Source organism: Hydrogenophaga luteola, from assembly GCF_042648585.1.
Lineage (GTDB): Bacteria > Pseudomonadota > Gammaproteobacteria > Burkholderiales > Burkholderiaceae_C > Hydrogenophaga > Hydrogenophaga luteola.
The window spans coordinates 820,130-873,185 of record NZ_JBHRXX010000005.1 but is presented as its reverse complement, the minus strand read 5'-3'; the positions used below and the strand labels follow the sequence as shown (position 1 = coordinate 873,185).

Genomic DNA, 53,056 nt, shown 5'->3' with positions numbered 1-53,056 from the left:
GTCAGCGACGCAGCGACGCTGCTGGCCCAGGCCCGAGGCTAACCTTCAGGCGCGGCCCAGCGTCAGTGCGCGCAGATCCAGCTTGAGGTAGTGCGCGCCCGCCAGAGGGTTGTGATAGTAGGGCTCGGTTTCGACAAAGCCCACCTCCTGGTAGAGCGCACGGGCCGCCTCCATGTCGGTCAGGGTGTCCAGCAACATGGTCGTGTAGCCCGCCTGCTGGGCGCCGACGATCACGGCGTCCACCAGTTGCCGGCCCAGCCCGAGTCCGCGGAACGCAGGGCGGACAAACAGCCGTTTCATCTCGCACGCGTTCAGATGGTCGCTGTTGGCCAGCGGCCGGAAGGCACAACAACCGGCCGGTGCACCATCGACTTGTGCGAGGAACAGCCCGCCGGAGGGGACGGCATAGTCTCCGGGCAAGTCCCGCAGTTCTTCTTCAAATCCTTGGAAGCAGAGATCGATGCCTAATCCCGCCTGGTAATCCAGGAACAGGGCGCGAACCGCCGCCAGTTTCTCGGCCGAGCGGGCATGCAGGATGGACAGCTGGACGGTGTGACGGGAGTCGGGCATCGGCAGAATCGAGCGGTGCAGGCGAGCGGGCACTATACGACAGTACAAGTCGGCGGCCGCTCGGGGTTCATCCCCAGCTGGTCTGACCCAGCCCGACGATCCAGTACACCACGGCGCCACAGGCCGCCCAGATCACCAACGCCAGCAGCCGCGATGCCCCGTTGTCCCGTGCGCTGGGCAGCGGTGCCACGACTTGCTTGTCGCCCAGCACCATCGGCCGCACCAGGTTGTCCTTCTTGACCCATTTGTAGAACAGGATGGCCAGCACGTGCAGCGCGACCAGCGCAATCAGCAGGAGCTTGCCGATGGACTTGTGGTACCGGGTGGCCTGGCTCACCGTGTCGCCGGACACCAGGCCCACCAACGGGCCGGTGAACGCGATCTCATCATCGGCAAACAGGCCGGTGCTCACTTGCAGCAGCAGCACAGTGATCAATGCGAACACCGACAGCATGCCCAGGGGGTTGTGACCCACCCGGTCCTCCGGCCGACTGTTGCCCCGTAGGTAGGCCAACAGGGTCGATGGGTGGTAGAGGAAGCTGCTGAATCGGGACCAGTGGCCGCCCACAAAACCCCAGACGATGCGAAACAGCAGCAGGCTCAGAACCGCGTAACCGAGACGCCCGTGCCAGGTCATCCAGCTTCCCCCCACGTTGGCGGTGATGACCAAGCCGATGACGCAAAGGGCCAGTGACCAGTGGAACAGTCGGGTTGGAAGATCCCAGACGCGGATGGTGTGCATGGTGAGGACCGGGTGTTGACGCGAAGGACAGGTAGAGAAGATACACGGCCTCGGGTTCCTGCGGAACTTTTTCCCACGCGAACAACTCCCGGCACGGGTAACCTGTTTGGTTACGTGTCTATCAATCCAATCAACCCTGCGCAGGAGTCCTCATGAAATTGCTTGCTTCAATCACGTTGGCGGCCGTGGTGTCCACACTGTCCGTGCCCGCGATGGCCCAGTTCCAGAAGCCGGAAGATGCCGTCAAGTACCGCAAGGCAGCGTTTACGGTGATGGCCGCTCACTTCGGTCGTCTCGGCGCCATGGCCAGCGACAAGGCGCCGTTCGACGCCAAGGTGGCAGCCGAGAATGCGGCGATCGTGGAGACCATGAGCAAGCTGCCCTGGGCCGGGTTTGTGGCCGGTTCCGACAAGGGGGAAACCCGGGCCAAGCCGGAAATCTGGACCGACGGGGCCAAGTTCAAGAAGGCATCGGATGACATGATGGCGTCTGTGGCCCAGCTCAATGCGGCCGCCAAGACGGGCAATCTGGACAACCTGAAGAAAGCATTTGGCGAGTCAGCCAAAACCTGCAAGGCTTGCCACGACGCATTCCGCAAGGAGTGAGCAGACACTTCAATAGAGCCTCTGAATTGAAATGGGCGGGCACCATCTCTGGTGCTCGCCCATTTCGCTGCAGGAGTGGGTCTCGAGGGATCAGCTCTTGGCGAGCAGGTCCTCGATCAGGTTGTGCAGCGCGGCAAAGTCGGGTTCGCCCACGAAACGTTTGACGATACGCCCCTGCTTGTCGACCAGGTAGGTGGTTGGGGTGAGCTTCACGTCGCCCCAGTTCTTGGCCAGCTCGCCGGTGTTGTCCAGCGCCACCTTGAACGGCAGCTGGCGCGACTGGGCGTAGTTGGCCACCCAGGCCGGCTGGTCGTAGCTCATGGCGACGGCGATGGTTTCGTAGCCCTTGTCCTTGAATTTCTGGTGGGTGCTGACAAGGGATGGCATCTCCTTGACGCAGGTGACGCAGGTGGTGGCCCAGAAGTTGACCAGGGTCACCTTGCCTTTGAGGTCGGCGGTGGTGGTGGTGGTGCCGTCCAACAGCACGAAGCTGGAGGCAGGCGCCTCGTCACCGGAGGCACAACCGGACAGGCCAAGAGCCGTGGCGACCACAAGGGCGGCGAGCGAGCGGCGGCGGAAGGACGAAGTGGACATCATGGCGCAGGGAAAAATTCGGAATGGCCGAAGTGTGATCTCCTGATTGTCCGGGAGTTCATTCCGATGCCGCAACAGGTTCAGCGCAAACGCGCGCGGGCCTGCTGCAGCCGGGCATCGAGGTACTCACCGTAAAAGTCCGGCACCGCCACGCCCACCAGCCGTTCTGCCAGCTCTTCCCCCTTGGCACCCAGGAACAGCACGGTCGGCGCAAAGCGGGCTTTCCAAGCCTTGGCCTGTTCGGCGGGCGTGGTCATCGAACCATCGAATCCCTGCAGATTGCTGGTGCGATCCCGGATATCGAGCTGGACAGCGTGCAGCGACCCCTGCCTCAGCATGGGCAGCAGGTGGTGGTTGCGAACCAGATCGCAGTACGGACATCCGGCGAGGGTGGTCATCACGAGCAGCGGTTCGCCACGCGCCACCGCCGCCTGGGCGCTGCCGCGCAGCGAGCTCGGGGTGGGAAGAGCGGACGAATGGCCGGGGTTGTTCATGAAAACTCAGGGGGGTATGTTGGCCCGCCTCGGAAGATACCGCGATTGCGGTATTCCTCCAAATGTGCTGGACGCATCGGGCCGGTCGTGGATGCAGATACCATCCGGAGCACCCCCGGGCCCCGGCCCTCCATGGTGGCACCACGCCGCTGCGCTTTCCGGAGACTCCTTTGTTGCATCCATTGCGTGCCGCTGGCCTGGCGGCGCTGCTGGCCCTTGGGGCCTGCAGCCCCACGTTCAACTGGCGCGAGTGGGCGGTCGCTGGCACGCCCTTGCGTGCGCTGATGCCCTGCAAGCCTGAGAGCGCCAGCCGACCGGTGCCGATGCTGGGGACGCCGGTGGAATTGCACATGCAGGCCTGTGAGGCCGGTGGCATGCGGTTCGCTCTGGCCTGGGCCGATGTGGGCCGGGCCGACCAGGTGCCCGCCGCGTTGGCGGCCTGGCGCGTGGCAAGCCTCCAGACGCTTCGGGTGGCGGCGGCTTCGCTGGACGATCCCAGCCTGACCTGGTCGATCGGGGTCAAGGGCGCGCCGCAGGCACAGGGGGTGCAGGCCCGCGGCACCGATCCACAAGGACAGCCGGTCCTCACGCGTGCGGCGTACTTCGCCCGCGGCACACAGGTGTTCCAGGCGGCGGTCTACGCCACGCGCCTGGACGACGGCGCGAGCGACGCATTCTTCGCCGGGCTGGCGCTCGCGCAGCCATGAGAAGCACCGGGGCCGCGTCTGGCGACCACCTGTTGTCGCCACTGGTGGCGGTTTCGGTGTTTCTGGCCTTTGCGCTGGCGTACTTCCTGTCGGCACTGATCCGTGCGGTCACCGCCACGCTGTCGCCGGTTCTCAGTGCCGAGCTGTCCCTGCAGGCGAGCGACCTCGGGCTGCTGGCCGGCGGGTACTTCTTTGGCTTTGCGCTCACTCAGCTGCCCCTGGGCTCATGGCTGGACCGTTTCGGTCCGCGGCGGGTGATCCTGGCCTTCCTGGGGGTGGCGGTGCTGGGCTGTGCGGCTTTTGCCATGGCCACCAGCTTCGCCGGCTTGCTGGCCGCCCGCGTGCTCACCGGTATGGGAGTGAGTGCCTGCCTCATGGCGCCGCTCACTGGTTACCGCCGCTGGCTGCAGCCGGCCACGCAGCTGCGCGCCAACTCCTGGATGCTGATGACCGGGTCGCTGGGCATGGTGGCGTCCACCCTGCCGGTGCAGTGGTTGATGCCGCTGCTGGGTTGGCGCGGTCTGTTCTGGTCGCTGGCGGCGCTGGTGCTGCTGTCCATGCTGGTGCTGGTGGCGCTGGTGCCGCGCTGGCGCCAGGAGCCCCCACCCGTGGCGGCAGGGTCCGAAGCGTCGGGCTACGGCGCCATCTGGCGCCACCCGTACTTCAGGCAGCTGGCGCCCATCGGGTTCATCAACTACGGCGGCATGGTGGCGGTGCAGACCCTGTGGGCCGGTCCCTGGATGGTGCAGGTGGCCGGCTACACGCCGCAGCGCGCGGCCTTCGGCCTGTTTGCGATCAACCTGTGCATGCTGCTGAGCTTCTGGCTGTGGGGCATGGTCAATCCCCATCTGGCGCGGCGGGGCGTCCCGGCCGAGCGGCTGATCGCCTGGGGTTTGCCCCTGAGCTTTGTGGCTCTGGCGGCCATTGTGGTTCTGGGGCCTCGGGCCGGCTGGCCCCTGTGGGCCGCGTTCTGTGTGGGCAGCACCTTCGTCTCGCTGTCGCAGCCCGCCGTGGCGCTGGCGCTGCCTGCGGCGGCGGCCGGGCGCGCGCTGTCGGCCTACAACCTGGTCATCTTTGCAGGCGTGTTCCTGGTGCAGTGGGCGATTGGCGGGCTGGTGGATGCGTTTGCTCTGCTGGGCTGGGACACCGTGGCGCGTTTTCGGGGCGCGATCACAGTGTTCGGGCTGTGCTGCGTCTCAGCCTATGGGGTTTTCCTGCTTGGATACCGGCGCCAGCGCGCAGCCTCCGGGGGATAAACTCCGGAGCATGAACGGCATCCTCATCGTTGCGCACGCGCCGCTGGCTTCGGCCCTGCGGGCCTGCGTGCTGCACGTGTTTCCCGACAGCGCCAGTGCGGTGTCGGCCCTGGATGTCATGCCCAATGCTCCCCCGGAGGAGTCGCTGGCCCAGGCGCGCATTCTCATGCGGCAGCTGGACACGCCGCAGACGCTGGTGCTGACCGATGTGTTCGGTGCCACGCCCTGCAACGTGGCGCACAAGCTGGTCGATGGCGTGCGTTCCAAGCTGATCGCCGGCGTCAACCTGCCGATGCTGCTGCGCACCGTGTCGTACCGGCACGAGTCGCTGGACGCGTTGGTCTCGCGCGCCATGGTGGGGGCCACGCAGGGTGTGATCCAGGTGGCCGTGACGGCACCACAAAATCAGGCGAGAAGAATCACACATGATCAAGACCACCGCGACCATCAGCAATAAGCTGGGCCTGCACGCCCGCGCTTCGGCCAAGCTCACCAAGCTGGCCGGCAGCCACCAGTGCGAGGTGTGGATGTCGAAGGGGGACCGCCGCATCAACGCCAAAAGCATCATGGGCGTCATGATGCTGGCGGCCGGCGTCGGCAGTCAGGTCGAGATCGAGACCAGCGGCCCGGACGAGCAGGCCGCGATGGACGCCATCGTGGCGCTGATTAACGACAAGTTCGGGGAAGGCGAGTGAGCTTCACGGTTCACGGTCTGGCGGTCTCCCGAGGCATTGCCATCGGGCGGGCGGTGATTGTGGCGTCCAGCCGCATCGACGTCGCCCACTACTTCGTCAAGCCTGATCAGGTCGAAGCCGAGATCCAGCGCCTGCGGCGAGCTCGCAACGGTGTGGTCGAGGAGATCGAAAAGGTCCAGGCCAGCCTGGATGAGCTGGGATCGCAAGACGCTCACCCGGAGCTGAGCGCACTGCTCGATGTGCACCTGATGCTGCTGCAGGACGAGCAGCTCACGAGCGGCGTGAAGCACTGGATCACCGAACGCCACTACAACGCCGAATGGGCGCTGACCACCCAGCTGGAGGTGATCGCGCGCCAGTTCGACGAGATGGAAGACCCTTATCTGCGCGAACGAAAGGCCGACCTGGAACAGGTGGTCGAGCGCATGCTGCGCATGATGCGTGGCGTGGCCTCGCCCGTCGCCGCGCCACTGCCGCCCGCGGCCGAGGGCGAGCCCAACGGCACCCTCTTCGATCCCTCGGTCGACGTGCCTCTGGTGCTGATCGCGCACGACCTCTCGCCGGCCGACATGTTGCAGTTCAAGCAGAGCGTGTTCGCCGGCTTCGTCACCGACGTCGGCGGCAAGACCAGCCACACCGCCATCGTGGCGCGCAGCATGGACATCCCTGCGGTGGTTGGTGCGCGCTCGGCCAGCCACCTGATCAACCAGGACGACTGGGTCATCATTGATGGCGACGCCGGGGTGGTGATTGTCGACCCGTCGCCCATCCTGATGGCCGAATACGGCTTCAAGCAGCGCCAGGGCGAGGTGGAGCGCGAGCGGCTCTCCCGCCTGAAGAACACCCCAGCCGTGACGCTGGATGGCCAGAAGATCGAGTTACTGGCCAATATCGAACAGCCCGAGGACGCCGCCGCGGCGCTCAAGGCCGGTGCTGTGGGCGTGGGGCTGTTCCGCACCGAGTTCCTGTTCATGGGGCGCAACGGCAAGCTGCCCGACGAGGAAGAGCAATACGCCGCCTATCGCCGGGCCGTCGAAGGCATGCAGGGCCTGCCGGTCACGATCCGCACGGTCGACGTCGGCGCCGACAAGCCGTTGGACCGCACCCCGGTGCGTGCTGGCGAGGACCACCTCAACCCGGCGCTGGGCCTGCGCGCGATCCGCTGGAGCCTGGCCGACCCGGCGATGTTCCTGGCGCAGCTGCGCGCCATCCTGCGGGCGGCGGCCCTCGGCCCGATCAACCTGCTGGTGCCCATGCTGGCCCACGCCAGCGAGATCCGGCAGACGCTGGCGCTGGTCGACAAGGCGCGCATGCAGCTCGATGCCCAAGGCGTGGTCCACGGCCCGGTGCGGCTGGGCGCCATGATCGAGGTGCCTGCCGCGGCGCTGACGATCCCGCTGTTCCTGCGCCACTTCGACTTTCTCTCCATCGGCACCAACGACCTGATCCAGTACACGCTGGCGATCGATCGTGCCGACGAGGCGGTGGCACACCTCTACGACCCGGTGCATCCGGCGGTGCTGCACCTGGTGGCCAGCACCATCGCGCAGGCCCGTGCACAGGGCAAGAGCGTGAGCGTGTGCGGCGAGATGGCGGGCGACGTCGGCATGACGCGTCTGCTGCTCGGTCTGGGCCTGCGCAGTTTTTCCATGCACCCCTCTCAGATCCTGGCCGTCAAGCAGCAGATCCTGCGCTGCGACACCAGCAAGCTGGCGGCTTGGGCGCAGAGCGTGCTGGCGGCCGAAGACCCGGCCGCGCTGATGGCCGACTGATCGCTCAGACCGCTGGGCGCCGCGTGGCCAGCACCGCCGCACCGATGATCAGGGCAGCGGCCATCCCGACCGACAGACTGGGTGCTTCGCCGCGCATCCCCAGCAGGGTCAGTGTGGACAGCAGCGGGGTGACGAAGCTGAGCACGCCGATCTGGCGCGCGTCGCCGCGCTTGAGCGCCGCGTCCCACAGGAAAAACGCGCCGCCCAGCGGCCCGAGACCGAGCAGGGTGATCAGCGTCCAGTCCTGCAGGGTCAGCGACACCGCCGGTTCCATGATGGTGTGGCACAGCAGCGAGAGCAGGCCCGACACCAGGGCGAAGCTGCCGATGGCCGTGGTCGGGAACGGTGCGACGCGCTTGGTCAGCAGCGAGTAGCTGGCCCAGATGAAGGCCGAACCGGCGGCTGGGAGGTAGCCCCACGCCCAAACGGCCTCGGCAGGTCCGCCTCGCCCGAGGATGGCCAGGGCTGCGCCTCCGAAGCCCAGCAGGGCGGCCAGGATATGGCGTCCGGTGAGCGTCGTCCCGGGCAAAAACAGCGGCGCCATTACGACGATGCCCAGCGGCCACAGGTAGTTCACCAGGTTGGCCTGCACTGGGGGTGCATGGCGCAGCGCGATGAACAGCAGGAAGTGGAAGCCGAACAGGCCGTACACGCCCAGTGCCAGCGTGGCCGGCGGCACCCGCCAGCGCCGCCAGTCGAAACGAGAGAGCGGAAGGGCGATCAGGCTACCAATCAGCAGCGACAGGCCGGTCAGCAGGAAGGGCGGGACGTGGGACAGCGCCACGCCCAGCGCGGCCAGAGAGCCCCAGAGGGCGACGGCGCCCAGCGCGAGCAGGTTGGCACTCATTCCTGCTCCTTGCGAACCGGTTGCTTGATCAGGAACAAAGTCAAGGGCATGGGGTGTCTTTGATACTGCATGGGGTATAAATTTTTCACAGGACCTGCATGTGAGTACGTTCAACCACAACGACCTGATGCGCGACATCAATGCCAGCCTGGCGCCGTTCCGCAAGACCCAGGGCAGCGCCATGGCCGGCTTTGGACAGCTGGCCAACGCGGCGATCACCGACGGTGCGCTCAGCGCCCGACACAAGGAGCTGGTGGCGCTGGCGATTGCTGTCACCCAGCGCTGTTCGGGCTGCATCGGATTCCATGTCAAGGCACTGGTGCAACTGGGTTGTAAGCGCGCCGAACTGGAAGAGATGCTGTCCGTCTGCGTCTACATGGGCGGCGGTCCAGCGCTGATGTATGCGGCTGAGGCTATTGCCGCCTGGGAGAAGATGGCGCCTCCGGATCTGCCTTCGTCAGCTTAGCCGAGCCGTCGTCGCGCGGCGCAGGTCAATCGTCGGCGTTCAAGGGTGTCGGGTGGTCTTGCTTGCGCAGCGCCGCGGTGAGGGCAGAGGGAGAGTGGTAGCCACAGCGCCGGGCAACTTCTGCCACGGGCAGTCCCTGCGCGCGCAGGTGGCGCGCGCGGTCCAGCCGTAGGCTGCGCAGCCAGGCCATGGGGCTCAGGCCGATTTCCTGCCGGCAGCGTTCGGTGAACTGGGCCGGGCTGAGGTGGGTGCGCGTGGCCAGATCGGCGACCGACAGCCGCTCGTCGGCTGCCTTCAGCGCCCAGGCCTGAAGGCCCTGCCAGTCGATGGCGCGCCGGAAACGTGTGGGCGCAGCGGACGGCGCCCAGGCTTCCAGCAGCAGCGCCGGGCCCAGCAGACGTGCGCGCGCCAGCCCCGTCGAACAGGCCGACGCCAGATAGCGGGCCAGCGGCAGGGCTTGCGGCAATGGGGCACAGCGATCCAAACTGGCCCAGCCCGTGTCGGACGAGTCCAGCACCAGGCACTGCGCGCCCCCGACGGACTCGAAATCGTGCCGCAGGCCGGGTGCGATCACCATGCCTTCACCCGTGCCGACGCGCCATCCGCGGCCGTCGACTTCCAGCTCCAGCACGCCTTCCAGCCCCAGCAGGATCTGGAAATGGTCGTGCGCATGGCTACCCGGCGAGGCGCCGTACTGGCGCACCGACAGAGCGTCGTGCGCGGCGGCCACGTCAGGTCCTGGGGTTGTTCAGCACGTCGTGCGCCTGCTGGTCGGCGTGGTAGCTCGACCGCACCATGGCGCCGACGGCGGCGTGGGTGAAGCCCATCTCGTAGGCCTTTTCCTCGAACATCTTGAAGGTGTCGGGGTGCACGTAGCGGCGCACCGGCAGGTGGTGGCCGCTGGGGGCCAGGTACTGGCCGATGGTCAGCATGTCGATGTTGTGCGCACGCATGTCGCGCATCACCTCGAGAATTTCCTCGTCGGTCTCGCCCAGGCCGACCATGAGGCCGCTCTTGGTCGGGATGCCGGGAAAGCGCTGCTTGAACTTCTTGAGCAGATTCAGACTGAACTGGTAATCCGAGCCCGGGCGCGCCTCCTTGTACAGGCGCGGCACGGTTTCGAGATTGTGGTTGAGCACATCGGGCAGGCCTGCGGCCAGGATGTCCAGAGCCTTCTCGTCACGGCCGCGGAAGTCGGGCACCAGCACCTCGATCTGCGTGCCGGGCGAGAGCTCGCGCGTGCGCTGGATGCAGGCCACATAGTGGCCTGCGCCGCCGTCGCGAAGGTCGTCGCGGTCCACGCTGGTGATCACCACGTACTTGAGCTTGAGCTGCGCGATGGTCTTGGCCAGGTTCTCTGGTTCGTCCACGTCCAGTGGATCAGGGCGCCCATGGCCGACGTCGCAGAACGGGCAGCGCCGCGTGCACTTGTCGCCCATGATCATGAAAGTCGCCGTGCCCTTGCCGAAGCACTCGCCGATGTTCGGGCAGCTGGCTTCTTCGCACACCGTGACCAGCTTGTTGCTGCGCAGGATGTCCTTGATCTCATAGAAGCGCGTGGTCGGCGAGCCGGCCTTGACGCGGATCCACTCCGGCTTCTTGAGCACCTCGGCCGGCACGATTTTGATCGGGATGCGCGCGGTTTTTGCCTGGCTCTTCTGCTTGGCGGTGGCGTCGTAGCTGGCGGCGGGCTGGGTTTCGCGGACGGTGTGGGCATCGGCCACGGGGGTATCGGGGCGGTTCATGGCAGGGGCGCGGTCGACGCGCGTTGGTGGTCAGGGGCCGAGGAGGGCGCCAAGCTCGTTGCTCAGCACCCGGGCCGCTTCATCCCATGAAACGGCGACCCCGATTGTAGAAAGGTCGACCGTCTGGAGGCCCGCATACCCACATGGGTTGATGCGCCAGAAGGGCTGCAGGTCCATGGCCACGTTCAGCGCGACACCGTGGTAGGTGCAGTGCCGGCTGACCTTGATGCCCAGCGCCGCAATCTTGCCCAGACCGGTGAAATCGGGTTCCGGGCCTGGCGACCCCTCCGTGCGTTTCTGCGGCCGCTGCGGCAGCGGGGCGTGGCCGGTTGGGTCGTCCAGTCGCACATAGATGCCGGGGGCACCCCCGACACGGTGACCGGTCACATCGAAGTGGGCCAGCGTGCGGATCACCGCCTCTTCGATGCGGTAGACGTATTCCTTGACGAAGTACCCCGTTCGTTGCAGGTCGACCAGCGGATAGGCGACGACCTGGCCGGGGCCATGGTAGGTCACCTGGCCGCCGCGATTGGTCTTGACGACCGGAATGTCGCCCGGTGCCAGCAGGTGGTCGTCCTTGCCCGCCAAGCCTTGCGTAAACACGGGCGGGTGCTCGCAGATCCACAGCTCGTCAGGTGTCTGCGCGGACCGTGAGTCCGTGAAGGCCACCATGGCGTCGAAGGTGGGCGCGTAGTCCACGTGCCCCAGCGGACGGACGATCATGGGCGGATCAGAGGACGACCTTGACCATCGGGTGGGTGGTCAGGGTGCGGTACACCTCGTCAAGCTGTTCTCGGCTGGTGACATAAACCGTGAGCGTCAGGCCCAGGTAGTTGCCGGCCTTGCTCGGACGGTGCTCGACAGTGGCTTCGTCGAAGCCGGGGTCGAAGGCTCGCGCCACCGCGACCATGGCGGAGACATAGCCCTCGACGTTGGCACCCATCACCTTGATGGGGAATCGACAGGGGTACTCGATGAGCGATTGTTCTGGCGGTATGTCGCGTGGCAGGTCCATGGGGCGTACACAGCACGGGCTCGACACGGGCTGCGTCAAAGTGAGAATTTTTCAGGTCATCCTTCGGCGCAAGCGATCAAAGACGCCGGGCCCGCAGAGGCCTGCACGAGGGACGCGCACCATTATGGGCGCGCGTGGCAAGTCCTTGGTCAGCGCAAGAGCGGTTGACGCCCGTTTGGGGTTTCTACGTATAATGAGAGGCTTTGCGAACCTTCGCACACCTGTAAACCGTTTGTAATCTGCCATGCCGACAATGCCCGGGCCCGACAAAGACGGGGCGCCATTGCCGGTCGATCAGGCTGAAGCCAAAGCGGTGCATGGATGGGAAGATGGGGAGCAGGAACCCGAATTCAAGCCACTGACGCGTGAACAGGCGCAGCAGTGGCGCGCTGGTCAGCCGGAACTATCCGTCTGGCGTCTGGTGGGGGTGCAGGTGTTGGTGGGGGTGTTGTCAGGGTTGTTGGTCTGGCTGTTTTCTCGCCAGATGTCGTTGGCCCTGTCGGTGCTCTTTGGCGCGGCTTCGGTTTTCATTCCGACGGCATTGATGGCCTACGGTCTGACCTCCGGCGCGTTGTCCCGTCTGATGTCGGGGTACGCGCGAGCTTCGTTTGCCAGCTTCCTGCTGTGGGAAGGGGTCAAGGTGTTGCTGGTGGTGGCCATGTTGTGGTCGTCGCCAGCGCTGGTCCCTGATCTCAGTTGGCTGGGTTTGCTGGCCGGGTTGGTTTTGACGCTGAAGGTGTACTGGTTTGGGCTGTGGTTCCAGGTCAGGCGCCCTCATTAATTTCCGCTGATTGGTGCAACGAACATGGCTGCTGAAGGTATCGGTCCTACCCCTGGTGAGTACATCCGCCACCACCTGACCCATCTGACGAACCACAAGCAAGGGTTCATCGTTGACTTTTCGGTCATCAACATCGACTCGGTGGTTTTCAGTTCGGTGCTGGGTGCCTTTGTCTGCTTTGTGCTGTGGCTGGCTGCCCGCAAGGCGCACGCGGGTGTGCCGGGTCGCTTCCAGGCCGCCGTGGAGATGTTGGTGGAGATGGTCGACAGCCAGGCCAAGGGCGTGATCCACAACGCCAACAGCCGCAAGCTGATCGCCCCGCTGGCGCTGACGGTGTTCTGCTGGATCTTCATGATGAACTTCATGGACATGCTGCCGGTGGACCTGCTGCCCCGTCTGTGGACCGAGTACTACGCCGCGACCGGCCACGATCCCCACCATGCCTACCTGCGCGTCGTGCCCACGGCCGACCTGTCCACCACGCTGGGTCTGTCCGTGTCGGTGCTGCTGCTCTGCCTGTTCTACAACATCAAGATCAAGGGTTTCGGCGGCTGGACGCACGAGCTGGTGACCGCCCCCTTCGGCACTTCCAAGAATCCTGTTTGGGCACTGCTGCTGGGCGTGACCAACTTCCTGATGCAAATGATCGAGTTCGTGGCGAAGACGGTTTCGCACGGCATGCGGTTGTTTGGCAACATGTTCGCGGGTGAACTGGTGTTCATGCTGATCGCGCTGCTGGGTGGTTACGCTGCCCTCTCGCTGTCGGGTGGTCTCTTCTTCGTCGGACACGTGATCGCAGGCACGGTGTGGACCTTGTTCCACATTCTGGTCATCACCTTGCAGGCGTTCATTTTCATGATGCTGGCCCTGATTTATCTGGGTCAAGCGCATGACGCTCACTAAGTTGCGCGGTTTCACCTCGCTCTCTAGTTCTTTCGGTTCCTTCCTTTCTTTTCAACTCTCAATCTTTTAAGGAGTCATCATGGAAAACGTTCTGGGTCTGGTCGCGCTGGCTTGCGGTCTCATCGTCGGTCTGGGTGCCATCGGCGCCTCTATCGGTATTGCCCTGATGGGTGGCAAGTTCCTGGAGTCCTCCGCTCGCCAGCCCGAGCTGATGAACGACCTGCAGACCAAGATGTTCATTCTGGCCGGCCTGATCGACGCCGCCTTCCTGATCGGTGTGGCCATCGCCCTGCTGTTCGCCTTCGCCAACCCCTTCCAGCTGGCCGCTTAATGGGTCTTGCTGCCGTGCGCGGCGGCAAGCGGCGGGTCGATCAACATCGACCCGTCCTTCCGGATGCCGTCGGCGCCGCAGCAATTGCGTCTCCACTCCCGTTCACACACAGAAAGGCGTTGCGATGAACATCAATGCAACCCTCTTTGCGCAAGCCATCGTCTTTGCGATCCTGGTGTGGTTCACGATGAAATTCGTGTGGCCCCCGATTGCCAAGGCGCTTGATGAGCGTGCGTTGAAGATTTCCGAAGGTTTGGCCGCTTCCGAGAAGGCCAAGTCCGAACTGGCCGTGGCCAACAAGCGTGTCGAGGCTGAGCTGAGCCAGTCCCGCAACGAGGCAGCCACCCGTCTGGCCGACGCCGAGCGTCGTGCACAGACTGTGATCGAGGAAGCCAAGGCCCGTGCGACGGAAGAGGCTGCCAAGATCGTCGCCGCCGCCCGCCAGGAAGCCGAGCAGCAGGTCGTCAAGGCCCGTGAAGCCCTGCGCGAGGAAGTCGCTGCGCTGGCCGTCAAGGGGGCCGAGCAGATTCTCAAGCGCGAAGTCAACGCTGGCGTTCACGCCGAGTTGCTGGGTCGCCTGAAGACCGAGCTCTGATCCCAGGCCCACGTTCCGATTGAACCCCGGCATACGAAGGTAGAACATGGCTGAAATTGCCACCATTGCCCGTCCCTACGCTGACGCCCTGTTCAAGGCCGCCGGCGCCGATGCTGCGGGCGTTGCCTCCTGGCTCGACGAGCTGGCTGCTGTTGCTGGTAACGAGCAGCTGCGCCAGTTCGCCGAAGCGCCTCAGTCTTCGCCAGCCCAGGTGTTCGACGTCATCACCGGCGTGCTCAAGAACGCGCTGCCGGCGATGGGCCAGAACTTCCTGCGCACCGTGATCGAGAACGGTCGCGTCGCGGCGCTGCCTGAAATCGCTGCCCAGTTCCGTGTGCTCAAGAACGCCCAGCAGGGCCGCTTTGATGCCGTGGTCTACAGCGCCTTCGACATCGAACCGTCTGCACTGGCCGAGTTGTCGGGTGTGCTGGAGAAGCGCTTCGGGCGCCAGCTCAACCTGCAAGTCCAATTGCAGCCCGAGCTCATCGGTGGCGTGCGTGTGGTGGTGGGTGACGAAGTGCTGGACACCTCCATCAAGGCCCGCCTGGAACAAATGAAAGTGGCGTTGACGGCTTGACGCCGTCTTCCCCGCCGCTCGGACGCGCCCTCATCCCAATTAACGAAAGAAGGAAAGAGTCATGCAGCTCAATCCCGCCGAAATTTCTGAACTGATCAAATCCCGCATCCAGGGTCTGGGCGCGTCCAGCGATGTGCGCAACCAGGGCACCGTGGTGTCCGTGACCGACGGTATCGTCCGCATCCACGGCCTGTCGGACGTGATGCAGGGTGAAATGCTGGAATTCCCGGCCAACAAGGACGGCGTGCCTTCCTTCGGCCTGGCCCTGAACCTCGAGCGCGACTCCGTCGGCGCCGTGATTCTGGGTGAGTACGAGCACATCTCCGAAGGCGACACCGTCAAGTGCACGGGTCGCATCCTGGAAGTGCCGGTGGGTCCCGAGCTGGTGGGCCGCGTGGTGAACGCCCTGGGTCAGCCGATCGACGGCAAGGGCCCGATCAACGCGAAGATGACGGACGTGATCGAGAAGGTCGCTCCTGGCGTGATCGCCCGCAAGTCGGTGGACCAACCAGTGCAGACTGGTCTGAAGTCGATCGACTCGATGGTGCCCGTCGGCCGTGGCCAGCGCGAGCTGATCATTGGTGACCGCCAGACCGGCAAGACCGCCGTGGCCATCGACGCCATCATCAACCAGAAGGGTCAGAACATGACCTGCGTGTACGTCGCCATCGGCCAGAAGGCGTCGTCCATCAAGAACGTGGTGCGTGCCCTGGAACAGGCTGGCGCCATGGAATACACCATCGTGGTTGCCGCCTCGGCTTCCGAGTCCGCCGCCATGCAGTACCTGTCGGCCTACTCCGGCTGCACCATGGGCGAGTACTTCCGCGACCGCGGCCAGGACGCCCTGATCGTTTACGACGACCTGTCCAAGCAGGCCGTGGCCTACCGTCAAGTGTCGCTGCTGCTGCGCCGTCCCCCGGGCCGCGAAGCCTACCCCGGCGACGTGTTCTACCTGCACAGCCGTCTGCTGGAGCGCGCCGCCCGCGTCAACGCCGACTACGTCGAAGCGTTCACCAAGGGTGAAGTGAAGGGCAAGACCGGTTCGCTGACCGCACTGCCGATCATCGAAACGCAGGCCGGCGACGTGTCCGCCTTCGTGCCGACCAACGTGATCTCCATCACCGACGGCCAGATCTTCCTGGAAACCAACCTGTTCAACGCCGGTATCCGCCCCGCCATCAACGCCGGTATCTCGGTGTCGCGCGTCGGTGGTGCTGCCCAGACCAAGCTGATCAAGTCGCTGTCCGGCGGTATCCGTACCGATCTGGCCCAGTACCGTGAACTGGCTGCCTTCGCGCAGTTCGCTTCCGACCTGGACGAAGCCACCCGCAAGCAGCTGGACCGAGGCGCCCGCGTGACCGAACTGCTCAAGCAGGCCCAGTACAGCCCGCTGTCCATCAGTCTGATGGCCGCTTCGCTGTTCGCGGTGAACAAGGGCTTCATGGACGACATCGATGTCAAGAAGGTGCTGGCCTTCGAAGGCGGTCTGCACGCATTCCTGAAGGACAAGCACGCCGCGCTGGTGGCCAAGCTCGACAACGACAAGGCCATGGACAAGGACGCTGAAGCCCAGCTGCTCGCTGCCATCGCCGACTTCAAGAAGACCGGTACCTACTGATCCGTCCATTGACGAGCTAAGGAGCAGCAATGGCAGCAGGCAAGGAAATTCGCGGCAAGATCAAATCGGTGGAGAACACCAAGAAGATCACCAAAGCCATGGAAATGGTGGCCGCTTCCAAGATGCGCAAGGCGCAGGACCGCATGCGTGCGGCCCGGCCTTACGCCGAAAAGGTGCGTCAGATCGCTGGCAACCTGAGCAAGGCCAACCCCGAGTACACGCACCCCTTCATGGAGACCAACGACGCCAAGACCGCAGGTTTTGTCGTTGTGACCACCGACAAGGGTCTGTGCGGCGGTATGAACACCAACGTGCTTCGTGCACTGACCAACCAGCTCAAGGACCTTCAGGCCAAAGGCCAGGGTGCCGAGGCGGTGGCCATCGGCAACAAGGGCTTGGGTTTCCTCAACCGCATCGGTGCGAAAGTGGTTTCCAGCGCCGTCGGTCTGGGCGATACCCCTCACCTGGACAAGCTGATCGGCCCGGTGAAGGTGCTGCTGGATGCGTACACAGAAGGGCGCATCAACTCGGTTCACGTCTGCTACACCCGCTTCATCAACACGATGAAGCAGGAAGCCGTGATCGAACAGCTGCTGCCGCTGTCGGCTGCCGACTTGCAGGAAGGCAGCAAGGGTCGTGACTGGGACTACGTCTACGAACCCGATGCGGCCACGGTCATTGACGAGCTGCTGTTGCGCTACATCGAAGCCCAGGTCTACCAGGCCGTGGCGGAAAACATGGCGTCCGAGCAGTCGGCTCGCATGGTGGCCATGAAGGCCGCCACCGACAACGCTGGCAACGTCATCAGCGAACTCAAGCTGGTCTACAACAAGACCCGCCAGGCCGGCATCACGAAAGAGCTGTCGGAAATCGTGGCCGGCGCTGCGGCGGTCTGACCCCGGCGCTCAACTGAAATCTAGAGAAACTCAAAGGTACACATCATGTCTCAAGCACAAGGCAAGATTGTTCAGTGCATCGGCGCCGTCGTGGACGTGGAATTCCCCCGCGACCAGATGCCGCGCGTTTACGACGCACTGAAGATGGAAGGTTCCGCACTGACGCTGGAAGTCCAGCAGCAGCTCGGTGACGGCGTGGTCCGCACGATTGCGCTGGGTTCGTCCGACGGTCTGCGCCGTGGCATGGTGGTCACCAACACCAACGCCAACATCACGGTGCCGGTGGGCAAGGCCACTCTGGGCCGCATCATGGACGTGCTGGGCCAGCCCATCGACGAGCGTGGTCCGGTCGACCAGAGTCTGACCGCTCCCATCCACCGCAAGGCCCCGGCTTACGACGAACTGTCGCCCTCGCAAGAGCTGCTGGAAACGGGCATCAAGGTGATCGACCTGGTGTGCCCGTTCGCCAAGGGCGGCAAGGTGGGTCTGTTCGGTGGTGCCGGCGTGGGCAAGACCGTGAACATGATGGAACTCATCAACAACATCGCCAAGGCGCACTCGGGTCTGTCCGTGTTCGCTGGCGTGGGTGAGCGTACCCGCGAGGGCAACGACTTCTATCACGAGATGGCCGACTCCGGCGTCGTGAACCTGGAGAACCTGGGCGAGTCGAAAGTGGCCATGGTCTACGGCCAGATGAACGAGCCCCCGGGCAACCGTCTGCGCGTGGCCCTGACCGGCCTGACCATCGCCGAGTCGTTCCGTGACGAAGGCCGTGACGTGCTGTTCTTCGTGGACAACATCTACCGCTACACCCTGGCCGGTACCGAAGTGTCCGCCCTGCTGGGCCGTATGCCTTCCGCCGTGGGTTACCAGCCGACGCTGGCCGAGGAAATGGGTCGCCTGCAAGAGCGGATCACCTCGACCAAGGTGGGCTCCATCACCTCGATCCAGGCCGTGTACGTGCCGGCCGACGACCTGACCGATCCGTCGCCCGCCACCACCTTCGCCCACCTGGACTCCACCGTGGTGCTGTCCCGTGACATCGCTGCGCTGGGTATCTACCCCGCTGTGGATCCGCTGGACTCGACCAGCCGCCAGCTCGACCCGCTGGTCGTGGGCCAGGACCACTACGAGACCGCACGCGCCGTGCAAGGCACGCTGCAGCGCTACAAGGAACTGCGCGACATCATCGCCATTCTGGGCATGGACGAACTGGCTCCCGAGGACAAGCTGGCTGTGGCCCGCGCCCGGAAGATCCAGCGTTTCCTGTCGCAGCCGTTCCACGTGGCCGAGGTGTTCACCGGCTCGCCCGGCAAGTACGTGCCGCTGTCGGAAACCATCCGCGGCTTCAAGATGATCACCGCTGGCGAATGCGACCACCTGCCCGAGCAGGCGTTCTACATGGTCGGCACCATCGACGAGGCCTTCGAGAAGGCGAAGAAGGTCGCCTGATGGCGCAGGGCGCCGCCCGCCGGCGCCCGCCCACCGAGCACCCTTTTCCCTTTTCACAGGAGTCAATATGAGCACCATCCACGTCGATGTGGTCAGCGCCGAAGAGTCCATCTTCTCTGGCGAGGCCAAGTTCGTGGCCCTGCCGGGTGAGGCGGGTGAGCTGGGTATCCTGCCCGGCCACATTCCGCTGATCACGCGCATCAAGCCCGGTGCCGTGCGCATCGAAAAAGCCGATGGCGGCGAAGAGTTCGTGTTCGTGGCCGGTGGCATTCTGGAAGTGCAGCCCAACTGCGTGACCGTGCTGTCGGACACCGCCATCCGCGGCCACGACCTGGACGAGGCCAAGGCGAGCGAGGCCCGCAAGGCCGCCGAAGAGGCGGTCAAGAACGCCAAGAGCGACATCGATCTGGCCAAGGCCACCTCGGAGCTGGCGGTCATGGCCGCTCAGATCGCGGCGCTGCGCAAGTACCGTCAGAAAAAGTGATCTGCACCCGCGGACGCCTCATGAAAAAAGCCGGCTGATGCCGGTTTTTTTTCGCCGCCCTGTGATCTGTCGGGGGCGCTGGTGAAATCATCTCCACACTGACTTCCGTACACCCATGCCCATGCCCTCGATTTCCGAACGACCGGACCTGCCGCCCGAAGAGGTGGCCGCCCGCCTGCTGGTTACGCCGTCGGCGCTGGACGATCTGAAGTTGGCCGATGCCAAACGGGTGGTGGGTTACATGCACCCGCAGCTGATTTCCGCGGGGACTGTCTTCATACACGAGGGGGAGCTGCGCGGCAACGACTACATGATGCTGATCCTGGAAGGTGATATTTCGGTTGAGAACGAAATGCCCGGCGCCGAGGACAGCATGGTGGTCAACGTGATCGGTCCGGGACATCTGATCGGTGAGATGGGCGTGCTGGACGGTTCGCCGCGGTCGGCCACCTGCACCGCCATCACCGATGTGGCGGCCGCTGTGCTGTCCCGGGCGGCGTTGCGGCGTCTGCTCAAGGCCGACCCGGCGGTCGGGGCGCGCCTCTTGCTGGCGATATCCAAGCGCATGGCCGACCGCCTGCGCGAAACCACGCGCAAGCTGCGCACCTTCGCGCAGATGAACAAGGCCCTGCAGCAGGAGCTGCAGGTGGTGATGAACAACCGCACCGGCCGGGGCGGCCGCAGCGCAGGGGACAGCTGAGTCTCAGGCCCGCACCACCAGGTCGGGCAGTTCGTTGGGGTTGGGCTCGCCAGCTTGGGCAGGGAAGTGCTCCACCAGCAGTGCCGAGACCTCCTCCAGGGCCTGGGTCAGGCCGTCTTCGAAGGCACCCTGGTGCAGTCGACCGGCCAGCCGGTCCACAAGGGCCTGCCAGTGCGCTTGGTCGACCCGTGCGCTCAGCCCACGGTCGGCGACGACCTCGATCGACCGTTCGGCCAGCAGCAGGTAGATCAGTACACCGTTGTTGTCCTGCGTGTCCCAGACGCCCAGTCGGCCGAACCAGCTCACAGCCCGCTCCCGGGCCAGCATGAGGACGGTGGTCCCGCTCCCCAGGCGCCAGAGGTAGGACAGCGGCAGGGCCGCCTCGACGCACAGGCGGATCTCGCCGCTGTGGCGCACCTCGCTGGCACTGATGCGGCGGGACAGCCGAAGCACCATGTCGTCAGGAATCAGCCGGCGCGAATCGCGGCTGTCGAGCCAGCGGTGCCGGAGGATGCGAAGCAGCTTCTTCATGGCCGTCACCAGCTGCCAGAGGCGCCGCCGCCCCCGAAGTTGCCCCCACCGCCCGAGCTGAAGCCACCGCCGCCGCTCCATCCACCACCATGGCCGCCCCCGCCAAAACCACCGCCGCCCCAGTCGCCGCCCCGGCGCCCGCGGCCGGACGATGGCATTGAGGGCAGCATCTGGAAGAACAGCGCGGCGAGCATGGCGAGCAGGCCGGCGCCCACCGCGACCCAGACCACCGCGGTGAGCACCCAGGCGATGGTGCCCGCGCTTGCGCCCGTGAGCAGGGTGCCCAGCTTGTTGCCGAACAGGCTGCGCAGCACCGCCGAGAACATGGGCACCGCAAAGACCAGGAAGATGAGCAGGTCCATGGGCGCGAAGCCCGCGTCTTCTGGCCCGCCGCCGGCCTCGGGCAGGGGGAGGTTCTCGCCAGTCACGCGGGTGATGATCTGGTCGATGCCGGCTTCGATGCCACCCGCGAAGTCGTTGCGGCGGAAGGCCGGCGTGACCGCCTGGTCGATGATGCGGCGGGCGACCAGGTCGGGAATCGCGCCCTCCAGGGTCTTGCTGGTGGCGATGCGCACCCGGCGGTCGTTCTTGGCCACGACGAACAGCACGCCGTCGCCCACGTCCTGTCGCCCGATCTTCCAGGCATCGCCCAGCCGCTGGGTGTAGTCGGCGATGTCCTCGGGCTGCGTGGTGGGCACCAGTACCACCACGATCTGGGTGCCGCGTTGCGTTTCGAAAGTGGCGAGCCGGGATTCGAGCGCGGCCTGCTGGGCTGCGTCCAGGGTTTCGGTCTGGTCGATCACGCGGCTGCTGAGCTCGGGCAGGGGCAGCACGGCCTGTCCCCAGACCACCGCCGCCCACAGCAGCCAGAGCGCGCCCAAGCCGAGCGCGCGGACCAGGCGCAGTGTCATGGCTTGCTGAAGTCGACCCTGGGCGGCGTGCTGATGGCGGCCTCGTTCTCGACCTTGAAGCCTTCCTTGGTCTTGTAGCCGAAGACCATGGCGGTGACGTTGGTCGGGAAGCTGCGGGTCAGCACGTTGTAGGACTGCACCGCCTCGATGTAGCGGTTGCGAGCCACGGTGATGCGGTTTTCCGTGCCTTCGAGCTGCACGCGCAGGTCGGAGAAGCCCTGGTTGGCCTTGAGGTTGGGGTACTGTTCGACCACCACCATCAGGCGGCTGAGCGCGCTGCCCAGTTCGCCCTGCGCGGCCTGGAACTTCGCCATGGCCTCGGGGTCGCCGAGCATCTCGGGCGTGGCCTGGATCGACGTGGCCTTGGCGCGCGCCTCGACCACCTTGGTCAGCGTTTCCTGTTCGAAGTTGGCCTCGCCCTTGACGGTGGCGACAATGTTGGGGATGAGGTCGGCGCGGCGCTGGTACTGGTTGAGCACCTCGGCCCAGGCCGACTTGCTCTGTTCGTCCAGGCTCTGGAACTCGTTGTAGCCGCAGCCGGTCAGCGCAAGGGCAGCGGCGAGCACGAGGGAGGCGAGGGACAGATGGCGCTTCATGGTCACTCCTGCGAGGCAAAGACCTATCATAGTGCCCCGCTTTTGCGCCGCCGACCACGCTCCTGCACCCTCCCCATGCCCCGCCCCAAGTTTTCCCCCGGCACTGCGGACGACATCGAAGCCGCCTTCTACGACGCTTTGCACCAGGGCGACCTGGAGCGCCTGATGGCCTGCTGGGCCGATGAAGAGGACATCGTCTGCGTGCACCCGGGCGGACAGCGCCTGGTCGGCCACGCCGCCGTCCGGGCGGCGTTCGAGGCGTTGCTGACCAACGGCGGCGTGCGCGTGCAGCCCGAGCGGGCGCGCCGCATCGACGCCGGTGGCTGCAGCGTGCACAGCGTGATCGAACGCATCGAGGTGATGAGCGACGACGGACCGGCCCACGCCTGGGTGCTGGCCACCAATGTGTACGCCAAGACCGTGCACGGGTGGCGCATGGTGGCCCACCATGCCAGCCCGGGCAGCCGCAACGAGCCGGCGGACGCCCTGAGCGCGCCCCCGGTGCTGCACTGAGCATGGCGGCACCGGCTTTCGACTACACGGCGCCCTGGTGGCTGCCAGGCGGCAACGCCCAGACCCTGTGGGCGGCGCTGTTTGCGCGGCGCCACGCGGGGGGCGTGCCTCAATGGCGGCGGGAGCGCTGGCCGACCCCCGATGGCGACTTCGTCGACGTCGACACCACCACCCATGCGGTGGCGCCGGATGCGCCGCTGCTGGTGCTGTTCCACGGACTGGAGGGCTCCTCCGCCAGCCAGTACGCGGTGGCCTTTGCCGACTTTGCTGCGCGCGAGGGCCTGGTGTTGGCGGTGCCGCACTTCCGGGGCTGTTCGGGCGAGCTGAACCTGGCGCCGCGCGCCTACCACTCGGGCGACTTCCAGGAAATCGACTGGATGCTCCGCCGCTTCGTCGCCGGACACCCGGGCCGCCCGCTGCTGGCGGCCGGTGTGTCGCTGGGTGGCAATGCGCTGCTGCGCTGGGCCGGCGAGATGGGCACCGAGGCCTCGCACACGGTGCGGGCGGTGGCGGCGGTCTGTTCGCCGCTCGATCTGGCCGCGGGCGGCCACGCCATCGGACGCGGCTTCAACCGGCTGGTCTACACCCGCATGTTCCTCTCCACCATGGTGCCCAAGGCGCTGAAGAAGCTGGAGCAGCACCCGGGCCTGTTCGACCGAGATGCGCTGCTGGCTGCTAGCGACCTCTACCAGTTCGACAACCTCTTCACCGCACCGCTGCACGGCTTTCGCGACACCGACGACTACTGGACCCGCGCATCGGCCAAACCGGTGCTCAGCGACATCCGCGTGCCGGCGCTGGCGCTCAATGCGCTCAACGATCCCTTCGTGCCCGCCGACTCCCTGCCCACACCGCGTCAGGCCGGCCCCCGGGTCACGCTCTGGCAGCCCGCCCAGGGCGGGCATGTCGGCTTCCCGGTATCCCTGCCGCCGCTGGGCCTGCCCGGCCATGTGATGGCCATGCCGGCAGCGGTCGGGCACTGGCTGTTGGCCCACCGCTGAGGACACCCCATGGACGACATCGTCAAGGCCGCGCTGGCCAAATGGCCCAACGTGCCGGACTGCCATGGCTGGCTGGGCCTGGACGCGCGCGGCGACTGGTACATGCGCGACGACCGTTGCCAGCGCGCCGGCCCGTTCGCCGCCGAACCGGGCGAGGGCGTGGCTCCGGCCAAGGGCTCGCGCCTGCTGCACGACAAGCTGATTGCTTTCATCGGCCGCAACTACCTGGCCGACGAACAGGGCCGCTGGTTCTTCCAGAACGGACCGCAGCGTGTCTATGTCGAGCTCGAAGCCACGCCCTGGATCTGGCGCCTGCAGCCCGACGGCTCGGTGCAGTCCCACACCGGTGCGCCCGCCGGCGCCGTGAAGCATTGCCTGCTGGACGAAGCCGGGCGCCTGTACCTCGTGACCGCCCTCGGCCTGGGCCTGGTGCACACCAGCGACATGGCGCAGGCGGCCGACCTGGTGGAGCAAGGGACCTGGCAGCCCGAGCCGGTGGCAGTGGACAGCCTGCCGAAGCGCTGGGCGTTCGTGAAAAGCCCGCAGCGCGTCCTGGGGCCTGGTCCCTGGGCCTGAGCGCTGAGCGTGCAACAAAAAAGCCGGTCATGTGACCGGCTTTCTTTTGGGGGGCGCTGCGCCTTACTTGACGGCAGCCAGCATGTACTCGACGGCGGCCTTGATGTCGGCGTCGGAGGCGGTGGAACCGCCCTTGGGCGGCATGGCGTTTTTGCCCTTGATGGCGCTGGCGGTCAGACCGTCCAAGCCGAGGACCACGCGGGCGGACCAGGCGGCCTTGTCGCCGAACTTGGGTGCACCGGCCACACCGGCTGCGTGGCAGACGGCGCAGGCCTGCTTGTACAGAGCTTCGCCAGCACCGGCCACGGGCACGGCGGCAGCAGCAGCGGGTGCGGCGGCCACCGGGGCGGCGGCAGCAGGCGCCGCGGCGGCAGGGGCGGCCGCGGGAGCGGCTTCAGCAGTCGGAGCGGCAGCGGCGGCACCTGCAGCGGCCGGGGCCTGCGGCTCGGCGAACTTGCCGCCGGCGGCGTTGGCCATGTGCACCACGGCGCGGCCGATCTCGACATCGCTGAACGCGCCACCGCCCTGGCCACCCATGGCGCCCTTGCCCTTGAGGGCGGAGGTCAGCAGGGCTTCATAGCCGGTGGCGATGCGGGGGCCCCAGGCGGCGGCGTCGCCGAACTTGGGTGCACCGGCGGCGCCGGTGGCGTGGCAGGCCGAGCACTGGGCGGTGTAGACCGCTTCGCCGGCGGCCAGCGGGCGGTTGGCGTCGCGCAGCTCGACCGAGCCGACCTTCTGGATGCGCATGGCGGTGGCCAGCTCGGGGTCGACGGCGCCAGCGGCCGGCTTGTTGTCCGAGGTGACGTAGTACACCAGGCCAATGATGACGAAAACAGGGACCACGAAGGAAAAGAACGACGTCCAGAGCAGCTGGGCGGGGGTTTTGATCGGGCCGGTGTGGGAGTCGTGCGCGTGGTCGCTCATGGGGTCCTCGGGTGGCGAGTCGGTCTGGTGGGGGTGGGGGCCCTGCACAGGGCAAATAGCCGCGAATTATAGCCAGCCGACCCTGACGAGCCGCTGCCTGGCCGGCCCGTCAGGGCTGCACCAGCCACAGCTGCTGGTAGGGCTGCAGGGTGATTCCGGTGCGCAGGTCGAAGCCGCCACCGCCCACCATGTCGACCACACCGCCAGGCAGCGCCGCCAGCACGCGCTGGTCCACCGCCTGCGGGTGCTCGGTGAAGTTGGCCAGCACCAGCACCGAGGCCGCGCCTTCGCCACGCTGGAAACCCAGCACCGCCGGGTTCTGCGTCCAGAACGGGGTGAGCGCGCCGCCCGCGAGCGCGGGCAGGTGGCGGCGCAGGCCAATCAGGTGGGTGAGGCCGGTGAACATGCGGCCGGCGGGCGTCGACGGATCGTGGCGCTGGGCGTAGCGCGCGGCGTCGCGCGGTGGGCGGTGCAGCCAGCGGCTGTCGCCGGCCTTGTGAGTGTCCTTCTGCCAGCCGTGGTCGTTGAGCGTCGCGACCTCGTCGCCGAGGTAGATCAGCGGAATCCCGCCGCTGGCCAGCACCACGCCGTAGAGCAACAGCAGGCGCGCGATGCCGTGCACATCGCCCTGTTCCACGCCGCAGAGAGAAGCAGCGGTGCCGCTGATGCGGCAGTCGCCGGTGACCGGGTGGTCCTGGAAAGGCTCGCCGCGCGCGAAGCTGCCTTCGAAGCGGTTGACGTAGAAGCGGTTGAGGAACTGGCGGTGGGCGAAGCCGTCGATGCCGAAGTGCGCCGCGTCCTCGTCGGCGAAGGTCCAGCCGATGTCGTCGTGGCTGCGCACGTAGTTGACCCAGGCGGTGTGCGGTGGCAGCGCGTGGCGGTGCTCCAGCGCATGCTGCAGCAGGTTCACCTCGCGCGTGGCCAGCGAGTTCCACAGCAGGGCCATCTGCAGCGGGTTGTAGGAGACCTGGCACTCCTCGGTGGAGATGTACGCCGCCACGTCGTCCGGGTGCACGATGGCTTCGCTCTTGAACAGCAGCGAGGGGGCGGCGATGCGGGCCAGCGCGTTGTAGGCGCGCAGCAGGTGGTGGGCCTCGGGCAGGTTCTCGCAGGGCGTGCCTTTGCGCTTCCAGACGAAGGCGACCGCGTCCATGCGAAGGAAGTCCACGCCCAGGTTGGCGATGAACAGCATCTCGCGCGCCATGGCGGTGAACACGGTGGGGTTGCTGTAGTTCAGGTCCCACTGGTAGGTGTGGAAGGTGGTCCAGACCCAGCGGCCGTCGGGCAGCTGGGTGAAGGCGCCGGGGTGCTCGTCGGGAAAGATCTCGCGCACCGTCTGCTCGTACACGTCGGGCTCGCTGCGGTCGGGGAAGATCCAGTAGTAGGCGCTGTGTTCGGCGTCGCCCGCCGCCGCCTTCTGCGCCCACTCGTGCTCGTCGGAGGTGTGGTTGAACACGAAGTCCAGCACCGGGGAGATGCCTGCCTGCCGCAGGGCGGTGAACAGCTTGCGCAAATCGTCGATGCTGCCCAGCGCCGGATCGGTGGCGCGGTAGCTGCTGACCGCGTAGCCACCGTCGTTGTGCGGTTGCGGGCACAGGTAGGGCGGCATGAGGTGCAGGTAGGTCAGGCCGAGTTCCTTCAGGTAGGGGATCTGGTCCTTCACACCCTCCAAACCGCCGGCCCAGAGGTCGGCGTAGCAGACACCACCGAGCATCTGGTTCGACGTGAACCAGTCGGGTGTCTGCTCGCGCACGGCGTCCAGGTGCTGCAGGTCGGCGGGCCGCTCGCGCCAGCCGTCGTAGGCCACGTGCAGCAGGTCCTCGACCACCCGCTCGAAGTCTGGCCGCTCGCCGTACAGGTGCGACAGCTCGCGCACCAGCCGCGGACCGTGCACCGACAGCCGTTTCGCGAAGGCGGCCCAGTTGGGCTGGGCGCGCAGGGACTGGGCGAGGCGGTGTTCGATGCGGTCGAGCATGGTGGCGGATGGGCGGCGGTTCAGGTCATGACGGTGGGCTGCGCCATGCCGGTGTGGTGTTCGATGCGGGCCAGCGTGCGGGCCAGCGCGACCAGGGGCGCCAGGGCGTCCTGCGCGGGCACGTCGTGTTGCGATGCATCGGGTTCGTGGCGCTCCAGGTAGACGCGCAGCGTGGCGCCTTCGGTGCCGGTGCCGGAGAGTCGGAACACCACACGCGAGGAGTCTTCGAGCACCACGCGCACGCCCTGTTTCTGGCTGACCGAGCCGTCCACCGGGTCGGTGTAGGCGAAGTCGTCGGCCCAGGCGATCTGTTGTCCCTCGACGGTGCTGCCACCCAGCGACGGCAGCTGGGCACGCAACTCGGCCATGAGCGCATTGGCCTTCTCGGTGGGAATGCCGTCGTAGTCGTGGCGCGAGTAGACGCAGCGGCCGTGTTCGGCCCACAGGCCGCGCACCAACTGCTCGACCGACTGGCCGGTGACGGCGACGAGGTTGAGCCAGAACAGCACGGCCCACAGGCCGTCCTTCTCGCGCACGTGGTTGGAACCGGTGCCGTAGCTCTCTTCACCGCAGAGCGTGATCTTGCCTGCGTCGAGCAGGTTGCCGAAGAACTTCCAGCCGGTCGGCGTTTCGTAGCAGGCGATGCCCAGCGCCTTGGCCACGCGGTCGGCGGCGGTGGAGGTGGGCATGGAGCGCGCCACGCCGGCAAGGCCGCTGGCGTAGCCTGGCACCTTGGTGGCGTGCGCGGTGAGCACGGCCAGGCTGTCGGACGGCGAGACGATGAAGCTGCGACCGAGGATCATGTTGCGGTCGGCGTCGCCGTCGGAGGCGGCGCCCATGTCGGGCGCGTCGGGCGCCATCAGGTGGGCGATCAGGTCGTCGGCGTAGGCCGGGTTGGGGTCGGGGTGCAGGCCGCCGAAGTCTTCCTTCGGTTCGGCGTGGACCACGGTGCCCGCCGGTGCGCCCAGTTCACCCTCGATGATCGCTTTCGCGTACGGACCGCCCACCGCCCACATGGCGTCGTAGCGCAGGCGGAAGCCGCTGGCGAAGAGGCGGCGGATGGCATCGAAGTCGAACAGCTCGCGCTGCACCGCGGCGTAGTCGGCCACAGGGTCGATCACCTCGATCGCCATGCCCTCCATCACGTGCGTGCCCAGGGTGTCGAGCGGGATGTCGGGCGCGTCGCTCAGGCGGTACTGGCCGAGCGTCTGCGTGCGCTCGTAGATCGCCTGGGTCAGCTTCTCGGGCGCCGGGCCGCCATTGGTGGCGTTGTATTTGATGCCGAAGTCGCCGTCGGGGCCGCCGGGGTTGTGGCTGGCCGAGAGGATGATGCCGCCGCTGGCGCCGCGGCGGCGGATCACGGCGCTGGTGGCCGGCGTGGACAAGATGCCGCCCTGGCCGACGAGCACCTTGCCGTAGCCGCGCGCGGCCGCCATCTTCAGGATGGCCTGCACCGCCGTGCGGTTGTGAAAGCGACCGTCGCCGCCGAGCACCAGCGTCTGCCCTGCGGCCGGCGCGTCGCCGTGCAGCACGTCGAACAGGGCCTGGACGAAGTTCTCCAGGTAGTGCGGCTGCTGGAAGACGGTGACCTTCTTGCGCAGGCCGGAGGTGCCGGGCAGCTGGCCGGCGAACGGGGTGGTGGCGACAGTCTGGATGCTCATGGGGGCTCCTGAGGGAATGGCAACAGGGTTCCGGCCGGGGAAGGCCGGCCACAGCCGCCAGTGTCGCGCACTTCAGGGCGAGGTCCGTGCGTTCAGCCGCGCTGCAGGAACATCCCTCCCCAGGGTGCGCACTTCACCGTGGCGCCGGCCAGGCGGGCGCCGTCCAGGCCGCTGCCTTCCAGTGCCGTGGCGCCCTGCCAGTCACCGGGCAGTGCCAACTCGGCCGGCTGATCGCTGAAGTTGAAGACGCACATCAGCGTCTGGGTGTCGTGTTGCCGGACGAAGGCCAGCACCTGCGGATCGGCGGGCAGCAGGGTGAGGCTGCCTTCGCGCAGGGCGACCTGCTGGCGGCGCCAGTGCAGCAGGTGGGTGAAGAACGAGAGCACCGAGCCGGAATCCCCGGCCTGGCGGTCCACCGCCAGTGGCCGGTGTGTGTCGGCCACCGGCAGCCAGGGTTTGCTGCCGGTGGTGAAGCCCGCCTGCGGCGCGTCGGCCGACCAGGGCATGGGCGTGCGGCAGCCGTCGCGTCCCTTGAACTGCGGCCACATGGTGATGCCGTACGGGTCCTGCAGGTCTTCGTAGCGCAGCTCGGCCTCGGGCAGGCCCAGCTCCTCGCCCTGGTAGAGGCAGACCGTGCCGCGCAGGCTGGCCTGGAAGGCCGCGGCCAGGCGCAGCAGGCGCGGGTCCGGGTTGGGTCCGCCCCAGCGCGTGGCCGAGCGCACCACGTCGTGGTTGGACAGGGCCCAGCAGGGCCAGCCGTCGCCCACGATGGTGTTGAAGCGCTGCAGGAAGCCGTGCAGGAAGGGCGCGTCGTGCGCCTCGCCCAGAAGGTCGAAGCAGTAGGCCATGTGCAGCTTGTCGCTACCGGCGGTGTATTCGGCCACCCGCGCCAGCCCGTCGTCGTCGCCGATCTCGCCGACCATGGTGGTGTCCGGGTACTGGTCGAGCAGGGCGCGCAGGCTCTGCAGGAAGGGCAGGTTTTCCGGCCGGCTCTTGTCGTAGACGTGGCGCTGCCAGCCGTAGGGGTTGAAGGGGTTGACCGCCGGGTCGGGGTTGTTCAGGTCGGGTGCGCCACGGCCGGGGTTGTCGCGCAGCTGCGCGTCGTGGAAGAAGAAGTTGACCGTGTCCAGGCGGTAGCCGTCCACGCCCAGGTCGAGCCAGAACTTCACCGTCGCCAGCAGCGCGTCCTGCACCTGCGGGTTGTGGAAGTTCAGGTCGGGCTGGCTGGTGAGGAAGTTGTGCAGGTAGTACTGGCAGCGGCGCGTGTCCCACTGCCAGGCGCTGCCGCCGAAGATGGAGAGCCAGTTGTTGGGCGGGTTGCCGTCGTCTTTCGCGTCGGCCCAGACGAACCAGTCGGCCTTGGGGTTGTCGCGGCTGCTGCGGCTCTCCACGAACCAGGGGTGCTGGTCGCTGCAGTGCGAGAGCACCTGGTCGATCATCACCTTCAGGCCGAGCTGGTGCGCGCGCGCCACCAGTGCCTTGAAGTCGTCCAGCGTGCCGAACATCGGGTCGACGTCGCAGTAGTCGCTGACGTCGTAGCCGAAGTCCTTCATCGGACTTTTGAAGAAGGGCGAGATCCAGATGCCGTCGGCGCCGAGCGCGGCGATGTGGTCCAGCCGCTGCGTGATGCCCGGCAGGTCGCCGATGCCGTCGCCATTGGAGTCCTGGAAGCTGCGCGGGTAGATCTGGTAGATCACGCCGCCGCGCCACCAGCCGTTGTTGGGTGCCTTGTTGCTCATGTTTGCGGTGTGGAAATCAGTTGCTGGAGCCAGCGCGCGCTGGCCTTGGGGGTGCGCTGCTGGGAGGTGTAGTCGACGTGCACAACGCCGAAGCGCTGCGTGTAGCCGTGCGCCCACTCGAAGTTGTCGAGCAGGCTCCAGACGTAGTAGCCGCGGATGTCCAGGCCGCTGGCCACCATCTGCGAGAGCTGCTGCAGGTGCGATTGCAGGTAGTCCAGGCGCAGGCGGTCGTCGCAACCGCCATCGGTCACCGGCGTGTTGTCCGCGGCGCCGTTCTCTGTGATCCAGATGGGGGGCAGCGGCCACTGCGCGAGCAGGTTGCGCGTCACGCGCTCCAGGCCTTGCGGGTAGATCTCCCAGCCGATGTCGGTGAGGTCGGGGCGTTGCGGGTCGGGCGGCACGAAGCGGTAGCCACGCCGCTGCTCGACAGCGCTCTGCGGCGCCTGCGCGATGGAGCGGGTGTAGTAGTTCAGGCCGATGAAGTCCAGCGGCTGGGCGCAGATGGCGAGGTCACCCGGGCGGCGCTGGTCGGCGAGTGCGCCGATCTGTTCGATCATCTCGGCCGGCCACTCGCGGCCGAACAGCGGGTTGAGGAAGACGTCGTTGCGCTCCAGCTCCGCCAGGCGCGCGGCGGCCACGTCCTGTGGTGCGTCGCTGGCCGGGTCGCACAGCTCGGGGTTGAGCACGATGCCCAACTGCGTGTCGCTGCGCACGCTGCGCCAGGCCTGCAGGCCCAGCCCATGCGCCAGCATGAGGTGGTGCGCCGCCAGCAGCGACGACGGCCGGTCCTGCACGCCGGGCGCGAACACGCCGATGTCGTGGCCCAGGAAGGCGCTGCACCAGGGTTCGTTGAGCGTGGCCACGCGCGGCAGCACGTCGCCCAACTCGCGCGCGACGATCTGCGCGTAGTCGGCGAAGCGCTGGGCGGTGTCGCGGTGCAGCCAGCCGCCGTGCACGCGCTGCAGCTGCGCCGGCAGGTCCCAGTGGAACAGCGTGGCATTGGGCGTGATGCCTTTGTCGTGCAGCGCGTCGAGCAGGCGGCGGTAGAAGTCCAGCCCCTCGGGGTTGGCGCTGCCGTCCTCACGCACCACGCGGGTCCAGGCGATGGAGAAGCGGTAGTGCCGGAAACCGAGGTCGGCCATCAGCGCCACGTCCTCACGGAAGCGGTGGTAGTGGTCGCAGGCGACCAGGCCGTCGCTGGCGTCCTTGATGCGGCCGGGCTGGGCGCAGAAGTCGTCCCAGATGCTGGGCCGCTTGCCGCCTTCGAGGGCGCCGCCCTCGATCTGGAAGGCAGCGGTGGCACAGCCCCATTCGAACGAAGGGGGAAAGATGGGGGAATCGGTCATGGGTTATTTGACGGAGCCTGAGAGCAGGCCGCGCACGAAGAAGCGTTGCAGCGAGAAGAACACGGCCACGGGCACCGCGATGGAGACGAAGGCGCTGGCGGTCAGGATTTCCCAGCTCTCGCCGCGCGAACCCAGCAGGTCGTTGAGCTTGATGGTCAGCACCACCTGGTCGGGCGACTTGCCCAGGAACACCAGCGCCACGAGGAAGTCGTTCCAGACCCAGAGGAACTGGAAGATCGCGAAGCTAGCGAGTGCCGGCACCGACAGCGGCAGCACGATGCTGGTGAAGATCTGGAAATGCGTGGCGCCGTCCATGCGCGCGCTCTCGATGATGTCGCGCGGCAGCGAGGCGATGTAGTTGCGCAGCAGGTAGATCGCCAGCGGCAGGCCGAAGGCCGAGTGTGCCAGCCACACGCCCAGGTAGGACTTGGAGGCGATGCCCAGGCTCTCGCCGACGTCGTTGTACAGCCGCAGCAGCGGGATCAGCGACATCTGCAGCGGCACCACCAGCAGGCCCACCACCACCACGAACAGCCAGCGCCGGCCGGGGAACTCCATCCAGCTGAAGGCGTAGGCGGCGAAGGCGGCGATCAGTATCGGGATGAAGGTGGCGGGAATCGTGACCTTGAAGGTGTTCAGGAAGGCGTTGCCCACGCCCTCGGAGTCGACCACCTTCTGGTAGTTGCTGGCGGTGAAGCTCGGCGGTGTCTCGGCCACGTAGAAGATGCGCACGCCGCGGTCGCTCTCGTAGGCCTGGTTGAGCACCATCCGGTACTGGCCGTCGGCGGCCACGGTGACCGTGCCGTCGGGTTTGCCGTCCTCGTCGTCAAAGATCTGGGCATCGCCCAGTTCGATGGTGGTGCCCACCGGGTGTTCGCCCGGATCGGACGACTTCATCGAGAAGCGCTGCAGCCGGGTGGCATTGCCCTCGGGGAACAGGCGACCGGCGATGACGAAGCTGTCGCCGTCCTTCACCACGCTCTGCGCACCGGCGGTGCGGCGCATGTCGGGCCGGGTCTGGGTGGACAGCGCGGTCCACCACCCGGAGCTGACGATCTGCTCGCGGTCGCGGAAGCTGGAGACCAGCAGGCCGAAGGTGGGCAGCACCCAGGCCAGGACGATGACCAGCAGCAGCGCGTGGGCGGCCAGCGTGGCGGGGGAGAGTCTGAGTTTCATCGCTGGGCCTCCTCGGCACGGAAGCGGCGGATGTTGAAGGCCATCACCGGGATCACGGCCAGCATCAGCACCATGGCCAGGGTGGAGCTGCGGCCGTAGTCGCCGCCGCCGCGGAACATCCAGTCGTACATCAGGTTGGCCAGCACGCTGGTGTCCCATTGACCGCCGGTCATGGCCATCACGATGTCGAACACCTTGAGCACGGTGATGGTGATGGTGGTCCAGACCACCAGGATGGTGGACATGACCTGCGGAATCATGATTTCAAAGAAGATCTGCAGCTCGGTGGCGCCGTCGATGCGCGCCGCCTCGATGGTGTCGTTGGGCACGCCGCGCAGCGCGGCCGAGAGGATCACCATCGCGAAGCCGGTCTGGATCCAGATCAGGATCGCCATCAGGAAGAAGTTGTTCCAGAACGGCACCGTGACCCAGGCCTGCGGCGCCAGGCCCATGCCCTGGACGATGGCGTTGAGGATGCCGATCTGCTCGTTGTCCGGGCCGCGGAAGTCGTAGACGAATTTCCAGATCACGCTCGCGCCGACGAAGCTGATGGCCATCGGCATGAAGACCAGGGTCTTGGCGGCGTTGCCCCACCAGACGCGGTCGGCCAGCACGGCCACGATCAGTCCGAGCGCGGTGGATGCGGCCGGCACCACCAGCAGCCACAGGAAGTTGTTGCGGATGGTGATGAGGAAGTTCTCGTCGGTCAGCACCCAGGCGTAGTTGGACAGGCCGACGAAGCCTTCGCCGGTGGCGTCCATGAAGCTCAGGCGCAGGGTCTCGAAGAATGGGTAGACGAGGTAGATGCCCAGCAGCAGCAGGGCCGGCGCGATGAACAGCCAGGGCCGCACGCCCTCGCGCAGCCGTTCGCGCTGCTGGCGCGGCATGGAGGGCCGCGCCAGGATGTTGTCGAGCAGCCAGTTGCTGCCCGCGAAGTACAGCAGGCAGACACCGACGCTGACCGCCACGGCCAACAAGGTCTGGAAGATGGAGTCGGTCATGGTGGTCCGTCCGTGTCTGTTCTGCTCAGGAGGTCACTTCAACGCATCCCAGGATTTCTGGATGTCATCTGCGACAGCTTGCGCGGACTTGCCGCCCGAGTAGTCGACCATGCCCTTCCAGAAGCTGCCCGCACCGACGGCGCCGGGCATCAGGTCGGAACCGTCGAAGCGGAAGGTGGTCGCGTTCAGCAGGATCTCGCCCTGCTTGCGCTGCGCCTTGGTCTTGTACTTGGCCAGGTCCGTGCCCTTGTGCGGCGTCAGGAAGCCGTCCTCGGCCATCCAGATCTCGTGGGCCTGCGGGTGCTGCAGGTACTCCATGAAGGCTCGGGCGCCCTTGCTGTCCTTGGTGATCGTCATGATCGTGCCGCCGCCCAGGACCGGGTTGCCCAGCTTCTTGCCGGCGTAGGACGGAAAGTAGAAGAAGTCGGCGTCGGCCGCCTTGCCTTCAGGGAAGAAGGCCGGAATGAACGAGGCCTGGCGGTGCATGTAGCACTTGGGCGGCGAACCGAACAGGCCCTTGGGGCTGTCCTTGAAGCTCACCGTGGCCACGGCCTTGGCACCGCCGTCCACGTAGGCGTCGTTGCGGGCGAACCAGCCGTAGGCTTCGATCGCTTCGACGACGCGCTTGTCGTTGAACTTCATCTTGTTGCTGGTCCAGTCGTCGTAGACCTGCGGGCTCTGGGTGCGCAGCATCATGTCCTCGACCCAGTCCGTCGCGGGCCAGCCAGTGGCGGCGTCCGAGCCCAGGCCGATGCACCAGGGCTTGCCACCGTCGGCGGCGATCTTCTTGGTCAGGTCCTGCAGCTCCTCCATGGACTTGGGCACCTTGTAGCCCTTTTCCTTGAAGTTCTCGGGGATGTACCAGACCAGGCTCTTGACGTTGACGTTGAAGAACAGGCCGTAGAAATTGTCCTTGCCGTCCTTGCCCTTGTAGGTGCCCAGGTCGGCCCAGGAGCTGCCGGCGGCGTAGTTGGTCTTGACCCAGTCGCGCGCCTTGTCACCCAGCGGCACCAGGCCACCGATGGCGGCCATGTTGGCGGCCAGGCCCGGCTGCGGGAACACCGAGATGTTGGACGGCGAGCCGGCCTTGATGTCGATCACGATCTGTTGCTCGGAGCTCTGCGAGCACGAGTGCTTCACCGTGGCGCCGGTGGCCTTCTCGAAGTTCGCGATCACCTTCTTGAAGAAGCCTTCTTCCGCACCCGTCCAGGGGCAGGTGACGGTGATCGTCTCGCCCTTGAGGTCGGGGCCCTTGTAGTCGGCGGCGTGGGCGGCGGCGCCCAGGGTGCCTAGCGCCAGTGCGGCGGCGCCGGCGATCGTGGTGGTCTTGAACATCGTGCTTGTCTCCTGAGTGAATAAAGCTTCGCGGCCCATCCGCAAAGCGGGGGGGAAAACGGGGGTCAGATCCGCAGGCCGGCGGCGTCGAACCGGTAGAGGTGTTCGTGGCGGTGGCCCAGACGCAGCGTCTCGCCCGGCTGTACCGCCACCGAGCCGTCGACGCGGGCGGTGAGCTCGCCCAGTGCGCCGGCGTCGATGTAGGCGAAGGTCTCGTTGCCCAGCTGCTCGGCGTGGCGCAGCGTGCCTTCGATGGGGCCGTCGGCCGCCAGGTGCAGGTGCTCGGGCCGCACGCCCACGCAGTGCGCGCCCAGCGCCTGGGCGTAGGCGCCTTCGATGAAGTTCATCTGCGGCGAGCCGATGAAGCCGGCGACGAAGCGCGTGGCCGGGCGGTGGTAGAGCTCCAGTGGCGCGCCCACCTGTTCGATGCGGCCCTTGTTGAGCACCACGATCTTGTCGGCCAGGGTCATGGCCTCGACCTGGTCGTGCGTCACGTAGACCATGGTCGCGCCCAGGCGTCGGTGCAGCGTGGCCAGCTCGACGCGCATCTTCGTGCGCAGCGCGGCGTCCAGGTTGGACAGCGGCTCGTCGAACAGGAACACCTTGGGGTTGCGCACGATGGCGCGGCCGATGGCCACGCGCTGGCGCTGCCCGCCCGAGAGCGCCTTGGGCAGGCGCTGCAGGTAGTCGGTGAGCTGCAGGATGCCAGCGGCCTCGCGCACGCGGCGGTCGATCTCGTCCTTGGGCAGCTTGGCGATCTTCAGGCCGAAGGCCATGTTGTCGTAGACCGTCTTGTGCGGGTAGAGCGCGTAACTCTGGAACACCATCGCGACGCCGCGTTCGCTGGGTGGCAGCTCGTTGACGACCTGCTCACCGATCGAGAGTTCGCCGCCGGAGATCTCCTCCAGCCCCGCGATCATGCGCAGCAGCGTGGTCTTGCCGCAGCCCGAGGGGCCGACGAAGACCGCGAACTCGCCTGGCTCGATGTCCAGGTCGACACCATGGATCACGTCCACGCGGCCGTAGCTTTTCTTGATGTCTCGCAAACGCAAACCGGACTGCGCCATGGGGAAAACCTTTCGTGTCGCCCGCCGGATTGGACGGGGCGGAACCGGTCAGCACGCCCGACCGTCACAAAATTACAGCATCGATGCAATCGATTGCATGATGGGGTTTGCCCTAGGTATGTGGAACAAGCGGGTTACGAAAACAGCCGCGCAGCGTGGGGGCACGCGCGATCCGGCGCCGGGCCGTCCCCAGCCGGATCAGCCCCCTCGGGGGGCTGCGACCCGCGTCAGCGGCGGAGCGTGGGGGCCATACACCTCTTCAGACGCTGCTCTCGCGCACGATGAGCGAGGCGGGCAGCACGATGGAGCGCCGTGGCTGGCCGGCGAGTGCCTCGAACAGCAGGTCCACCAGCGCGCGTCCGGCCTGGCCGGTGGGCTGGCGGATGGTGGTCAGGGTGGGGTGCACGTGTTCGGCCAGGGCGATGTCGTCGTAGCCCACCAGCTTGACGTCGGTGGGAACGGCGACGCCGCGCTCGTTGAGCGCCCCCATGAGGGAAATGGCAGTCACGTCGCTGGACGCAAAGATGGCGTCGAACGGCGTGGCCTGGTTGAGCCATCCATCGATCACCTCGCGGATGCGCGAGTCGCCGAACAGGAAGGACTGCAGCAGGCGGGGGTCCATGGCGATGCCAGCCTCGTCCAACGCGCGGGTGTAACCCAGGTACCGTTGGCCGGCCTCGGGGTGGGTGATGTCGCCGAAGAAGGCGATTCGGCGGCAACCCTTTTCGATCAGGTGGCGCGTGGCCAGGTAGCCGCCCATGGCGTTGTCGCCGCCGACCACCGGGTACAGCGCATCGGGCAGCGGTGCGCCCCAGACCACCATCGGGAAGCCGTTGCGCGTCAGTTCGTTGAGGTAGTCGTGCAGCGTCAGCTGGCCGATGACGATCAGGCCACCGACCTGGCCACTCTCGACCAGGTCCGACAGCACGTGCTGGCGGTCTGCCTTCAGGCGCGTCAGCAGCAGGCTCATGCCCCGCTCGTCCAGGGTGTCGGCCACCGAGCCCAGGATGCTCAGCAGGAACGGGTCCGAGATCATCTGCATGCTGTCGCCCAGGATGACGACGCCGACGGTCTGCACCCCGCGCTTGCGCAGGTTGGCCGCGCCGACGTTGACGCGGTAGCCCAGGGAATTGGCCAGCTCGGTGATGCGCTCGCGCGTGGCCTGCGGAATCAGCGGGCTGCCGCTGAGGGCGCGCGAGACGGTGGACGCCGACACACCGGCCAGCCGGGCGATGTCGGCCATCTGCATGCGCTTGCGACCCTTTGCGGGCGTCTGTGCGGCGGGCGCGGAATCGTCGGGTGTGGGGGCGGCGGACTGGCGAGGCATCGGCAGATTATTTCACCCGATAACGATCGGGCGGGTGGGGAGGAAAAAAAGCCCGGGAGCCTTGCGACGCCCGGGCCAACTCTGATTGCCGAGAGGAAATGGGATCGATCACCCTTTCAGGATCTCTCACCCCGGAAAGATCGGGAACCCCCGATCAAAACGCGTAATTGATGCGCACGCGGGCCGCGGTCTGGCCCTTGGTGCCGGTGCCGCCCTTGGCAAAGCTCAGGGCGGGCGTGATGGTGGCACCCTTGACGCCGAACAGCGGGAACGAATAGGCGGCGTAGAAGGTGTTGTTCTTCGCGCCGCTGGCGCCCTTGTCCAGGATCAGGCCGAAGCCGGCGGGGCCAAAGGTGCCGTTGATGCCGACGGACTTGTCGTCTTCCATCTTGGCGAAGTTGAAGTTCATGCTGGAGCCTTCACCCAGGGCGTAACCCAGGGACACGCCGGCACCGTTGGTGCTCTCGGTGCCGCCGACCACCTTGACCGACTCCACACCCACGCGCACGGTCACAGGGCCCGAGCCGAAGCTCACAGCCGGACGGACACCGCGGGCCTCGCCAGCTTCCTTGCTGTAGACGAGGCCGACTTCGATGCGGGCCGGGCCGGCGTTGAAGCCGGGGGCGATGTGCACCGAGTCCTTGCCGAAACGGCCGCGCAGCTTGTTGGCGCGGTAGCCGCCGTAGCCGCTGTTCTCGACCAGCACGTCCTTGCCCAGGGGGAACAGGTCCATGGCTTCGAAGCGGCCCATCTTGACGTCGCCGGCCCCGTTGCCGAACTGGACCCACATGTCGTCGGTGGCGGTGTCGCCGTCCTTCTTGAGCAGCAGGCTGGCGCGGGCGGCCACGAAGGCGTCACCGTTGGTGGCCTTGGCGCCGACGTTGAATTCCACGCGGCCGCCCATGTTCAGGTCGCTGTCGCGGGCGTTGGAGGCGTCTTCCACCTTGTTCTGGTAGGTGGTGTCCAGTTCCAGGTTGGCGTCCATGGTCATCTCGGCATGGGCGGCGAAAGCGGTGGCGCAAAGGGCGGCGGCGGCCGCGAGTTTGAAGCTGTGTTGCATGAGGTACTCCGGAGTGTGAATGTTGTGAACCACTCTCTCCTGTACCGATGTTTCATGTGGGGGCGTTCAACACCGGTCGGGAAAGCCCACGAATTCGACCATTGGTGCAAACGGTTGCATTCGGTAGAAACCCTGAAAAAAAGCCCCGTAACTGTTACGTAACTGCTTAAAAACAACAAAAACTGGGATCGGGAAAACCCGTCTGGTGCAATGGTTTGCATCGTAATAAAGATACAAAAAATGCTAGCAATCAGGGCCTGCCGACGGGGTCTGTGCCGGCGCTGCGCCGCGGATCCCGTGGTCCGGTGCAGCCGGGCGCATGTGAGACAATGGCGGGCTTTCCAAGCACGCGCGGCTGTAGCTCAGTGGATAGAGTATTGGCCTCCGAAGCCAAGGGTCGTGGGTTCGATCCCCGCCAGCCGCGCCAAAAAATTAATGGCTTACGTGGGTTCTCTGTGGCCCACGGTCCGAAAAGTCATGCCCTTAGGGCGTGTTCTTCTCCTCCCTCCGAGGCCACGTTCGGCAAAGGGCCGATGGTCTTGGCCTCTGGCCAGTCGTATCCGTGGCCCGTCTATGGCCCACCGCTGGCCCAGCCCAGTGTCCAGCTGTCCGGGTCTATATGTTTTCTGACCTTTGGTCCCGTGGCCCGATGGCGTGTATTGCTCAGGCCATTGAGAACGTCGCCTGCGCCGCGGCAGCGTTGAAATGAGCAGTTGACCGCCGTAGCAAGCTCTTGCGCTCCGACTGAGCATTGAATGAGTCATTGCTCTTGTGTTCCGTTGTGGTCTCCTCGAACTCCTGCGCCAGTCCGAGGTAGCGGTTGAGGAAAGTCCTTGAGCTGAATCGACCCGGGTTTTCTAGACACCCGTGAGCCGTTGGGAATGGCGTCTTTCGAACTCGACCGGCGAAGTGTTGCCGGCTGTGCCGTGACGCCGCTTGGGGTTGTAGAACATCTCGATGCAGTTGAAGATGTCGGCACGCGCCTGACTGCGCGTGGCGTAGATCTGCCGACGCACGCGTTCGCGTTTGGGCAGCTGGAAGAAACTCTCAGCCACGGCGTTGTCATGGCAGTTGCCGCGCCGACTCATGCTGCTGACCAGGTTGTGGTCGCGCAGGAACCTTTGCCATTCGTGTCCGGTGAATTGACAGCCCTGATCTGAGTGGACTGTGACCGGGTGCTGGGGTTGGCGACGCCACAGGGCCATCAACAGCGCATCAAGGACCAGAGTCGTGTCGATGCGGCTGCTCATGGACCAGCCCACCACCTGGCGTGAGAACAGGTCCACCAAGATGGCCAGGTACAACCAGCCTTCATGCGTACGGATGTAGGTGATGTCGGTCACCCAGGATTGGTTGGGCTGGGCTGTCGTGAACTGCCGTTGCAGGTGGTTGGGAGCGACCACAGCAGGCTGACCTCCTCGCACACCAGGTCGGCGCCGATAGCCTGTTTGCGAGCGCAGCCTTTCGAGTTTGAGCAGTCGTGCCACGCGGTGCTTGCCGCAGCTCTCGCCCAGATCGCGCATGTCCAGCGTCAGCTTGCGGTAGCCGTACACGCCACCACTTTCCAGCCACGCCTGCTTGAGCAGACCCAGCAACCGTTGATCGTCCTTGGCGCGGGCGCTCGGCGGTTGCAGCTTCCACGCGTCGTAGCCGCTGCTGGGATGCACCTTCAAGCACCGGCACATGCGTCGCACGCTGTGTTGATCCTCGTGCGCTTTGATGAACGCGTACCTCACCCGGATTGCTTGGCGAAGTACGCGGCGGCCTTTTTTAGGATGTCGCGCTCCTCGGTCACACGCCGCAGTTCTGCCTTGAGAAGTCGCAGCTCTTCTGCCTGCGAGGATTGGGCTTGCCGCTGCTCAGATGGCTGCCCGTAAGCCTTGATCCACTTGTACAGGCTGTGCTGGCTGACACCGATTCGGGCAGATACCTCCGCCACCTTGTGGCCTCGCTGCGTGATCGGCTGGACCGCCTCGATCTTGAATTCTTCAGGGTAGGGTTGGTTGGTCTTCATGGCACCTCCTATTGGGCCTCAGTTTGAGGCTCGAAGGTGTCTACTAGACCCGGGTCGATTCAGTGGCAGACCAGATTCGACTTTCGATACTTCAGCTAAAACCGCTCCGATTTGTTCCCATTCGGCCCGGTAACGGTTTTTGACACCACGCCCAACTTGTTGTCGATTTCGATGATCAGCGTCGTGAAGAGGTAGGTGTTGCGGCCGGTCTCCCATCGATGGAGCAGACTGGATGAGCCGTTGGGGGTGTTCGTGTCTGGGTCTCGGCCGACGACGCTGCGAACATAGGTGTAGCTCATTCCTTTGGCAATGGCCTCGTACGCCGCTTCCAGATCGACTGTCTCGTAGTTGTCCTGCCCACCGCCGCATCCGAAGAGTCCAGCGGTGAGGGTGAGAGGAATGGCCAGCAGCAGCCTTCTTCTGGGCCGTGAAAGGTGGGCGGTTTTCATGGTGTGGTCTTTGTTGATGATGGCGAAGGGTTGCTGGGTGCGGCGCCACCTGGCGGGGGCGTCGCTGTTCGGTCCGCACTGGCCATGAGGGAGGCCCCAGGAAGACCGAAAACCCAGTCTCTGTAGCTCTTCGCCTTTGCGAAGTAGGCCTGTGAAGGAGGAAAGCCGGATCGCTTGATCGGCTCCGCCTCTGAGAGGCTGTAGACGCCGACGATTTGACCGGCGTTGTTCCGCACGACACCCCATTCGCGACGGCCTGTGATGGGGTCGGCAAAGAGCTTGCGAAGGTGGCGCAGGGTGTGGGATGTTCGAGGGTCCAGCAGAAGCTCTTCAAGCGAGGCGGGGCCATCCAGTGCGTTGACGTTGGCCTCTGCTGAAGCGTGCGCAAGCTGGCGTTGGCCCGCATAGCTGTGCAAGGCCGCCTCAAAGGCCTGCCCCACGACCAGCAGTTCCTGCTCGGAGTGCCTTCGTCCCCAGTTGCTGCCTTGCGAGAGGCTGTTCGCGCTGGCACCTGCGATGACCGCGACAACGATGAGCAAGAAGATGTAGGCAAAGCCGCGTTCACCACTCACTGTAGGCCTCGCCTGAGCTTGAACGGGCGGTCGAGCCGCTATGGATGTCGTAGACGCGCCCTTCCTGCCCTGCGGGTACGTCAACCAGGCGCCAATCGGTCGTCGACTCGCTGATGGGATCGACCGGCAAGGCGCGCAAATACTGAAGATCGACCAGTTCCTGCAGGCTCTCGGGATAGCGCCCCTTGTCTCCGTAGAAGTTGTCGATCACCTGCCGGACGACGCGCAAGTTGTCGCGCAGAGCAGCCTCTTTTGAGGCTTCGATTTGCCCGGTGTAGCGAGGCGCCACCAGCAGCAGCAAGGTCGCCACAATGGCCAGCACCACCAGCAGCTCAATCAGGGTGAACCCTGCCAGGCGAAGAAGAGCGAGGGGATCTTTGCGCATGCGATCACCAATCCTTCAACGGGATGCCGTTGAGCCCGATCAGGGGGCTGCGTGTGGACACGTCGTAAACGTCGTCACCCTCCTGCGGGTCGCTCGCTTCGCTGGCGTACGAGCGAAGCTTCCACGTGGCGCTGTTGGCCACAGCAGGGTCTGTGAAAAAAGGGTCGCGAGGGAGGCGCCGCAGGAAATATAGCTTCTCTCTTTTCGGGTTGCGCTGGTCTTCAACACCATCCACCAGCAGGTCCAGCGATGCTGGGTATCCGCTGGCGCCAGCCTCTCGGCGGATGCGCCCTTCATCGGACGCCTTCTTGTAGGCGTCAATGGCGCCCCGGATTTCGCGCAGCGCAAGTCGCAGTTCCTGCTCTCGTTGCCGCTGCATGCTCACCTGCGCGGTGGGCACCACCAAGGTCGCAAGCACGGCGAGGATGGCCAAGGTCACCATGAGTTCGATCAGGGTGAACCCACGACTGAACCGGCGAACGTCGTGCAGAAGCGGCGAGAAGTGGGTCATGTCGATCATGAGATCAAGGGCCAACGCGGATGGTCATCGGCCCTGGGGCAGCCAGATCAATGCGTTTTCCCTGTTGCCCGACCGGGGCTGCTGAGGTGACGCGCAGGCTCGTCTCCTGTGGCGCGGTGTCGAGAAGGCGCAGATGGACGGTGGCGACGACGCCCGGCCCGACCGCTCCCGTGGGAGAAGAGGAGGTGGAGGTGATGAGGATTTGCCCCGCGGGATCGACCCGCTGGGCAAAACTGCTCTGGCCCGCTTGTTTTAGAAAGTTGCCTTCGGTGACCGAGAGGATCTGCACGGCCTTGGGGTCGAAACCGATGGACATGGGCAGACTGACCACCGGGTCTTCAGACTGCATCAACAGCTGAATTGAGATGGCGTCGCCCCTTCTGCCCTCGGTCGGACCCAGCCAGCGCATGCCGGTGGAGCCGGGCATTCCAGTGGCAGTGCCCGGGCTGCTTGGTTGGTCAGACTGGGTTTGCGGCCCGGCGCCTCGGTTCGGCATTCCGTTGGACCCGCTGGGCGCGGGCTCCGCGCTGCGCCCGGAGCCGACGGCGGCTGGTTGCGAGCCTGGTGTGCTGGTGATGGACAGCCCGGCGCCGCCGATGGACCCGTCGGTTCCCGAATCGAATTCAAGCGTTCGCACACCGGGTTTGCGGACATTGCGCAGGATTCGGGGGGTGATCGAAAGGACGATTTCGGTTTTGTTGGCGTCGTCCAGCTGGCTGCCAAAAAGCCTGTTGGTGATGGGCAGCTCGCCCAGTCCGGGAACCCGATTCCCGGAGGTGCGCTCTTCGTTGCTCAGCAGTCCGGCGAGCACCTGGTTCTCACCATCTTTTAGCCGCAGCACGGTCTGCGCCGAGCGGGTGCCGATGCGGTAGGCAACCGATCCCGCAGGCGTTTTGAGCTGGTCCACGATGGTGCTGACCTCCAACGCGACGTTGATGGACACTTCCTCGTCCACGTACACAACTGGCTCAACATCCAGCTTGAGGCCCACGTCCACGTAGCTGATGGATTCGGCCACGAAGCCGGTTGAACTGGATGTGCTGGTGATGTTGGGCACCCGGTCGCCGATCAGAATCTTGGCCTTCTGGCGGTTTCGCACACGAATGCGCGGGTTGGCAAGGATTTCTCCGTCGGAGTCAACGACTCTGGCGTTGATGTTGGTCGAACCCACTGCCGCTCCAACCGTTTTGCCCGTGCGGTCTCGGGCCACGCTCCAAAGATCGGCCAAGGTGAGCTTGTCCGCTTCGGCTCCGAGGGGTGTGAGACTGAGTTGTTCCGGCCAGCGAATGCCCAGTTCCTGCACCCGCTTGCGATTGACTTCCAGTATCTCCACTTCGAGCATGACCTCCGGTTCTGCAACGTCGTGTGCTTCGACCAGCTTCTCAGCCAGGCGAATGGCCTCCGGCGTGTCACGCAGGATCAACATGTTGAGCTTGTCGTCGGTGACCAAGTCTCGTGTCTTCAGAATCGTCTTCAGCGAAGACGCCACCGCCTTGGCTTCGGCATTGGCCAGGTAGAACACTCTGACGGTCAAAGGCTGGTATTCGCGCAACTTGGCCTGCGTGTTGGGGTACACAAAGACCGTGTTGCCGTCCAGAAGCCTGTACTCCAGCTGGTTGGTCTTCAAGACCAACTTGACGGCCGATTCGATGGTGGTGTTGCGCAGGAAGATCGTGACTTTGGGGTCGAGTTTGACCTCGCGGTCGAAGATGAAGTTGATGCCTGAAGAGCGGGAGAACACCTCAAAGACCGACTTGAGCGGGGAGTCCTTGAACTCGATGGTGATGGGCTTCTGAAAAGCCGCGGCCAGCGCATCTTGACCTGAACCCTGTTTGTCGACCTCGCTCTGTTCTATGCCCTCCAGAAGTCGGGACGCCTCCGCATGGTTGGCGTTTTCAATGAGCACGTTGCGGAGCAGCTTCTTGGCTTTGGACGTGTCCCCCTTGGACAGGTGGGTCTTGGCTGTGGCGACCCAACCTTTGTGGCGGGTAGCTTCTTCGTCTTGCGGGGACGCTGGCGCGGGGGCGGGCGCTGCACCTCCTTTGGCTGGATTCACAGACTGAGTCGCTTGTGTCTTTCCCAGGCCTTGCACCGCGGCTCTTGCATTGACCACGGCAATGCGATAGCGAGCCGAGTCCGGTTCATGCCGCAAGGCTTCTTCGAACTTCTTCAGCGCTTCGACCGAATTGCCTTCTTTCTTCAGGCTCTCACCTTCGCGGTAGGCCAGCTGGGCCGCGCAGCCGGACAGGAGCGCGCCGGCCAGCAGCAGCGTCCATCGAGCCGAGGAGAGACGCTGGCGAAAACGATTCATTGAGCCGCTCCAATGTTCATGACTTGTGTTTGTTCTAGTGGGAGATAGGTGAGGGTCATTTCTGGTGGTCTGATGCTTTCAACCCGATAGACCTCAGCGAACGTCGTACCTTCCCGAACGATGTAGCTGAGATCGCCGCGCGCCAGATAGACCTCCCAGGCACCGCCCTCGGCCTTCTTGCCCAGGAAAGAAAAGGGCAGCGGTGGGGCCATGGGCGGAGGCGGAGGTGGCGGTTTGACCGCGGCGACGGGTTTTGGGGGAGGGGTCCAGCTGCGCCGGGCGAACAAGTCGTTTGTCGGTTGCTCGTGGCTGGGGCTGATCGAGGGCCACTGTCGCCGGTCCTGAAGTGCGAGCAGCGGTTCGTCGTCGCTGTGCGCCACACGAGGGAGCGCGCGTGGTTCCGCCGCGCGCTTGCTGGGCTGAACGATCTCCGTCTCAGCGGGTGCGGGTTGCTCAAATGCCAGCCAGGCAGAGACTGCCAGCAGCGGGAGCCACAGCCACCAGCGCCGTGTACCGGCGGAACGTTTAGCGGGCGATGAAGGACTGGTCATTTCAGGCCTTCTTTCGATGCCTGCGCAGGCACGTCGCGTTTTCCTGGGTCGGTCCAGATGGACAGGCGAGCCCGGATCTCCGGTTCACCCTGGGAGACCCCCTCGCGTTTGATCTGTATCTGGTCCACGCTGATGCCGGGGTGGCTTTGCAGGAGGTCCAACACAAACGAACGGAACGACGGATATGAGCCCAGCAATGGCAGCACGACTTGCTGTTGCTCAAGTCCGCCGAAGCCTTGGGTGGTCAAACGGAAATCGGCTTCCTTTGAGGCAAGCCCGTGGCGTTGAGCACTGGCAAACACTTCTCGGACGAGTGGTGTGACCGCCTCTTTGGCATACACCGTCGAGCGCAGGGCTGCCAGTCTCTCCTGCTCGGGCGTTGGCGACGGCTGAGCCTGGGGCTGTAGACGAATTGCCTGAATCTGGTCGGTCAACTGCGCTGTCCGGCGGGCCACTTCAGCGGCCTCCTGCGTCCAGAGCCTGTGCATGGCAAAGGTCCCTGCCGCCAACCCCGCGAGCGCGATCACGATCACGGAACCCCAGCCGTGGCGCCACAGGGCGATTTCGGCGCGCAAGCGCAGCTGGTGAACCCAGGTACGACCCCTCATCTTTCGACTCCTTTGAGTCGAAGCTGGAACGAGAGCCTGGCGGGCTTGTTGGGGTCCTGCTCGTTGGTGTCGTGGTGCTGATACAAGAGTTCACCGAAGGCACCTTGGTGGGCCAGCTGCCCTGCAAAGGCCAGCACCTTGTCAACGGATGTGGCCTCGGCCTCGATGGTGAGCACGCCCTTCTCATCCGGCTCCATTCGCAGGATGGCGACATCGGTCGGGGTCAGCTTCTCGATGGTCTCGAAGACCACAGGCCAAGGCGTGTTGAGGTGCTGAATCACACGATTCAATCCCTTGCGTTCATTGGCCTTGAGCGGTTCATGCTGCTGGGTGGGCTGCTGGGCCGCGGGGTCGGACAGACGCTCCAAGACCTTCTGCAAAGATGCTTCCTGCTCAAGCGCCTCGCGGTGTTGCTCAAAGGCCTGTGCAGCGAACCATGAGCCAGCGATGAAGAGAGCGGCGCTGGTCATCAGAAGAGTGCCCATCCAGCCTCGTTTGGCGGGACTCGCGTGTGCACCCCAGAAGCGCCATTGCAGCCGGGTATCAAAGCCAAGGCGGTTCCGGGTCATGGCGCAGCGCTCCCGATGCCCAGGGTTTGGTAGACCCAGAGTTGGTGTCCAGCCTTGGTTAGTACATCGGGCACATCCGGTCGGTACGGTAATTTGTTGAGAAGCTGCTGCCAGTCGGCATCCAACCATTGGACATCTCTGCCTCTCCAGCCCTCGTCGGTGTGCCCCAGGTGAGTCCATTGCAGATGACCCTCGGGACCTGCCTGGCGCAGGCGTTCCCTTTGCCATTCGTTGCGCACCTGATCCGCAATGGCGGCGGTGGCGCCCCCCCGCAGGCGCAAGCTGCGAAGCTGCTGCCACCGTCCGTCCTGACGCAGCAGCAGGTGGGCTTCGTCGGGGGTGGTGATGACATGCCAGCCCGGTGGCAGGCGGCGCCTGGACAGGCGCTCAAGTGCCAGTCTCATGGGTGAACTCACACGAGGAGTGGGGCCCAACAATGCCTGCCAGTCGGCGGGCAGTGCTTCGCAGAAAAACGGATGACTGGCGTTCCAGTCGGCGTGGACCAGAAACTGATCGGAGCGATGGGCTGGATTCAGCCATTGACGAGCCCTGCTGCAGACGATGGCCTGCAACTCCCTGAGGCTGCGAGTGCCTTGCGGCGGGACCTGGAGCCAGCAAGGCATGGACGCATGGCCCAGCACCCACACAATGCGCTCGGCTCCGGTGGGTGCCAACCTGGAGAGCACCTGTCGCTGTTCGTCCCAAGACGGGGGCATGTCGGGCGTTCCGCGAGCGAACGTCGTGTGTTGCCAGGCATCGGGCGACGACGCCTCCAGCCACACTGCGCCTGCGTCGTCCACCGCAACGACTCGTGTTGGTTTGTCAGATGGATAACGTGACACGACGGACCTCCTCCAGCGTTGTCTGGCCTGCCTTCACCAGCTCCAGCGCGCAGGATTGCAGGGTGGAAAACCCGCGTTTCCGTGCCGACTCCTTGATCAGACGCATGGGCGCGTTCTGCACGATCAGCTCGCGCAGCTCGTCATCGAGCAGCAGAACTTCGGAAATGGCCCTTCGGCCTCGAAAGCCCGTGCCCCGGCACTCGCTGCATCCACTGCCCTGCACGAATCGATAGCTCCTGGCCTGTTCGCTGTCGATGTGGAAGCGGTCTAGCTCAGCTTGGGCAGGGTGGTGGGGTAGGCCGCAGGACGGGCAATTGATCCGGATCAGCCGCTGGGCCCAGATGCCATTGAGGGCCGACGCGAGTGCGTAGGGGTCCAGCCCCATGTGGGTGAAGCGACCGAACACGTCAAAGACGTTGTTGGCGTGGACGGTGGTGAGCACCAGGTGCCCTGTGAGCGCCGACTGCACGGCAATTTCCGCTGTTTCACGATCACGGATTTCTCCCACCATGATCTTGTCCGGGTCGTGCCGGAGGATGGAGCGCAGACCACGGGCAAACGACAGGCCCTTCTTCTCGTTCACGGGTATCTGGAGCACACCGGGCAACTGGTATTCCACCGGATCTTCGATGGTGATGATCTTTTCCTGGCCCGAATGGGTCTCTGTGAGGGCGGCGTAGAGTGTGGTCGTCTTGCCGGACCCGGTTGGGCCCGTGACCAGCAACATGCCGTAGGCCGCGCGGGCCAATTCGCGCAGTGTGTCGATGGCGAGCTGGTCGAAGCCCAGCGCATCGAGGCTCAACTTCCCGTGCGCTTCAATGATCGATTGCTTGTCGAGGATCCGGATGACAGCGTCTTCGCCATGGATGCTGGGCATGATCGACACCCGCAGATCGATGGTTCTGCCCTGGGCCTGCACCTGGAAGCTGCCATCCTGTGGCACCCGTCGTTCGGCAATGTCAAGGTTGGCCAGCACCTTGATGCGAGAGACAACCTGTTCGGCCAGGGGCGTTCCATTGACCTGGGTGATCGTGTCAAGAACGCCGTCGATCCGGTATTTGACGGTGATGCCGCTGGGCGTGCATTCCAGGTGCACATCACTGGCACTCGCGCGCAGCGCGTCGTACAGCGTCGAACTCACCAGCCGCACGGCCGGGCTGGTAGCCTGCGCCAGCGAGGCCAGGGAGAGCGTCTCCACCGGCGCCTGGCTTTCGGTGTGGTCCGCCGGACTGCTGTCCACTTGGTCAATCGCTTTGAGCGATGACTCCTGCATGTGCAGGTAGGCGTGGATGTCTTCGTTCGTCGTCAGCGCCGACTCGATCGCCGCGCCTGCCGTGCGTTCGAGCTGGTTGAGTAGGTGGGTGTCGAAAGGGTCGGTGATGATGGCGAGCCGGCGACCACTGCCCGGCTCGGACATCAGCAGCGCTCGGTGTTGCTGGGCCGTCGGCAATGGCCACGCCGAGAAGTCGGGCGTGAAGGCACCGAGTTCGGTGCTGTCGAAGCACGGCATCCGGAACATGTCGGCGAGCCTTTGGCAGGCGTCCCGGTTGCTCATGGCCAGCTCGGTTGCCAAGGACTCCAGGAACGGGGCTCCGCGCGATACAGCCAACGCGCGGATCTGGTGGAGCTTGGCGAGGTCCATAGATCCGGATGTCGACGAGGATGTGGTGAGCGAGGGGGTCACTGCAGGCTCCCCGCCAGGTCAAAAACGGGCATGTAGAGCAAGATGACGATCAGTCCAATCACGATGCCGATGATCGCCATGAGGATGGGCTCAAAGGACCGGCTGAATCGGTCAATCCAGCGCGAGGTTTCCGACTCGTAGAACGCGGCTGTCTTGCCCAGCATCGCCCCGATCTGTCCGCTGCGCTCACCCACGCGCAGCAGGCGAGATGCCACCGGCGTAGAGAAACCGTGCTGCTCCATGGATTCGGTCAGGTGCCTGCCTTCCGTGACCTGCTGACGCACGTCGTTCCAGGCAGACTGCCTGGCGGGGGTGATCACGGCAGCGGCCAGTTGCATGGCGCGCCGGATGGGAATGCCACCTTCGAGCAGCATGCTCAATGTCAGATACAGGCGGGACAACTCCAGGATTTCCAACCGTGGGCGGGCGCCCGGAAAAGCTCTGAGCACCAGCCACCAGTTGCCCGAACGTTGCCATTCCATTACGCGCCATGAAGCCCAAGCCAGCACCGCGCCCAGCACCATGAAGACCGCCAACTGGTGTTGAGTCATCCAGAGACCCCAGTCCAGCAGCCATCGAGAGGCCAGCGGCAACGGGCGCCCGGTGCCCTGGTACACAGTGGAAAACCGGGGCACGACATATCCCAGCAGAAACAGTGCAACACCGCCTCCGACGCCCAGCAGGATCAGGGGATAGATCGCCGCGCTGATGACCTTGTGCTTGAGGCCTTGCAGTTGCGTTTCGTATTGCACATACCGGTGGAGTGCCTGCGGCAAGTCGCTGGTGTCTTCCGCCGATTGCACGATGCCCACCAGCAGCGGCGGAAACACCTCGGGCTGCAGTTGCATGGCCTGTGAAAGCCGCAGCCCTTCCCGCAGACGCTCCAGCAGCTGTTGCATCACATGCTGCACTTGTGGGTTGGTATCGCGTTCGAGCAGGGTTTCCAAGGCTTCCGTGATGCTCAAGCCCGCTGCCGACAGAGCATGAATCTCTTGCACGAAGAGCACGAGATTCATGCTCTGTCGACCACGCCCCGGCCACCCAATGCTCGGGCCGGCGCGGACCTGCCGAACGCTCAACGGGCTCAGTTGACGGGCCAATGCCTGTTGCCACGCCTCGGCCTCGTTGACAGCTTCGAGTTCGAGATCCAGGAGGTGTTGGCCCTGATCGAGGGCTCGCACGGCAAATCGCACAGCAGCTCGGTCAGTGGCTGCTGATATCGGCAGCATCCCCGGTGCCGCCCACCTGACCGTCTTTGCCCAGGCTGACGATCTCGAAATCCTCGCCCTGCGCGCCCGGGCTGCGGTAGGAATACGGGCGCGACCAAGGGTCGAGCGGCACGGCCTTTTCGAGATAGGGGCCGCGCCACTTCGTTGCACCAGAGGCGTCGGTTGGGGCGCTGACCAACGCGTTCAGGCCCTCCTGAGTCGACGGGTATTGACCCACATCGATGCGATAGGTGTGCAGTGCTTTGGCGAACCCTTCGATCTGAGATTTCGCGACCGCCTGCTCGGAACGTCCGATCTGCGTGAAATAGCGAGGGCCGACATATGCAGCCAACAGTCCAATGATGGCCACCACGACCAGGAGCTCCAGCAGAGTGAAGCCCGATCCCCTGAATTTTCGATATGACGGCATATTGCTTTTTTCGTTTTCGTATCAGTCCAGCTGATTCAGCCATGAGCGATGCTGTTCCACGCGGGCCAGAATCGACGGCACATACAGCATGGTTTCCCTGTAGTTCGGAATGCGGTTTCCCTTGCGGGCGACGGCGCCTTGACCCGCGTTGTACGCTGAGAGCGCCAAAACCCAATTGTTGTCGTGAGCGTCAAGCAGTTCGCGCAGATGCCGAACGCCAACATCCAGATTGCGCTCCGGGTTCAACAAATCCCGCACATTGCGCACGCCATAGCGCGAGGCGGTGGCGGGCATGATTTGCATGAGCCCCCTTGCACCTTTGGGGGAAACGGCACGTGCATTGAAGCCCGATTCCACCTCGATCAGCGCAGAAATCCAGGCGGCATCCACGCCGTATCGCAAACCCATCTGCCGAATCAGAGGGCGAAGGCTCCTGGCCTGAGTGCGGACCGCAGATTCGAGCCACACACCTCCGCTGGATGCCATCTCCTGCGCAGGTTCCTTCGGGGATGGTTCGATCATGGTGATGTCGAATCCCGGATCGGTGGGATGGCTGGACCAATGTTCCATCCCCTTTTCGTCCACCTTCAGATACGTGTTTGCGTAAACGGGAGCCACCCAAAACACCAACAGCAGGGCAGCCCACGCTGAAGCGACCCACCATTGGCGCGGAGCAGGCGAGCTGTGCCGCAACCACAGGTGGGGCCAATCTGTCAGACAAGAGCGCATTCGCGTTGGTTGGTGTTGATACGGGTCACAAACAGGATTGCCGTGGCTGATGGTAACTGCTTGTCCAGGGGGGCGGGATAGTGTGACCCCTCCACTTGTCGTCAGCCTGGAATTGCCGGATGTTGACGGCTTAACTTGATTTACATAGCCCTCGTCGTTCCGTTTGATTGGTTGCCCGATCTGACTGTTACACTCATCCGCAGAGAATTCGTACACAAGTGCGGGGAGGAAACATGAGGCGGTTGTCTGAGTGCGTCTGGAATAAGTGTGTCCGGGGTGTGTCAACTGCACTTCTGTCTGGACTCTTTGCATTTGGCGCTGCCTACGCACAGACCAACACACCGCCAGTAGTCAGCTTGACAGCACCTGCCAACGGCGCGAGTATCACTAGTCCGGCGGCCGTGGACCTCGCAGCGACAGCCGCAGACTCCGATGGCACCATCGCAAGCGTCAGGTTCTACAGAGGCACGACGCTGTTGGCCACGGACACCACGGCGCCGTACAGCTACAACTGGACCAACGCAACGCCGGGTACGCACAGCATCACCGCACAGGCCACCGACAACCAAGGGGCCGTCACCACCAGCGCCCCGGTGAGTGTCACGGTTGTCAATACGCCCCCCACAGTCAGTTTGACCTCGCCAATCGAAGGAGCGAGTTTCACAAGCCCGGCGGCCGTGGACCTCGCAGCGACAGCTGCGGACTCCAATGGGACCATCGCAAGCGTCAGGTTCTACAGAGGCACGACGCTGTTGGCCACGGACACCACGGCGCCGTACAGCTATAGCTGGACCAACGCAGCGCCTGGTACGTACAGCATTACTGCAAGAGCTACCGACAACCTGGGGGCCGTCACCACCAGCGCCCCGGTGAGCGTCACAGTTGTCAATACGCCCCCCACAGTCAGTTTGACCGCGCCAACCGAAGGAGCGAGTTTCACAAGTCCGGCGGCCGTGGACCTCGCAGCGACAGCTGCGGACTCCAATGGGACCATCGCAAGCGTCAGGTTCTACAGAGGCACGACGCTGTTGGCCACCGACACCACGGCGCCTTACAGCTACAGCTGGACCAACGCAGCGCCGGGCACGTACAGCCTTACTGCGAGAGCTACCGACAACCAAGGGACTGTCACCACCAGCGCCCCGGTGAGCGTCACAGTTGTCAATACGCCCCCCACAGTCAGTTTGACCTCGCCAACCGAAGGAGCGAGTTTCACAAGCCCGGCGGCCGTGGACCTCGCAGCGACAGCTGCGGACTCCAATGGGACCATCGCAAGCGTCAGGTTCTACAGAGGCACGACGCTGTTGGCCACGGACACCACAGCGCCGTACAGCTACAACTGGACCAATGTAGCGCCGGGCACGTACAGCATCACCGCTCAGGCCACCGACAACCAAGGGACTGTCACCACCAGCGCCCCGGTGAGTGTCACAGTTGTCAATACGCCCCCCACAGTCAGTTTGACCGCGCCAACCGAAGGAGCGAGTTTCACAAGCCCGGCGACCGTGGCCCTTGCAGCGACAGCTGCGGACTCCAATGGGACCATCGCAAGCGTCAGGTTCTACAGAGGCACGACGCTGTTGGCCACCGACACCACGGC

Annotated in this window: 59 protein-coding genes and 1 tRNA gene (1 of these 60 only partly in view); 23 read left to right on the top strand and 37 right to left on the bottom strand. The window is 65.2% G+C overall.

Features of this window, described 5'->3' with window-relative positions:
• A protein-coding gene (locus tag ACFOPI_RS14275; protein WP_382174886.1) for a peroxiredoxin crosses the window boundary here: on the top strand, window positions 1-42 show its end. 465 nt of this gene lie to the left of the window's left edge; only the last 42 of its 507 coding nucleotides appear in the window; its start codon lies off the left edge, out of view; it ends in the stop codon at window positions 40-42.
• A gap of 3 nt (window positions 43-45) precedes the next feature.
• Here the strand turns inward: ACFOPI_RS14275 and ACFOPI_RS14270 are convergent, their stop codons facing one another.
• Window positions 46-570: a GNAT family N-acetyltransferase gene (locus ACFOPI_RS14270; RefSeq protein WP_382174883.1), complete on the bottom strand. Its 525-nt coding sequence runs from the start codon at window positions 568-570 to the stop codon at window positions 46-48.
• Between the two features lie 67 nt (window positions 571-637).
• Window positions 638-1,312, bottom strand: a complete 675-nt coding sequence (locus ACFOPI_RS14265) for a cytochrome b/b6 domain-containing protein (RefSeq protein WP_382174881.1) — start codon at window positions 1,310-1,312, stop codon at window positions 638-640.
• 152 nt (window positions 1,313-1,464) lie between these two features.
• Between ACFOPI_RS14265 and ACFOPI_RS14260 the strand changes: the two genes are divergently transcribed.
• Entirely contained in the window at window positions 1,465-1,917 is a 453-nt protein-coding gene (locus ACFOPI_RS14260; protein ID WP_382174878.1) for a c-type cytochrome, read from the top strand.
• Between the two features lie 90 nt (window positions 1,918-2,007).
• Here ACFOPI_RS14260 and ACFOPI_RS14255 read toward each other — a convergent pair whose 3' ends face one another.
• Both ACFOPI_RS14255 and ACFOPI_RS14250 read right to left on the bottom strand, forming a co-directional pair.
• Window positions 2,008-2,514, bottom strand: coding sequence for a TlpA family protein disulfide reductase (locus ACFOPI_RS14255; RefSeq protein WP_382174875.1), 507 nt, complete (start codon window positions 2,512-2,514; stop codon window positions 2,008-2,010).
• 77 nt (window positions 2,515-2,591) lie between these two features.
• Window positions 2,592-3,005 (bottom strand): thioredoxin fold domain-containing protein, encoded by a 414-nt coding sequence (locus tag ACFOPI_RS14250; RefSeq protein WP_382174872.1) that lies wholly within the window; start codon window positions 3,003-3,005, stop codon window positions 2,592-2,594.
• Between the two features lie 173 nt (window positions 3,006-3,178).
• On the opposite strand from ACFOPI_RS14250, the gene ACFOPI_RS14245 reads away from it, so the two are divergent.
• Genes ACFOPI_RS14245 through ptsP form a run of 5 tightly spaced genes read left to right on the top strand, consistent with a single transcriptional unit; the run spans window position 3,179 to window position 7,435 of the window.
• On the top strand, window positions 3,179-3,712 hold the full coding sequence (locus ACFOPI_RS14245) for a hypothetical protein (RefSeq protein WP_382174869.1): 534 nt from the start codon (window positions 3,179-3,181) through the stop codon (window positions 3,710-3,712).
• The gene (locus ACFOPI_RS14240; RefSeq protein ID WP_382174866.1) at window positions 3,709-4,968 is read left to right on the top strand and encodes an MFS transporter; all 1,260 of its coding nucleotides are present in this window, start codon (window positions 3,709-3,711) and stop codon (window positions 4,966-4,968) included. The genes ACFOPI_RS14245 and ACFOPI_RS14240 overlap by 4 nt, the downstream gene beginning before the upstream one ends.
• A 10-nt stretch (window positions 4,969-4,978) precedes the next feature.
• Entirely contained in the window at window positions 4,979-5,425 is a 447-nt protein-coding gene (locus ACFOPI_RS14235) for a PTS sugar transporter subunit IIA (protein WP_382174864.1), read from the top strand.
• On the top strand, window positions 5,394-5,663 hold the full coding sequence (locus ACFOPI_RS14230) for an HPr family phosphocarrier protein (protein ID WP_066157661.1): 270 nt from the start codon (window positions 5,394-5,396) through the stop codon (window positions 5,661-5,663). Before ACFOPI_RS14235 ends, ACFOPI_RS14230 begins: the two co-directional genes overlap by 32 nt.
• On the top strand, window positions 5,660-7,435 hold the full coding sequence (gene ptsP, locus ACFOPI_RS14225) for a phosphoenolpyruvate--protein phosphotransferase (protein WP_382174861.1): 1,776 nt from the start codon (window positions 5,660-5,662) through the stop codon (window positions 7,433-7,435). The genes ACFOPI_RS14230 and ptsP overlap by 4 nt, the downstream gene beginning before the upstream one ends.
• A gap of 4 nt (window positions 7,436-7,439) precedes the next feature.
• On the opposite strand, the gene ACFOPI_RS14220 is transcribed toward ptsP, so the two are convergent.
• Window positions 7,440-8,282: a DMT family transporter gene (locus ACFOPI_RS14220; protein ID WP_382174859.1), complete on the bottom strand. Its 843-nt coding sequence runs from the start codon at window positions 8,280-8,282 to the stop codon at window positions 7,440-7,442.
• A 100-nt stretch (window positions 8,283-8,382) separates the two neighbouring features.
• On the opposite strand from ACFOPI_RS14220, the gene ACFOPI_RS14215 reads away from it, so the two are divergent.
• On the top strand, window positions 8,383-8,748 hold the full coding sequence (locus ACFOPI_RS14215) for a carboxymuconolactone decarboxylase family protein (protein ID WP_382174856.1): 366 nt from the start codon (window positions 8,383-8,385) through the stop codon (window positions 8,746-8,748).
• 25 nt (window positions 8,749-8,773) lie between these two features.
• Here ACFOPI_RS14215 and ACFOPI_RS14210 read toward each other — a convergent pair whose 3' ends face one another.
• Genes ACFOPI_RS14210 through ACFOPI_RS14195 form a run of 4 tightly spaced genes read right to left on the bottom strand, consistent with a single transcriptional unit; the run spans window position 8,774 to window position 11,508 of the window.
• A complete protein-coding gene (locus ACFOPI_RS14210; RefSeq protein WP_382174853.1) occupies window positions 8,774-9,478 on the bottom strand; it encodes an AraC family transcriptional regulator in 705 nt (234 codons plus the stop codon).
• Between the two features lies 1 nt (window position 9,479).
• Window positions 9,480-10,493, bottom strand: a complete 1,014-nt coding sequence (lipA, locus tag ACFOPI_RS14205) for a lipoyl synthase (protein ID WP_382174850.1) — start codon at window positions 10,491-10,493, stop codon at window positions 9,480-9,482.
• Between the two features lie 30 nt (window positions 10,494-10,523).
• Window positions 10,524-11,216, bottom strand: coding sequence for a lipoyl(octanoyl) transferase LipB (lipB, locus tag ACFOPI_RS14200; RefSeq protein ID WP_382174847.1), 693 nt, complete (start codon window positions 11,214-11,216; stop codon window positions 10,524-10,526).
• Between the two features lie 7 nt (window positions 11,217-11,223).
• A complete protein-coding gene (locus tag ACFOPI_RS14195) occupies window positions 11,224-11,508 on the bottom strand; it encodes a YbeD family protein (RefSeq protein WP_382174844.1) in 285 nt (94 codons plus the stop codon).
• Between the two features lie 244 nt (window positions 11,509-11,752).
• Between ACFOPI_RS14195 and ACFOPI_RS14190 the strand changes: the two genes are divergently transcribed.
• The 10 genes from ACFOPI_RS14190 (at window position 11,753) to ACFOPI_RS14145 (ending at window position 19,845) form a co-directional block, all read left to right on the top strand.
• The gene (locus ACFOPI_RS14190; RefSeq protein WP_382174842.1) at window positions 11,753-12,289 is read left to right on the top strand and encodes an ATP synthase subunit I; all 537 of its coding nucleotides are present in this window, start codon (window positions 11,753-11,755) and stop codon (window positions 12,287-12,289) included.
• Between the two features lie 24 nt (window positions 12,290-12,313).
• The gene (atpB, locus tag ACFOPI_RS14185) at window positions 12,314-13,192 is read left to right on the top strand and encodes a F0F1 ATP synthase subunit A (protein WP_382174839.1); all 879 of its coding nucleotides are present in this window, start codon (window positions 12,314-12,316) and stop codon (window positions 13,190-13,192) included.
• A 79-nt stretch (window positions 13,193-13,271) separates the two neighbouring features.
• Window positions 13,272-13,523, top strand: a complete 252-nt coding sequence (atpE, locus tag ACFOPI_RS14180; RefSeq protein ID WP_066157632.1) for a F0F1 ATP synthase subunit C — start codon at window positions 13,272-13,274, stop codon at window positions 13,521-13,523.
• Between the two features lie 124 nt (window positions 13,524-13,647).
• The gene (locus ACFOPI_RS14175; protein ID WP_066157630.1) at window positions 13,648-14,118 is read left to right on the top strand and encodes a F0F1 ATP synthase subunit B; all 471 of its coding nucleotides are present in this window, start codon (window positions 13,648-13,650) and stop codon (window positions 14,116-14,118) included.
• Window positions 14,119-14,164: 46 nt separating this feature from the next.
• Entirely contained in the window at window positions 14,165-14,695 is a 531-nt protein-coding gene (locus tag ACFOPI_RS14170; protein WP_382174835.1) for a F0F1 ATP synthase subunit delta, read from the top strand.
• A 61-nt stretch (window positions 14,696-14,756) separates the two neighbouring features.
• A complete protein-coding gene (atpA, locus tag ACFOPI_RS14165; protein ID WP_382174833.1) occupies window positions 14,757-16,313 on the top strand; it encodes a F0F1 ATP synthase subunit alpha in 1,557 nt (518 codons plus the stop codon).
• A 29-nt stretch (window positions 16,314-16,342) separates the two neighbouring features.
• Window positions 16,343-17,209, top strand: a complete 867-nt coding sequence (atpG, locus tag ACFOPI_RS14160; protein WP_382174830.1) for a F0F1 ATP synthase subunit gamma — start codon at window positions 16,343-16,345, stop codon at window positions 17,207-17,209.
• Between the two features lie 45 nt (window positions 17,210-17,254).
• Entirely contained in the window at window positions 17,255-18,661 is a 1,407-nt protein-coding gene (gene atpD / locus ACFOPI_RS14155; RefSeq protein ID WP_382174827.1) for a F0F1 ATP synthase subunit beta, read from the top strand.
• 67 nt (window positions 18,662-18,728) lie between these two features.
• Window positions 18,729-19,145: a F0F1 ATP synthase subunit epsilon gene (locus ACFOPI_RS14150; protein ID WP_066157615.1), complete on the top strand. Its 417-nt coding sequence runs from the start codon at window positions 18,729-18,731 to the stop codon at window positions 19,143-19,145.
• Between the two features lie 121 nt (window positions 19,146-19,266).
• Complete coding sequence (locus ACFOPI_RS14145; protein WP_382174823.1) at window positions 19,267-19,845, top strand: Crp/Fnr family transcriptional regulator; 579 nt, start codon at window positions 19,267-19,269, stop codon at window positions 19,843-19,845.
• A 3-nt stretch (window positions 19,846-19,848) separates the two neighbouring features.
• Here the strand turns inward: ACFOPI_RS14145 and ACFOPI_RS14140 are convergent, their stop codons facing one another.
• From ACFOPI_RS14140 to ACFOPI_RS14130, 3 genes are read right to left on the bottom strand one after another with little or no spacing between them, the layout of a single operon-like run.
• A complete protein-coding gene (locus tag ACFOPI_RS14140; RefSeq protein ID WP_382174821.1) occupies window positions 19,849-20,376 on the bottom strand; it encodes a TPM domain-containing protein in 528 nt (175 codons plus the stop codon).
• Between the two features lie 5 nt (window positions 20,377-20,381).
• A complete protein-coding gene (locus tag ACFOPI_RS14135) occupies window positions 20,382-21,287 on the bottom strand; it encodes a TPM domain-containing protein (RefSeq protein WP_382174819.1) in 906 nt (301 codons plus the stop codon).
• A complete protein-coding gene (locus tag ACFOPI_RS14130; protein ID WP_382174817.1) occupies window positions 21,284-21,883 on the bottom strand; it encodes a LemA family protein in 600 nt (199 codons plus the stop codon). The genes ACFOPI_RS14135 and ACFOPI_RS14130 overlap by 4 nt, the downstream gene beginning before the upstream one ends.
• Before the next feature lie 75 nt (window positions 21,884-21,958).
• Between ACFOPI_RS14130 and ACFOPI_RS14125 the strand changes: the two genes are divergently transcribed.
• The 3 genes from ACFOPI_RS14125 to ACFOPI_RS14115 are packed head-to-tail and all read left to right on the top strand — an operon-like array spanning window position 21,959 to window position 23,973.
• The gene (locus ACFOPI_RS14125) at window positions 21,959-22,396 is read left to right on the top strand and encodes a YybH family protein (RefSeq protein WP_382174814.1); all 438 of its coding nucleotides are present in this window, start codon (window positions 21,959-21,961) and stop codon (window positions 22,394-22,396) included.
• 2 nt (window positions 22,397-22,398) lie between these two features.
• Window positions 22,399-23,397 (top strand): YheT family hydrolase, encoded by a 999-nt coding sequence (locus tag ACFOPI_RS14120; RefSeq protein ID WP_382174812.1) that lies wholly within the window; start codon window positions 22,399-22,401, stop codon window positions 23,395-23,397.
• 9 nt (window positions 23,398-23,406) lie between these two features.
• The gene (locus tag ACFOPI_RS14115; protein WP_382174809.1) at window positions 23,407-23,973 is read left to right on the top strand and encodes a DUF2946 family protein; all 567 of its coding nucleotides are present in this window, start codon (window positions 23,407-23,409) and stop codon (window positions 23,971-23,973) included.
• Window positions 23,974-24,036: 63 nt separating this feature from the next.
• Here the strand turns inward: ACFOPI_RS14115 and ACFOPI_RS14110 are convergent, their stop codons facing one another.
• The 11 genes from ACFOPI_RS14110 to ACFOPI_RS14060 all read right to left on the bottom strand — a co-directional run bounded on the left by ACFOPI_RS14110 (window position 24,037) and on the right by ACFOPI_RS14060 (window position 38,584).
• Window positions 24,037-24,897: a c-type cytochrome gene (locus ACFOPI_RS14110; protein ID WP_382174807.1), complete on the bottom strand. Its 861-nt coding sequence runs from the start codon at window positions 24,895-24,897 to the stop codon at window positions 24,037-24,039.
• A 109-nt stretch (window positions 24,898-25,006) separates the two neighbouring features.
• Window positions 25,007-26,872, bottom strand: coding sequence for an alpha-amylase family protein (locus ACFOPI_RS14105; RefSeq protein WP_382174805.1), 1,866 nt, complete (start codon window positions 26,870-26,872; stop codon window positions 25,007-25,009).
• 20 nt (window positions 26,873-26,892) lie between these two features.
• The gene (locus tag ACFOPI_RS14100) at window positions 26,893-28,533 is read right to left on the bottom strand and encodes an alpha-D-glucose phosphate-specific phosphoglucomutase (RefSeq protein ID WP_382174802.1); all 1,641 of its coding nucleotides are present in this window, start codon (window positions 28,531-28,533) and stop codon (window positions 26,893-26,895) included.
• A 92-nt stretch (window positions 28,534-28,625) separates the two neighbouring features.
• Complete coding sequence (locus ACFOPI_RS14095; RefSeq protein ID WP_382174799.1) at window positions 28,626-30,272, bottom strand: alpha-glucosidase family protein; 1,647 nt, start codon at window positions 30,270-30,272, stop codon at window positions 28,626-28,628.
• Window positions 30,269-31,618: a GH1 family beta-glucosidase gene (locus ACFOPI_RS14090; protein WP_382174797.1), complete on the bottom strand. Its 1,350-nt coding sequence runs from the start codon at window positions 31,616-31,618 to the stop codon at window positions 30,269-30,271. The genes ACFOPI_RS14095 and ACFOPI_RS14090 overlap by 4 nt, the downstream gene beginning before the upstream one ends.
• A gap of 3 nt (window positions 31,619-31,621) precedes the next feature.
• The gene (locus ACFOPI_RS14085) at window positions 31,622-32,794 is read right to left on the bottom strand and encodes a carbohydrate ABC transporter permease (protein ID WP_382174794.1); all 1,173 of its coding nucleotides are present in this window, start codon (window positions 32,792-32,794) and stop codon (window positions 31,622-31,624) included.
• Window positions 32,791-33,795: a carbohydrate ABC transporter permease gene (locus ACFOPI_RS14080; protein WP_382174792.1), complete on the bottom strand. Its 1,005-nt coding sequence runs from the start codon at window positions 33,793-33,795 to the stop codon at window positions 32,791-32,793. Before ACFOPI_RS14080 ends, ACFOPI_RS14085 begins: the two co-directional genes overlap by 4 nt.
• 33 nt (window positions 33,796-33,828) lie before the next feature.
• Window positions 33,829-35,130: an ABC transporter substrate-binding protein gene (locus tag ACFOPI_RS14075; RefSeq protein WP_382174790.1), complete on the bottom strand. Its 1,302-nt coding sequence runs from the start codon at window positions 35,128-35,130 to the stop codon at window positions 33,829-33,831.
• Between the two features lie 65 nt (window positions 35,131-35,195).
• A complete protein-coding gene (locus ACFOPI_RS14070) occupies window positions 35,196-36,197 on the bottom strand; it encodes an ABC transporter ATP-binding protein (RefSeq protein WP_382174787.1) in 1,002 nt (333 codons plus the stop codon).
• A gap of 259 nt (window positions 36,198-36,456) precedes the next feature.
• Window positions 36,457-37,524, bottom strand: a complete 1,068-nt coding sequence (locus tag ACFOPI_RS14065) for a LacI family DNA-binding transcriptional regulator (protein ID WP_382174785.1) — start codon at window positions 37,522-37,524, stop codon at window positions 36,457-36,459.
• 154 nt (window positions 37,525-37,678) lie between these two features.
• Window positions 37,679-38,584 (bottom strand): carbohydrate porin, encoded by a 906-nt coding sequence (locus tag ACFOPI_RS14060; RefSeq protein WP_382174783.1) that lies wholly within the window; start codon window positions 38,582-38,584, stop codon window positions 37,679-37,681.
• A 351-nt stretch (window positions 38,585-38,935) separates the two neighbouring features.
• Between ACFOPI_RS14060 and ACFOPI_RS14055 the strand changes: the two genes are divergently transcribed.
• Window positions 38,936-39,011: transfer RNA gene (locus tag ACFOPI_RS14055), tRNA-Arg, on the top strand.
• A gap of 430 nt (window positions 39,012-39,441) precedes the next feature.
• Here the strand turns inward: ACFOPI_RS14055 and ACFOPI_RS14050 are convergent.
• The 14 genes from ACFOPI_RS14050 to ACFOPI_RS13985 all read right to left on the bottom strand — a co-directional run bounded on the left by ACFOPI_RS14050 (window position 39,442) and on the right by ACFOPI_RS13985 (window position 51,345).
• Window positions 39,442-40,598, bottom strand: a protein-coding gene (locus ACFOPI_RS14050; protein ID WP_382174782.1) for an IS3 family transposase whose coding sequence is annotated in 2 segments (ribosomal slippage) — window positions 39,442-40,358 and window positions 40,358-40,598 — 1,158 coding nt in all. Because the reading frame shifts where the segments join, the coding sequence is not laid out codon by codon here.
• A 95-nt stretch (window positions 40,599-40,693) separates the two neighbouring features.
• Window positions 40,694-41,047 carry a hypothetical protein gene (locus ACFOPI_RS14045; protein WP_382174781.1) on the bottom strand — a complete coding sequence of 118 codons (354 nt, stop codon included), beginning with the start codon at window positions 41,045-41,047 and terminating at the stop codon, window positions 40,694-40,696.
• The gene (locus ACFOPI_RS14040) at window positions 41,044-41,619 is read right to left on the bottom strand and encodes a type II secretion system protein (RefSeq protein WP_382174779.1); all 576 of its coding nucleotides are present in this window, start codon (window positions 41,617-41,619) and stop codon (window positions 41,044-41,046) included. The genes ACFOPI_RS14045 and ACFOPI_RS14040 overlap by 4 nt, the downstream gene beginning before the upstream one ends.
• The gene (locus ACFOPI_RS14035) at window positions 41,609-42,004 is read right to left on the bottom strand and encodes a competence type IV pilus major pilin ComGC (protein ID WP_382174777.1); all 396 of its coding nucleotides are present in this window, start codon (window positions 42,002-42,004) and stop codon (window positions 41,609-41,611) included. Before ACFOPI_RS14035 ends, ACFOPI_RS14040 begins: the two co-directional genes overlap by 11 nt.
• A 4-nt stretch (window positions 42,005-42,008) precedes the next feature.
• The gene (locus ACFOPI_RS14030; RefSeq protein WP_382174963.1) at window positions 42,009-42,515 is read right to left on the bottom strand and encodes a type II secretion system protein; all 507 of its coding nucleotides are present in this window, start codon (window positions 42,513-42,515) and stop codon (window positions 42,009-42,011) included.
• Window positions 42,516-42,528: 13 nt separating this feature from the next.
• On the bottom strand, window positions 42,529-44,835 hold the full coding sequence (locus ACFOPI_RS14025) for a secretin N-terminal domain-containing protein (RefSeq protein WP_382174775.1): 2,307 nt from the start codon (window positions 44,833-44,835) through the stop codon (window positions 42,529-42,531).
• Window positions 44,832-45,047, bottom strand: coding sequence for a hypothetical protein (locus tag ACFOPI_RS14020; RefSeq protein WP_382174774.1), 216 nt, complete (start codon window positions 45,045-45,047; stop codon window positions 44,832-44,834). The genes ACFOPI_RS14025 and ACFOPI_RS14020 overlap by 4 nt, the downstream gene beginning before the upstream one ends.
• 335 nt (window positions 45,048-45,382) lie before the next feature.
• The gene (locus ACFOPI_RS14015) at window positions 45,383-45,994 is read right to left on the bottom strand and encodes a hypothetical protein (RefSeq protein ID WP_382174773.1); all 612 of its coding nucleotides are present in this window, start codon (window positions 45,992-45,994) and stop codon (window positions 45,383-45,385) included.
• The gene (locus ACFOPI_RS14010; RefSeq protein WP_382174771.1) at window positions 45,991-46,563 is read right to left on the bottom strand and encodes a hypothetical protein; all 573 of its coding nucleotides are present in this window, start codon (window positions 46,561-46,563) and stop codon (window positions 45,991-45,993) included. The genes ACFOPI_RS14015 and ACFOPI_RS14010 overlap by 4 nt, the downstream gene beginning before the upstream one ends.
• Window positions 46,560-47,405, bottom strand: coding sequence for a hypothetical protein (locus ACFOPI_RS14005; protein ID WP_382174770.1), 846 nt, complete (start codon window positions 47,403-47,405; stop codon window positions 46,560-46,562). The genes ACFOPI_RS14010 and ACFOPI_RS14005 overlap by 4 nt, the downstream gene beginning before the upstream one ends.
• Window positions 47,386-49,047 carry a GspE/PulE family protein gene (locus ACFOPI_RS14000; protein ID WP_382174768.1) on the bottom strand — a complete coding sequence of 554 codons (1,662 nt, stop codon included), beginning with the start codon at window positions 49,045-49,047 and terminating at the stop codon, window positions 47,386-47,388. Before ACFOPI_RS14000 ends, ACFOPI_RS14005 begins: the two co-directional genes overlap by 20 nt.
• A 38-nt stretch (window positions 49,048-49,085) precedes the next feature.
• The gene (locus ACFOPI_RS13995) at window positions 49,086-50,105 is read right to left on the bottom strand and encodes a type II secretion system F family protein (RefSeq protein ID WP_382174766.1); all 1,020 of its coding nucleotides are present in this window, start codon (window positions 50,103-50,105) and stop codon (window positions 49,086-49,088) included.
• 187 nt (window positions 50,106-50,292) lie between these two features.
• Complete coding sequence (gene gspG / locus ACFOPI_RS13990; RefSeq protein WP_382174764.1) at window positions 50,293-50,727, bottom strand: type II secretion system major pseudopilin GspG; 435 nt, start codon at window positions 50,725-50,727, stop codon at window positions 50,293-50,295.
• A 21-nt stretch (window positions 50,728-50,748) separates the two neighbouring features.
• A complete protein-coding gene (locus tag ACFOPI_RS13985; protein WP_382174763.1) occupies window positions 50,749-51,345 on the bottom strand; it encodes a lytic transglycosylase domain-containing protein in 597 nt (198 codons plus the stop codon).
• Window positions 51,346-51,857: 512 nt separating this feature from the next.
• On the opposite strand from ACFOPI_RS13985, the gene ACFOPI_RS13980 reads away from it, so the two are divergent.
• Window positions 51,858-53,056 (top strand): Ig-like domain-containing protein (locus ACFOPI_RS13980; RefSeq protein ID WP_382174761.1); only part of this gene is annotated, 1,199 nt, incomplete at its 3' end.

Excerpts from the sequence above, each read along its gene's own strand:
- ACFOPI_RS14270 (WP_382174883.1), bottom strand. The coding sequence starts at position 570 with ATGCCCGACTCCCGTCACACCGTCCAGCTGTCCATCCTGCATGCCCGC.
- ACFOPI_RS14265 (WP_382174881.1), bottom strand. The coding sequence starts at position 1,312 with ATGCACACCATCCGCGTCTGGGATCTTCCAACCCGACTGTTCCACTGG.
- ACFOPI_RS14260 (WP_382174878.1), top strand. The coding sequence starts at position 1,465 with ATGAAATTGCTTGCTTCAATCACGTTGGCGGCCGTGGTGTCCACACTG.
- ACFOPI_RS14255 (WP_382174875.1), bottom strand. The coding sequence starts at position 2,514 with ATGATGTCCACTTCGTCCTTCCGCCGCCGCTCGCTCGCCGCCCTTGTG.
- ACFOPI_RS14250 (WP_382174872.1), bottom strand. The coding sequence starts at position 3,005 with ATGAACAACCCCGGCCATTCGTCCGCTCTTCCCACCCCGAGCTCGCTG.
- ACFOPI_RS14240 (WP_382174866.1), top strand. The coding sequence starts at position 3,709 with ATGAGAAGCACCGGGGCCGCGTCTGGCGACCACCTGTTGTCGCCACTG.
- ACFOPI_RS14235 (WP_382174864.1), top strand. The coding sequence starts at position 4,979 with ATGAACGGCATCCTCATCGTTGCGCACGCGCCGCTGGCTTCGGCCCTG.
- ACFOPI_RS14230 (WP_066157661.1), top strand. The coding sequence starts at position 5,394 with ATGATCAAGACCACCGCGACCATCAGCAATAAGCTGGGCCTGCACGCC.
- ACFOPI_RS14220 (WP_382174859.1), bottom strand. The coding sequence starts at position 8,282 with ATGAGTGCCAACCTGCTCGCGCTGGGCGCCGTCGCCCTCTGGGGCTCT.
- lipA (WP_382174850.1), bottom strand. The coding sequence starts at position 10,493 with ATGAACCGCCCCGATACCCCCGTGGCCGATGCCCACACCGTCCGCGAA.
- lipB (WP_382174847.1), bottom strand. The coding sequence starts at position 11,216 with ATGATCGTCCGTCCGCTGGGGCACGTGGACTACGCGCCCACCTTCGAC.
- ACFOPI_RS14195 (WP_382174844.1), bottom strand. The coding sequence starts at position 11,508 with ATGGACCTGCCACGCGACATACCGCCAGAACAATCGCTCATCGAGTAC.
- ACFOPI_RS14190 (WP_382174842.1), top strand. The coding sequence starts at position 11,753 with ATGCCGACAATGCCCGGGCCCGACAAAGACGGGGCGCCATTGCCGGTC.
- atpB (WP_382174839.1), top strand. The coding sequence starts at position 12,314 with ATGGCTGCTGAAGGTATCGGTCCTACCCCTGGTGAGTACATCCGCCAC.
- atpE (WP_066157632.1), top strand. The coding sequence starts at position 13,272 with ATGGAAAACGTTCTGGGTCTGGTCGCGCTGGCTTGCGGTCTCATCGTC.
- ACFOPI_RS14175 (WP_066157630.1), top strand. The coding sequence starts at position 13,648 with ATGAACATCAATGCAACCCTCTTTGCGCAAGCCATCGTCTTTGCGATC.
- ACFOPI_RS14170 (WP_382174835.1), top strand. The coding sequence starts at position 14,165 with ATGGCTGAAATTGCCACCATTGCCCGTCCCTACGCTGACGCCCTGTTC.
- atpA (WP_382174833.1), top strand. The coding sequence starts at position 14,757 with ATGCAGCTCAATCCCGCCGAAATTTCTGAACTGATCAAATCCCGCATC.
- atpG (WP_382174830.1), top strand. The coding sequence starts at position 16,343 with ATGGCAGCAGGCAAGGAAATTCGCGGCAAGATCAAATCGGTGGAGAAC.
- atpD (WP_382174827.1), top strand. The coding sequence starts at position 17,255 with ATGTCTCAAGCACAAGGCAAGATTGTTCAGTGCATCGGCGCCGTCGTG.
- ACFOPI_RS14150 (WP_066157615.1), top strand. The coding sequence starts at position 18,729 with ATGAGCACCATCCACGTCGATGTGGTCAGCGCCGAAGAGTCCATCTTC.
- ACFOPI_RS14145 (WP_382174823.1), top strand. The coding sequence starts at position 19,267 with ATGCCCTCGATTTCCGAACGACCGGACCTGCCGCCCGAAGAGGTGGCC.
- ACFOPI_RS14140 (WP_382174821.1), bottom strand. The coding sequence starts at position 20,376 with ATGAAGAAGCTGCTTCGCATCCTCCGGCACCGCTGGCTCGACAGCCGC.
- ACFOPI_RS14135 (WP_382174819.1), bottom strand. The coding sequence starts at position 21,287 with ATGACACTGCGCCTGGTCCGCGCGCTCGGCTTGGGCGCGCTCTGGCTG.
- ACFOPI_RS14130 (WP_382174817.1), bottom strand. The coding sequence starts at position 21,883 with ATGAAGCGCCATCTGTCCCTCGCCTCCCTCGTGCTCGCCGCTGCCCTT.
- ACFOPI_RS14125 (WP_382174814.1), top strand. The coding sequence starts at position 21,959 with ATGCCCCGCCCCAAGTTTTCCCCCGGCACTGCGGACGACATCGAAGCC.
- ACFOPI_RS14120 (WP_382174812.1), top strand. The coding sequence starts at position 22,399 with ATGGCGGCACCGGCTTTCGACTACACGGCGCCCTGGTGGCTGCCAGGC.
- ACFOPI_RS14115 (WP_382174809.1), top strand. The coding sequence starts at position 23,407 with ATGGACGACATCGTCAAGGCCGCGCTGGCCAAATGGCCCAACGTGCCG.
- ACFOPI_RS14110 (WP_382174807.1), bottom strand. The coding sequence starts at position 24,897 with ATGAGCGACCACGCGCACGACTCCCACACCGGCCCGATCAAAACCCCC.
- ACFOPI_RS14105 (WP_382174805.1), bottom strand. The coding sequence starts at position 26,872 with ATGCTCGACCGCATCGAACACCGCCTCGCCCAGTCCCTGCGCGCCCAG.
- ACFOPI_RS14100 (WP_382174802.1), bottom strand. The coding sequence starts at position 28,533 with ATGAGCATCCAGACTGTCGCCACCACCCCGTTCGCCGGCCAGCTGCCC.
- ACFOPI_RS14095 (WP_382174799.1), bottom strand. The coding sequence starts at position 30,272 with ATGAGCAACAAGGCACCCAACAACGGCTGGTGGCGCGGCGGCGTGATC.
- ACFOPI_RS14090 (WP_382174797.1), bottom strand. The coding sequence starts at position 31,618 with ATGACCGATTCCCCCATCTTTCCCCCTTCGTTCGAATGGGGCTGTGCC.
- ACFOPI_RS14085 (WP_382174794.1), bottom strand. The coding sequence starts at position 32,794 with ATGAAACTCAGACTCTCCCCCGCCACGCTGGCCGCCCACGCGCTGCTG.
- ACFOPI_RS14080 (WP_382174792.1), bottom strand. The coding sequence starts at position 33,795 with ATGACCGACTCCATCTTCCAGACCTTGTTGGCCGTGGCGGTCAGCGTC.
- ACFOPI_RS14075 (WP_382174790.1), bottom strand. The coding sequence starts at position 35,130 with ATGTTCAAGACCACCACGATCGCCGGCGCCGCCGCACTGGCGCTAGGC.
- ACFOPI_RS14070 (WP_382174787.1), bottom strand. The coding sequence starts at position 36,197 with ATGGCGCAGTCCGGTTTGCGTTTGCGAGACATCAAGAAAAGCTACGGC.
- ACFOPI_RS14065 (WP_382174785.1), bottom strand. The coding sequence starts at position 37,524 with ATGCCTCGCCAGTCCGCCGCCCCCACACCCGACGATTCCGCGCCCGCC.
- ACFOPI_RS14060 (WP_382174783.1), bottom strand. The coding sequence starts at position 38,584 with ATGCAACACAGCTTCAAACTCGCGGCCGCCGCCGCCCTTTGCGCCACC.
- ACFOPI_RS14045 (WP_382174781.1), bottom strand. The coding sequence starts at position 41,047 with ATGAAAACCGCCCACCTTTCACGGCCCAGAAGAAGGCTGCTGCTGGCC.
- ACFOPI_RS14035 (WP_382174777.1), bottom strand. The coding sequence starts at position 42,004 with ATGCGCAAAGATCCCCTCGCTCTTCTTCGCCTGGCAGGGTTCACCCTG.
- ACFOPI_RS14030 (WP_382174963.1), bottom strand. The coding sequence starts at position 42,515 with ATGACCCACTTCTCGCCGCTTCTGCACGACGTTCGCCGGTTCAGTCGT.
- ACFOPI_RS14025 (WP_382174775.1), bottom strand. The coding sequence starts at position 44,835 with ATGAATCGTTTTCGCCAGCGTCTCTCCTCGGCTCGATGGACGCTGCTG.
- ACFOPI_RS14020 (WP_382174774.1), bottom strand. The coding sequence starts at position 45,047 with ATGGCCCCACCGCTGCCCTTTTCTTTCCTGGGCAAGAAGGCCGAGGGC.
- ACFOPI_RS14015 (WP_382174773.1), bottom strand. The coding sequence starts at position 45,994 with ATGAGGGGTCGTACCTGGGTTCACCAGCTGCGCTTGCGCGCCGAAATC.
- ACFOPI_RS14010 (WP_382174771.1), bottom strand. The coding sequence starts at position 46,563 with ATGACCCGGAACCGCCTTGGCTTTGATACCCGGCTGCAATGGCGCTTC.
- ACFOPI_RS14000 (WP_382174768.1), bottom strand. The coding sequence starts at position 49,047 with ATGGACCTCGCCAAGCTCCACCAGATCCGCGCGTTGGCTGTATCGCGC.
- ACFOPI_RS13995 (WP_382174766.1), bottom strand. The coding sequence starts at position 50,105 with ATGAATCTCGTGCTCTTCGTGCAAGAGATTCATGCTCTGTCGGCAGCG.
- gspG (WP_382174764.1), bottom strand. The coding sequence starts at position 50,727 with ATGCCGTCATATCGAAAATTCAGGGGATCGGGCTTCACTCTGCTGGAG.